The organism is Serratia sp. FS14 (assembly GCF_000695995.1).
Taxonomy (GTDB): Bacteria; Pseudomonadota; Gammaproteobacteria; order Enterobacterales; family Enterobacteriaceae; genus Serratia; species Serratia nematodiphila.
This window is the reverse complement of sequence record NZ_CP005927.1, coordinates 4,126,390-4,181,946: the sequence shown is the minus strand read 5'-3', so window position 1 is coordinate 4,181,946 and position 55,557 is coordinate 4,126,390. Positions and strand designations below refer to the sequence as shown.

General features: G+C 60.0%; 60 protein-coding genes and 2 tRNA genes (2 of these 62 cut by a window edge). 46 read left to right on the top strand and 16 right to left on the bottom strand.

Features of this window, described 5'->3' with window-relative positions; translation table 11 throughout:
* On the bottom strand, nucleotides 1-3,148 hold the 5' portion of the coding sequence (rne, locus tag L085_RS19085; protein WP_071841649.1) for a ribonuclease E. It extends 185 nt beyond the left edge of the window; the window shows 3,148 of its 3,333 coding nt (coding positions 1-3,148); it begins with the start codon at nucleotides 3,146-3,148; its stop codon lies beyond the left edge, outside the window.
* Nucleotides 3,149-3,700: 552 nt separating this feature from the next.
* Between rne and rluC the strand changes: the two genes are divergently transcribed.
* Complete coding sequence (gene rluC, locus L085_RS19075) at nucleotides 3,701-4,660, top strand: 23S rRNA pseudouridine(955/2504/2580) synthase RluC (protein WP_004927787.1); 960 nt, start codon at nucleotides 3,701-3,703, stop codon at nucleotides 4,658-4,660.
* A gap of 6 nt (nucleotides 4,661-4,666) precedes the next feature.
* On the opposite strand, the gene L085_RS19070 is transcribed toward rluC, so the two are convergent.
* On the bottom strand, nucleotides 4,667-5,248 hold the full coding sequence (locus L085_RS19070; protein WP_044031480.1) for a nucleoside triphosphate pyrophosphatase: 582 nt from the start codon (nucleotides 5,246-5,248) through the stop codon (nucleotides 4,667-4,669).
* A 141-nt stretch (nucleotides 5,249-5,389) separates the two neighbouring features.
* Here L085_RS19070 and yceD point away from each other — a divergent pair, with 141 nt between their 5' ends.
* The 14 genes from yceD (at nucleotide 5,390) to ptsG (ending at nucleotide 17,700) form a co-directional block, all read left to right on the top strand.
* Entirely contained in the window at nucleotides 5,390-5,911 is a 522-nt protein-coding gene (gene yceD, locus L085_RS19065) for a 23S rRNA accumulation protein YceD (protein WP_004927780.1), read from the top strand.
* Between the two features lie 16 nt (nucleotides 5,912-5,927).
* Nucleotides 5,928-6,095, top strand: a complete 168-nt coding sequence (rpmF, locus tag L085_RS24845; RefSeq protein WP_004927778.1) for a 50S ribosomal protein L32 — start codon at nucleotides 5,928-5,930, stop codon at nucleotides 6,093-6,095.
* 11 nt (nucleotides 6,096-6,106) lie between these two features.
* Nucleotides 6,107-7,141, top strand: a complete 1,035-nt coding sequence (plsX, locus tag L085_RS19060; RefSeq protein WP_071841648.1) for a phosphate acyltransferase PlsX — start codon at nucleotides 6,107-6,109, stop codon at nucleotides 7,139-7,141.
* 6 nt (nucleotides 7,142-7,147) lie between these two features.
* Nucleotides 7,148-8,101: a beta-ketoacyl-ACP synthase III gene (locus tag L085_RS19055; protein ID WP_033642683.1), complete on the top strand. Its 954-nt coding sequence runs from the start codon at nucleotides 7,148-7,150 to the stop codon at nucleotides 8,099-8,101.
* An 18-nt stretch (nucleotides 8,102-8,119) separates the two neighbouring features.
* Nucleotides 8,120-9,049 carry an ACP S-malonyltransferase gene (fabD, locus tag L085_RS19050; protein ID WP_044031479.1) on the top strand — a complete coding sequence of 310 codons (930 nt, stop codon included), beginning with the start codon at nucleotides 8,120-8,122 and terminating at the stop codon, nucleotides 9,047-9,049.
* Between the two features lie 11 nt (nucleotides 9,050-9,060).
* The gene (gene fabG / locus L085_RS19045) at nucleotides 9,061-9,795 is read left to right on the top strand and encodes a 3-oxoacyl-ACP reductase FabG (RefSeq protein ID WP_004928729.1); all 735 of its coding nucleotides are present in this window, start codon (nucleotides 9,061-9,063) and stop codon (nucleotides 9,793-9,795) included.
* Between the two features lie 154 nt (nucleotides 9,796-9,949).
* A complete protein-coding gene (acpP, locus tag L085_RS19040; RefSeq protein WP_004719003.1) occupies nucleotides 9,950-10,186 on the top strand; it encodes an acyl carrier protein in 237 nt (78 codons plus the stop codon).
* A gap of 82 nt (nucleotides 10,187-10,268) precedes the next feature.
* Nucleotides 10,269-11,510: a beta-ketoacyl-ACP synthase II gene (gene fabF / locus L085_RS19035; protein ID WP_033633355.1), complete on the top strand. Its 1,242-nt coding sequence runs from the start codon at nucleotides 10,269-10,271 to the stop codon at nucleotides 11,508-11,510.
* Nucleotides 11,511-11,655: 145 nt separating this feature from the next.
* Nucleotides 11,656-12,453 (top strand): aminodeoxychorismate lyase, encoded by a 798-nt coding sequence (gene pabC, locus L085_RS19030; RefSeq protein WP_033642686.1) that lies wholly within the window; start codon nucleotides 11,656-11,658, stop codon nucleotides 12,451-12,453.
* 13 nt (nucleotides 12,454-12,466) lie between these two features.
* Nucleotides 12,467-13,492, top strand: coding sequence for an endolytic transglycosylase MltG (mltG, locus tag L085_RS19025; RefSeq protein WP_044031478.1), 1,026 nt, complete (start codon nucleotides 12,467-12,469; stop codon nucleotides 13,490-13,492).
* Nucleotides 13,482-14,120, top strand: coding sequence for a dTMP kinase (gene tmk, locus L085_RS19020; RefSeq protein ID WP_044031477.1), 639 nt, complete (start codon nucleotides 13,482-13,484; stop codon nucleotides 14,118-14,120). Before mltG ends, tmk begins: the two co-directional genes overlap by 11 nt.
* Entirely contained in the window at nucleotides 14,120-15,127 is a 1,008-nt protein-coding gene (gene holB / locus L085_RS19015; RefSeq protein WP_044031476.1) for a DNA polymerase III subunit delta', read from the top strand. Before tmk ends, holB begins: the two co-directional genes overlap by 1 nt.
* 19 nt (nucleotides 15,128-15,146) lie before the next feature.
* Nucleotides 15,147-15,923: a metal-dependent hydrolase gene (locus L085_RS19010; protein ID WP_033642690.1), complete on the top strand. Its 777-nt coding sequence runs from the start codon at nucleotides 15,147-15,149 to the stop codon at nucleotides 15,921-15,923.
* A gap of 343 nt (nucleotides 15,924-16,266) precedes the next feature.
* Nucleotides 16,267-17,700, top strand: a complete 1,434-nt coding sequence (gene ptsG, locus L085_RS19005; RefSeq protein WP_044031475.1) for a PTS glucose transporter subunit IIBC — start codon at nucleotides 16,267-16,269, stop codon at nucleotides 17,698-17,700.
* Nucleotides 17,701-17,756: 56 nt separating this feature from the next.
* Here ptsG and L085_RS19000 read toward each other — a convergent pair whose 3' ends face one another.
* Together L085_RS19000 and mntR are read right to left on the bottom strand one after the other, a co-directional pair.
* Nucleotides 17,757-18,122, bottom strand: a complete 366-nt coding sequence (locus tag L085_RS19000) for a DUF4180 domain-containing protein (protein WP_044031474.1) — start codon at nucleotides 18,120-18,122, stop codon at nucleotides 17,757-17,759.
* Between the two features lie 14 nt (nucleotides 18,123-18,136).
* On the bottom strand, nucleotides 18,137-18,607 hold the full coding sequence (gene mntR, locus L085_RS18995; RefSeq protein ID WP_015377460.1) for a manganese-binding transcriptional regulator MntR: 471 nt from the start codon (nucleotides 18,605-18,607) through the stop codon (nucleotides 18,137-18,139).
* Nucleotides 18,608-18,837: 230 nt separating this feature from the next.
* On the opposite strand from mntR, the gene L085_RS18990 reads away from it, so the two are divergent.
* The gene (locus L085_RS18990) at nucleotides 18,838-20,142 is read left to right on the top strand and encodes an Nramp family divalent metal transporter (protein ID WP_044031473.1); all 1,305 of its coding nucleotides are present in this window, start codon (nucleotides 18,838-18,840) and stop codon (nucleotides 20,140-20,142) included.
* A gap of 37 nt (nucleotides 20,143-20,179) precedes the next feature.
* On the opposite strand, the gene L085_RS18985 is transcribed toward L085_RS18990, so the two are convergent.
* Nucleotides 20,180-20,929: an SDR family oxidoreductase gene (locus L085_RS18985; RefSeq protein ID WP_044031472.1), complete on the bottom strand. Its 750-nt coding sequence runs from the start codon at nucleotides 20,927-20,929 to the stop codon at nucleotides 20,180-20,182.
* 99 nt (nucleotides 20,930-21,028) lie between these two features.
* Here L085_RS18985 and L085_RS18980 point away from each other — a divergent pair, with 99 nt between their 5' ends.
* Entirely contained in the window at nucleotides 21,029-21,406 is a 378-nt protein-coding gene (locus tag L085_RS18980) for a helix-turn-helix domain-containing protein (protein WP_074469396.1), read from the top strand.
* On the opposite strand, the gene L085_RS18975 is transcribed toward L085_RS18980, so the two are convergent.
* The gene (locus tag L085_RS18975; protein ID WP_044031471.1) at nucleotides 21,403-22,308 is read right to left on the bottom strand and encodes a transporter substrate-binding domain-containing protein; all 906 of its coding nucleotides are present in this window, start codon (nucleotides 22,306-22,308) and stop codon (nucleotides 21,403-21,405) included. The two genes, L085_RS18980 and L085_RS18975, sit on opposite strands and share 4 nt — an antisense overlap.
* 221 nt (nucleotides 22,309-22,529) lie before the next feature.
* Here L085_RS18975 and hinT point away from each other — a divergent pair, with 221 nt between their 5' ends.
* The 9 genes from hinT to L085_RS18930 all read left to right on the top strand — a co-directional run bounded on the left by hinT (nucleotide 22,530) and on the right by L085_RS18930 (nucleotide 29,699).
* On the top strand, nucleotides 22,530-22,880 hold the full coding sequence (hinT, locus tag L085_RS18970; protein ID WP_004928776.1) for a purine nucleoside phosphoramidase: 351 nt from the start codon (nucleotides 22,530-22,532) through the stop codon (nucleotides 22,878-22,880).
* An 11-nt stretch (nucleotides 22,881-22,891) separates the two neighbouring features.
* Nucleotides 22,892-23,281, top strand: coding sequence for a YcfL family protein (locus L085_RS18965; RefSeq protein ID WP_025302428.1), 390 nt, complete (start codon nucleotides 22,892-22,894; stop codon nucleotides 23,279-23,281).
* Between the two features lie 26 nt (nucleotides 23,282-23,307).
* A complete protein-coding gene (gene lpoB, locus L085_RS18960) occupies nucleotides 23,308-23,898 on the top strand; it encodes a penicillin-binding protein activator LpoB (protein ID WP_044031470.1) in 591 nt (196 codons plus the stop codon).
* Complete coding sequence (thiK, locus tag L085_RS18955) at nucleotides 23,879-24,745, top strand: thiamine kinase (protein WP_044031469.1); 867 nt, start codon at nucleotides 23,879-23,881, stop codon at nucleotides 24,743-24,745. The genes lpoB and thiK overlap by 20 nt, the downstream gene beginning before the upstream one ends.
* 37 nt (nucleotides 24,746-24,782) lie before the next feature.
* Nucleotides 24,783-25,802 (top strand): beta-N-acetylhexosaminidase, encoded by a 1,020-nt coding sequence (gene nagZ / locus L085_RS18950; protein WP_044031467.1) that lies wholly within the window; start codon nucleotides 24,783-24,785, stop codon nucleotides 25,800-25,802.
* 79 nt (nucleotides 25,803-25,881) lie between these two features.
* Nucleotides 25,882-26,424: an alpha/beta hydrolase YcfP gene (ycfP, locus tag L085_RS18945; RefSeq protein ID WP_015377468.1), complete on the top strand. Its 543-nt coding sequence runs from the start codon at nucleotides 25,882-25,884 to the stop codon at nucleotides 26,422-26,424.
* A 332-nt stretch (nucleotides 26,425-26,756) separates the two neighbouring features.
* Nucleotides 26,757-28,061, top strand: a complete 1,305-nt coding sequence (locus L085_RS18940; protein WP_004928794.1) for an NAD(P)/FAD-dependent oxidoreductase — start codon at nucleotides 26,757-26,759, stop codon at nucleotides 28,059-28,061.
* Between the two features lie 357 nt (nucleotides 28,062-28,418).
* Complete coding sequence (locus tag L085_RS18935) at nucleotides 28,419-28,955, top strand: glycine zipper 2TM domain-containing protein (RefSeq protein WP_004928798.1); 537 nt, start codon at nucleotides 28,419-28,421, stop codon at nucleotides 28,953-28,955.
* Nucleotides 28,956-29,219: 264 nt separating this feature from the next.
* Nucleotides 29,220-29,699 (top strand): Rrf2 family transcriptional regulator, encoded by a 480-nt coding sequence (locus L085_RS18930; RefSeq protein ID WP_015377469.1) that lies wholly within the window; start codon nucleotides 29,220-29,222, stop codon nucleotides 29,697-29,699.
* Nucleotides 29,700-29,763: 64 nt separating this feature from the next.
* Here the strand turns inward: L085_RS18930 and sdeB are convergent, their stop codons facing one another.
* Nucleotides 29,764-32,907: a multidrug efflux RND transporter permease subunit SdeB gene (sdeB, locus tag L085_RS18925; protein ID WP_044031466.1), complete on the bottom strand. Its 3,144-nt coding sequence runs from the start codon at nucleotides 32,905-32,907 to the stop codon at nucleotides 29,764-29,766.
* Nucleotides 32,908-32,931: 24 nt separating this feature from the next.
* Complete coding sequence (sdeA, locus tag L085_RS18920) at nucleotides 32,932-34,119, bottom strand: multidrug efflux RND transporter periplasmic adaptor subunit SdeA (RefSeq protein ID WP_044031464.1); 1,188 nt, start codon at nucleotides 34,117-34,119, stop codon at nucleotides 32,932-32,934.
* 296 nt (nucleotides 34,120-34,415) lie between these two features.
* Here sdeA and L085_RS18915 point away from each other — a divergent pair, with 296 nt between their 5' ends.
* Nucleotides 34,416-34,772, top strand: coding sequence for a helix-turn-helix domain-containing protein (locus L085_RS18915; protein WP_044031463.1), 357 nt, complete (start codon nucleotides 34,416-34,418; stop codon nucleotides 34,770-34,772).
* 220 nt (nucleotides 34,773-34,992) lie between these two features.
* On the opposite strand, the gene L085_RS18910 is transcribed toward L085_RS18915, so the two are convergent.
* A tRNA-Ser gene (locus L085_RS18910) sits at nucleotides 34,993-35,082 on the bottom strand.
* Between the two features lie 472 nt (nucleotides 35,083-35,554).
* Nucleotides 35,555-35,644, bottom strand: a tRNA-Ser gene (locus L085_RS18905).
* Nucleotides 35,645-36,091: 447 nt separating this feature from the next.
* On the opposite strand from L085_RS18905, the gene L085_RS18900 reads away from it, so the two are divergent.
* From L085_RS18900 to L085_RS18875, 6 genes are all read left to right on the top strand, one after another.
* Nucleotides 36,092-37,558, top strand: coding sequence for a peptide MFS transporter (locus L085_RS18900; protein WP_049870688.1), 1,467 nt, complete (start codon nucleotides 36,092-36,094; stop codon nucleotides 37,556-37,558).
* A gap of 127 nt (nucleotides 37,559-37,685) precedes the next feature.
* Complete coding sequence (gene ghrA, locus L085_RS18895) at nucleotides 37,686-38,627, top strand: glyoxylate/hydroxypyruvate reductase GhrA (RefSeq protein WP_044031461.1); 942 nt, start codon at nucleotides 37,686-37,688, stop codon at nucleotides 38,625-38,627.
* Nucleotides 38,628-38,717: 90 nt separating this feature from the next.
* A complete protein-coding gene (locus tag L085_RS18890) occupies nucleotides 38,718-39,455 on the top strand; it encodes a phosphatase (RefSeq protein ID WP_004928821.1) in 738 nt (245 codons plus the stop codon).
* A gap of 42 nt (nucleotides 39,456-39,497) precedes the next feature.
* Nucleotides 39,498-40,076 carry a molecular chaperone gene (locus L085_RS18885; protein ID WP_015377474.1) on the top strand — a complete coding sequence of 193 codons (579 nt, stop codon included), beginning with the start codon at nucleotides 39,498-39,500 and terminating at the stop codon, nucleotides 40,074-40,076.
* 157 nt (nucleotides 40,077-40,233) lie between these two features.
* A complete protein-coding gene (locus tag L085_RS18880; protein ID WP_044032096.1) occupies nucleotides 40,234-40,887 on the top strand; it encodes a DUF533 domain-containing protein in 654 nt (217 codons plus the stop codon).
* A 68-nt stretch (nucleotides 40,888-40,955) separates the two neighbouring features.
* Entirely contained in the window at nucleotides 40,956-42,989 is a 2,034-nt protein-coding gene (locus tag L085_RS18875; protein WP_044031460.1) for a prolyl oligopeptidase family serine peptidase, read from the top strand.
* Between the two features lie 35 nt (nucleotides 42,990-43,024).
* Here the strand turns inward: L085_RS18875 and exoX are convergent, their stop codons facing one another.
* Nucleotides 43,025-43,693, bottom strand: coding sequence for an exodeoxyribonuclease X (gene exoX / locus L085_RS18870; protein WP_004928833.1), 669 nt, complete (start codon nucleotides 43,691-43,693; stop codon nucleotides 43,025-43,027).
* A 26-nt stretch (nucleotides 43,694-43,719) separates the two neighbouring features.
* Nucleotides 43,720-44,466, bottom strand: coding sequence for a carbon-nitrogen hydrolase family protein (locus L085_RS18865; protein ID WP_044031459.1), 747 nt, complete (start codon nucleotides 44,464-44,466; stop codon nucleotides 43,720-43,722).
* Between the two features lie 369 nt (nucleotides 44,467-44,835).
* On the opposite strand from L085_RS18865, the gene dksA reads away from it, so the two are divergent.
* On the top strand, nucleotides 44,836-45,261 hold the full coding sequence (gene dksA, locus L085_RS18860) for an RNA polymerase-binding protein DksA (protein WP_004928840.1): 426 nt from the start codon (nucleotides 44,836-44,838) through the stop codon (nucleotides 45,259-45,261).
* Nucleotides 45,262-45,265: 4 nt separating this feature from the next.
* On the opposite strand, the gene L085_RS18855 is transcribed toward dksA, so the two are convergent.
* Nucleotides 45,266-46,162, bottom strand: a complete 897-nt coding sequence (locus L085_RS18855) for a LysR family transcriptional regulator (RefSeq protein WP_044031458.1) — start codon at nucleotides 46,160-46,162, stop codon at nucleotides 45,266-45,268.
* A gap of 148 nt (nucleotides 46,163-46,310) precedes the next feature.
* On the opposite strand from L085_RS18855, the gene L085_RS18850 reads away from it, so the two are divergent.
* Entirely contained in the window at nucleotides 46,311-46,706 is a 396-nt protein-coding gene (locus L085_RS18850; protein ID WP_015377479.1) for a RidA family protein, read from the top strand.
* Nucleotides 46,707-46,862: 156 nt separating this feature from the next.
* Nucleotides 46,863-47,816 (top strand): prolyl aminopeptidase, encoded by a 954-nt coding sequence (gene pip / locus L085_RS18845; protein ID WP_044032095.1) that lies wholly within the window; start codon nucleotides 46,863-46,865, stop codon nucleotides 47,814-47,816.
* 31 nt (nucleotides 47,817-47,847) lie between these two features.
* Here the strand turns inward: pip and L085_RS18840 are convergent, their stop codons facing one another.
* Entirely contained in the window at nucleotides 47,848-48,078 is a 231-nt protein-coding gene (locus tag L085_RS18840) for a DNA polymerase III subunit theta (RefSeq protein ID WP_044031457.1), read from the bottom strand.
* 344 nt (nucleotides 48,079-48,422) lie between these two features.
* Here L085_RS18840 and ftnA point away from each other — a divergent pair, with 344 nt between their 5' ends.
* The 5 genes from ftnA to L085_RS18815 all read left to right on the top strand — a co-directional run bounded on the left by ftnA (nucleotide 48,423) and on the right by L085_RS18815 (nucleotide 51,836).
* Nucleotides 48,423-48,941 (top strand): non-heme ferritin, encoded by a 519-nt coding sequence (gene ftnA / locus L085_RS18835; RefSeq protein ID WP_015377481.1) that lies wholly within the window; start codon nucleotides 48,423-48,425, stop codon nucleotides 48,939-48,941.
* A 323-nt stretch (nucleotides 48,942-49,264) separates the two neighbouring features.
* Nucleotides 49,265-49,648, top strand: coding sequence for a CopC domain-containing protein YobA (gene yobA / locus L085_RS18830; protein WP_004940886.1), 384 nt, complete (start codon nucleotides 49,265-49,267; stop codon nucleotides 49,646-49,648).
* A 2-nt stretch (nucleotides 49,649-49,650) separates the two neighbouring features.
* Nucleotides 49,651-50,532: a copper homeostasis membrane protein CopD gene (copD, locus tag L085_RS18825; RefSeq protein WP_044031456.1), complete on the top strand. Its 882-nt coding sequence runs from the start codon at nucleotides 49,651-49,653 to the stop codon at nucleotides 50,530-50,532.
* Between the two features lie 69 nt (nucleotides 50,533-50,601).
* Nucleotides 50,602-50,943 (top strand): YebY family protein, encoded by a 342-nt coding sequence (locus L085_RS18820; protein ID WP_004940890.1) that lies wholly within the window; start codon nucleotides 50,602-50,604, stop codon nucleotides 50,941-50,943.
* A gap of 488 nt (nucleotides 50,944-51,431) precedes the next feature.
* Nucleotides 51,432-51,836, top strand: a complete 405-nt coding sequence (locus L085_RS18815) for a hypothetical protein (protein WP_044031455.1) — start codon at nucleotides 51,432-51,434, stop codon at nucleotides 51,834-51,836.
* Here the strand turns inward: L085_RS18815 and L085_RS18810 are convergent.
* Entirely contained in the window at nucleotides 51,833-52,051 is a 219-nt protein-coding gene (locus L085_RS18810; RefSeq protein WP_044032093.1) for a hypothetical protein, read from the bottom strand. The two genes, L085_RS18815 and L085_RS18810, sit on opposite strands and share 4 nt — an antisense overlap.
* Before the next feature lie 74 nt (nucleotides 52,052-52,125).
* Nucleotides 52,126-52,470 carry a hypothetical protein gene (locus L085_RS18805; protein WP_033642719.1) on the bottom strand — a complete coding sequence of 115 codons (345 nt, stop codon included), beginning with the start codon at nucleotides 52,468-52,470 and terminating at the stop codon, nucleotides 52,126-52,128.
* A 248-nt stretch (nucleotides 52,471-52,718) separates the two neighbouring features.
* Here L085_RS18805 and L085_RS18800 point away from each other — a divergent pair, with 248 nt between their 5' ends.
* From L085_RS18800 to L085_RS18785, 5 genes are all read left to right on the top strand, one after another.
* A complete protein-coding gene (locus L085_RS18800) occupies nucleotides 52,719-53,069 on the top strand; it encodes a DUF4377 domain-containing protein (RefSeq protein ID WP_043141612.1) in 351 nt (116 codons plus the stop codon).
* 169 nt (nucleotides 53,070-53,238) lie between these two features.
* Complete coding sequence (gene fabV / locus L085_RS18795; RefSeq protein ID WP_021504847.1) at nucleotides 53,239-54,438, top strand: enoyl-ACP reductase FabV; 1,200 nt, start codon at nucleotides 53,239-53,241, stop codon at nucleotides 54,436-54,438.
* A 226-nt stretch (nucleotides 54,439-54,664) separates the two neighbouring features.
* Complete coding sequence (locus tag L085_RS24835) at nucleotides 54,665-54,883, top strand: hypothetical protein (RefSeq protein WP_071841646.1); 219 nt, start codon at nucleotides 54,665-54,667, stop codon at nucleotides 54,881-54,883.
* A 171-nt stretch (nucleotides 54,884-55,054) separates the two neighbouring features.
* Nucleotides 55,055-55,360: a hypothetical protein gene (locus L085_RS18790; protein WP_044031454.1), complete on the top strand. Its 306-nt coding sequence runs from the start codon at nucleotides 55,055-55,057 to the stop codon at nucleotides 55,358-55,360.
* Between the two features lie 48 nt (nucleotides 55,361-55,408).
* Nucleotides 55,409-55,557 carry the beginning of a hypothetical protein gene (locus L085_RS18785; protein ID WP_004940957.1) on the top strand. The gene runs 187 nt beyond the window's last position, so 149 of the gene's 336 nt are visible here — the first part of the coding sequence; its start codon is at nucleotides 55,409-55,411; its stop codon lies off the right edge, out of view.

Genomic DNA, 55,557 nt, shown 5'->3' with positions numbered 1-55,557 from the left:
ACAGCACGTTCTGCACGGCTTTCACCGGCGCCGGCTGCTGAGCAACCACTGGCGCAGGGGCTGTTTCCACCGGAGCGGCTTCCACGGCTGCCGCCGCAGGTGCAGCTTCTACCACTGGCGTTTCTTCCGCTGGCGTGGCTTCTACCGGCGCAGTTTCGACCACAGGCTCGTCCTCCACCGATTTAGCTTCAACCACAGGCTCTGCAGCAACGGTTTCAACTACCGGCTCGGCTTCCACTGCCGGGGCAGTCTCTTCCACTTTCGGCTCTTCAACCGCGGTTTCCACCGGCGCCGGGGTTTCCTCGGCCGGGATAGCAACGACAGGCGCTACGGCTGCAGCTTCTTCCGTGACGGTGACGGCGGCAGTTTCAACGGCGGCTTCTGGTGCCGGTTCGTTGACGCTGGCCGCGGCCTGGGTTTCTTCCACGGCAACGTTGTGTTGTTCAACCGCTGCGGCGACAACCGGTGCCTGCTCTACGGCTTCGGTCTGCACTTCGGCTTCTTCAACCTGAGCGACCGGGTAGCTTACCCAGACTTTGCCCGATGCCATTTCCGGCGAAGCGAAGGCACCCGCCAGCGGCATTGGAGATTGCAGCGGGTAACGCTCATCGCGGTAACGACGGCGGCGCTGGCCGCTGACGCGCAGGTGGCGCGGTGAACGGCGGGAGCGGCGCGGCATGCCTTCGCCGTTGCCGCGGCTTTCGCCCTGGGCATCGTCTTCCGGCTGTGCGGCAACGGTTTCCGGCAGCAGCTTGACGCTGTCGTCGGCGGTCGGTTGCACGTCTTCGGCTTTCGCTACCGGCGCTTTCGGCGCCAACAGCTCTTCCGCTGCACGCTGCAGCTCTTCTTCCGCAGACAGGATACGCACTTTCTGCGTCAGCGTGCGGCGCTGACGGCGCTGCATGTTCTGCTGCTGGCGTTCTTCCTGCTCTTCGTCGGTGCTCTCGACCGCTTCAACGCTTTCCAGCGCTTTCACTTCCTGCTGAGCCTGACGTTTCTCTTCCTGACGGCGACGCTGGCGTTCAGCACGCTGCTCACGACGCTGCTGCTGATCTTCGCGCGGCGCTTTAGCGCTTTCTTCCGTTGCGGTTTCCTCCGCTACCGGCGCGTTCTGCTGCTGGTTGCGGCGGTTACGGCGCTGCTCATCGCGGGATTCACGCGATTCACGGCCTTCACGGTTCTCACGCGGTTCACGGTTGTCGCGCTCGCGATTGTCACGGCCTTCACCGCGCTCTTTACGCTCGCCGCGTTCCGGACGATCGCCACGCTCACCGCGCTCTTTACGGCCGGTGCCTTGGCGGCGCTGACCGCGACGATCCTGACGACGGTTTTCACCGTTGCCTTCCGCTTTCGGCGTTTCGGCCGGTTTGGCTTCTTCGACGGCAGGTTGTTCTTCACCGGCGAACAGGCTCTTCAGACCACCGAACAGGCGGCCCAGGAAGCCCGGATTGGCGGCGACCGGCGCTGCGGCTTTCGCCTTGGCGGCGGCAGCGACAGGTTTGGCCACGGCGACGGGCTCTTCAGCCGGCGGCGGCGCATCGGCGGACAGCGAGAAGGAAGCCAGGGCCGGTTGCTCCGGACGCTTGCGTTCCATCGGCGCATCTTCCAGCGGGCGCTCCATGTCTTCTTCGTGCAGCTTCGGCAGCAGGTAGCTGAGGGTAGAGGTTTCCTCGCCCTTGCGCACGCGCAGCACCGAGTAGTGCGGGGTTTGCATCTGATCGTTCGGCACGATGACGGCTTTCACGCCGCCCTGGCGTTTTTCGATCGCGCTGACGGATTCGCGCTTTTCGTTCAGCAGGTACGAAGCGACCTGAACCGGCACGATAGCGTGAACTTCTTTGGTGTTTTCCTTCAGCGCTTCTTCTTCGATCAGGCGCAGAATGGACAGCGCCAGCGATTCGTTGTCGCGAATGGTGCCGGTGCCGTTACAGCGTGGGCACACGTGGTGGCTGGACTCGCCCAGCGACGGGCTGAGGCGCTGACGCGACATTTCCAGCAGGCCGAAGCGGGAGATGCGGCCGATTTGGATGCGCGCGCGGTCTTGGCGCACGGCGTCACGCAGGCGGTTTTCCACTTCGCGTTGGTGGCGTACCGGCGTCATGTCGATGAAGTCGATGACGATCAGGCCGCCGAGGTCGCGCAGGCGCAGCTGGCGAGCGATCTCGTCCGCCGCTTCCAGGTTGGTGTTGAACGCCGTCTCTTCGATGTCGCCGCCGCGGGTTGCGCGTGCGGAGTTGATGTCGATGGCGGTCAGCGCTTCGGTACTGTCGATGACGATCGAGCCGCCGGACGGCAGGCGCACTTCGCGCTGGAAGGCGGATTCGATCTGCGATTCGATCTGATAGTGGCTGAACAGAGGAATTTCACCGCTGTACAGTTTGATTTTGCTGCTGAAATCCGGGCGACCCAGCGCAGCGATGTGCTCTTTGGCCAGATCGAGAATTTTCGGGTTGTCGATGAGGATTTCGCCGATGTCCGGGCGCAGGTAGTCGCGGAAGGCGCGCACGATAACGTTGCTTTCCTGGTGGATCAGGAATGGCGCAGGGCGGCCTTCGGCGGCTTTTTTAATCGCTTCCCAGTGCTTCAGACGGAAGGAAAGATCCCATTGCAGCGCGTCGGCAGATTTGCCTACGCCCGCGGTGCGAACGATCAGGCCCATGCCGTCCGGCAGCTGCAGCGAAGAGAGCGCTTCTTTCAGCTCGGTGCGATCGTCACCCTCGATGCGGCGAGAAATACCGCCGGCGCGCGGGTTGTTCGGCATCAACACCAGATAGCTGCCCGCCAGGCTGATGAAGGTGGTCAAGGCGGCGCCTTTGTTGCCACGTTCTTCTTTGTCTACCTGAACAATGACTTCCTGGCCTTCGCGCAGCACATCTTTGATGTTCGGGCGACCATGGGAAGAGTAATTGCTAGGGAAGTATTCGCGGGCGATTTCTTTAAGGGGGAGGAAACCATGTCGTTCTGCGCCGTAATCCACGAACGCTGCTTCAAGACTTGGTTCAATGCGGGTGATTTTGCCTTTGTAAATATTCGCTTTTTTCTGCTCATGACCCGGACTTTCGATATCCAAATCATACAGCCGCTGTCCATCTACGAGGGCAACACGCAACTCTTCCTGCTGAGTTGCGTTAATCAACATTCTTTTCATCTTAACTTACTCGTTATTTTTACATTATCGACAAAGCTGCGGGCAAAATAACCTCATGGCCGGAGTTAAACCGAAAGCCCCGTGTCTTCTCGCAAAGTCGTCAACCTCACGGTTGTCGCCTGCATAGGGGCGCATTATCTCGGTAAGCCTGCTTTTCTTTGTGAAAGACAGCACTTTTACTAGGGGAATAGCCTCTGATTTACGTCGACAGATCTGATTCCATTTGCCGGCCAAGCTGCAACCCGCAGCCCGCTAATTGTTTGATTTCGCATTACGTCTTACGCCATTGCTGCGTTTTTGCGCGATCAGACAAATTTTATAATTCCACCGTTTTCCCTGTTTAACGAGAATCAACGCGGAAACTGACTGCATTATTCCACTGCTGATGCCGTTATAGCAAGGTGACTTTTCCTTAACTGCGGAAGAAATCGCAAACGTTCAAATCGGCTTGCTGCCTTATTGTCCGCTGGGGTTTCGCCCGCCGTCAGAGAGACAGTTAAGCACAGAAAAAGATGTGGCGCTATTCACGCGCTCTATTTAGAATCCCGCACCATGAAAACGAACAATCCAGCAGTACAATTCATCACGATTTCCGACGACGAAGCCGGTCAGAGAATCGACAACTTTCTGCTCGCTCGCCTGAAAGGCGTGCCGAAGAGCATGATTTATCGCATCGTGCGCAAAGGCGAGGTGCGGGTTAATAAAGGGCGCATCAAGGTCGAATACAAATTGGCGGCCGGCGACGTGGTGCGCGTGCCGCCGGTGCGCGTGGCCGAGCGCGAAGAGGCGCCGGTGTCGGCGAAGCTGGATAAGGTGGCGGCGCTGGCCGACTGCATTCTGTATGAAGATGACCACCTGCTGATCCTCAACAAGCCTTCCGGCACCGCGGTGCACGGCGGCAGCGGCCTGAGCTTCGGCGTGATTGAAGGGCTGCGGGCGCTGCGCCCTGAGGCCCGTTTCCTGGAGCTGGTGCATCGGCTCGATCGCGATACCTCCGGCGTGCTGTTGGTCGCCAAGAAGCGTTCCGCGCTGCGTTCGCTGCATGAGCAACTGCGGCTGAAGGGCATGCAGAAAGATTATCTGGCGCTGGTGCGCGGCCAGTGGCAATCCCACTGCAAGGCCGTACAGGCGCCGCTGCTGAAAAACATTCTGCAAAGCGGCGAACGTATCGTGCGCGTCAACAGCGAAGGCAAGCCTTCGGAAACCCGCTTCAAGGTGGAGGAGCGTTACGAATTCGCCACCCTGGTGAAGGCCAGCCCAATCACCGGGCGTACCCACCAGATCCGCGTGCACACCCTGCATGCCGGGCATCCGATCGCCTTTGACGATCGCTACGGCGACCGCGAGTTCGATCGTCAACTGGCGGGTACCGGCCTGAAGCGTCTGTTCCTGCACGCCGCGGCGCTGCGCTTCGAGCATCCGGCCACCGGCGAAACGATGCGTATCGAAGCGCCGATGGACGAAGAGCTGCGTCACTGCCTGCAAGTGCTGCGCCGGCAGGCCGCCAAATAATCCGCGTCACACCAGCGGGTTGATGCCTTCAGCCCGCAACATCTCCAATAGCGCGATCAACGGCAGGCCGACCAGGGCGTTCGGATCCCGGCCTTCCAGCCTGTCGAACAACGCGATCCCCAACCCCTCGCTCTTGAAACTGCCCGCGCAGTTCAGCGGCTGCTCCAGACGCACATAGGCGGCGATCTCCGCTTCGCTCAGCGCGCGAAAATGCACGTGGAAAGGCTCGCACAGGGCCTGCAGCTGCTTGCTGCGGCCGTTGTACAGCGCTAGGCCGGTATAGAAGGTCACGGCCTGGCTGCTTGCCTGGCGCAGCTGCGCGCGGGCGTTTTCCTCGGTATGGGGCTTGCCGGTGATGCTGCCATCGATCACGCAGACCTGATCGGAACCGATGATCAGATGCTCGGGGTAGGCGAGGGCCAGCGCCTGAGCCTTCGCTGCCGCCAGGCGCAGCACCAGCGCTTCGGCGCCTTCGCCCGGCAGCGGGGTTTCATCCACCTCCGGCGCGGCGCAGTCGAACGGCAACTGCAGTTTCTCCAGCAGCATTTTTCGATAGGGGGAGGTGGAGGCTAAAAGCAATCTCTGCATAATTTTTTTCGCAAACCGTAGCGTAAATGGGTACGGCATTTTAAACTGTCGGCCGCTGTGGAAGCGAATATTGGTGAAAGGAGCCGTTTTACGGCCTTTTTCTTTGACTCTATGTCGTTACAAAGTTAATATGCGCGCCCTATGCAAAAGGTAAAATTACCCTTGACCATTGATGCGGTACGTACCGCTCAGAAACGCCTGGACTATGCTGGTGTCTATGCGCCTGAGCAGGTTACTCGTGTTGCCGACTCCGTGGTCAGTGTGGACAGTGATGTTGAGGTGTCGTTGTCGTTTAATATCGACAATCAACGCCTCGCGGTGATAACAGGGCATGCGGACGTCACGGTAACGTTGATGTGCCAACGCTGTGGAGTCCCGTTCGAACATCAGGTTCACACAACATATTGTTTTAGCCCGGTCGTCAATGATGAGCAGGCTGAGGCATTACCGGAAGCGTACGAACCGATCGAAGTTGACGAGTTTGGCGAAGTCGATCTGTTGGCAATGATTGAAGATGAAATTATTCTTTCACTGCCTGTCGTTCCGGTACATGAATCTGAACACTGTGAAGTGTCCGAAGCGGACATGGTATTTGGCCAACTGCCTCCCGAGGCAGAGAAACCGAATCCGTTTGCCGTATTAGCCAGTTTAAAGCGTAAGTAATTGAGGAGTAAGGTCCATGGCCGTACAACAGAATAAACCAACCCGTTCCAAGCGTGGCATGCGTCGTTCTCACGATGCTCTGACCACGACTACTCTGTCTGTAGACAAAGTATCCGGTGAAACTCACCGTCGTCACCACATCACTGCCGACGGTTTCTACCGCGGTCGCAAGGTTATCGGCTAAGTAGCGATACCTTGACTCGTCTAACCCTGGCGTTAGATGCAATGGGCGGGGACTTCGGTCCCTGCGTCACAGTGCCTGCTTCGTTGCAGGCACTGGCCTCTAATTTACAGCTTCATCTCTTGCTGGTCGGTAATCCCGACGCCATCTCCCCTTTGCTTGCCCACGCCGATCCGGTTCTTCTGGAGCGTCTGCAAGTCGTGCCCGCCGAGTCTGTGATCGCCGGCGACGCCAAACCCTCACAAGCGATACGCGCCAGCCGCGGCACGTCGATGCGCATTGCGCTCGAACAGCTCAGCAGCGGCAACGCGCAGGGCTGCGTCAGCGCCGGCAATACCGGCGCGCTGATGGGATTGGCGAAGCTGTTGGTCAAGCCGTTGGAGGGCATTGAGCGCCCGGCGCTGATGACGGTGATCCCGAACCAGCAGCGCAGCAAAACCGTGGTGCTGGATCTGGGCGCCAACGTCGAGTGCGACAGCACCATGCTGGTGCAGTTTGCCGTGATGGGCGCGGTGATGGCGGAAGAGGTGATCGGCATTGCGCAACCGCGGGTGGCGCTGCTGAATATTGGCGAAGAAGAGACCAAAGGCCTGGATAATATCCGCGAAGCGGCCGCGGTGCTAAAAAATACTCCGGCAATCAACTATATTGGTTACCTGGAAGGAAACGAACTGCTCACCGGCAAGACCGATGTGTTGGTCTGCGACGGCTTCGTGGGCAACGTCACGCTGAAAACCATGGAAGGGGTGGTCAGGGTGTTCTTATCGCTGCTGAAATCGTCCGGCGATGGAAACAAGCGAGCCTGGTGGCTGAAATTATTGGGCCGTTGGTTGCAAAAACGGGTGGTCAAGCGGTTCGGCCACCTGAACCCCGACCAGTATAATGGCGCATGTCTGTTAGGATTGCGCAGCACCGTAGTCAAGAGCCACGGCGCTGCGAACCCTCACGCGTTTGCAGTCGCAATCGAACAGGCTGTGCAGGCGGTGCAGCGGCAAGTCCCGGAAAGGATTGCTGCGCGCCTTGAGGCTGTATTACCTAAGAGTGACTGATCGTACATGTATACAAAGATTCTCGGTACGGGGAGTTATTTGCCCGTACAAGTGCGCACCAATGCTGATTTGGAAAAAATGGTGGATACCTCTGACGAGTGGATCGTCACGCGTACCGGTATTCGCGAACGTCGCATCGCCGCTGCGGATGAAACCGTCGCGACGATGAGCTTCCAGGCCGCTGAGAAAGCGCTGGAAATGGCAGGTGTGGCTAAAGAAGACATTGGGCTGATCGTCGTGGCGACCACCACGACGACTCACGCGTTCCCGAGTGCGGCGTGCCTGGTGCAGCAAATGCTCGGCATCAAAGACTGCGCGGCGTTCGATCTGGCTGCGGCCTGCGCCGGCTTTACTTATGCGCTCAGCGTGGCCGATCAGTACGTGAAAAACGGCGCGGTCAAACATGCGCTGGTTATCGGCGCGGACGTCTTGTCGCGCACGCTGGATCCTGAAGATCGCGGCACCATCATTCTGTTTGGCGATGGCGCAGGGGCGGTGGTGCTGGGGGCTTCTGAAGAGCAGGGCATTCTGTCTACCCACCTGCATGCCGACGGCAGCTACGGCAGCCTGCTGACGCTGCCTTACAAGGATCGTCAGAATCAAGACAAGCCGGCCTATGTCACCATGGCGGGCAATGAAGTTTTCAAGGTTGCGGTCACCGAACTGGCACGCATCGTCGATGAGACGTTGCAGGCCAACAACATGGACCGCAGCGAGCTGGATTGGCTGGTGCCGCACCAGGCCAACCTGCGCATCATCAGCGCAACGGCGAAAAAACTGGGCATGGGGATGGACAAAGTGGTGGTGACGCTCGATCGTCACGGCAACACCTCTGCCGCCTCGGTGCCTTCCGCACTGGACGAAGCCGTGCGAGACGGGCGAATTCAGCGCGGCCAGCTGGTGCTGCTGGAAGCCTTCGGCGGCGGCTTTACCTGGGGCTCGGCGCTGGTTCGTTTCTGATTTGAACAGGAATAAAAAATGACGCAATTTGCTTTTGTTTTCCCAGGCCAGGGGTCGCAGGCCGTTGGCATGCTGGCCGAATTGGCCGCACAGTTCCCGATCGTCGAAGAGACTTTCGGCGAGGCCTCTTCCGCGCTGGGTTACGACCTATGGCCGCTGGTGCAGCAAGGCCCGGCGGAAGAGCTGAACAAGACCTGGCAGACCCAACCGGCTCTGCTGGCGGCTTCCGTGGCGATTTTCCGCGTGTGGCAGCAGCAGGGCGGTAAAGCGCCCGCATTGATGGCGGGCCACAGCCTGGGCGAATACTCGGCGCTGGTCTGCGCCGGCGTGCTGGACTTCAAGGCGGCGATCCGCCTGGTCGAGCTGCGCGGCAAGCTGATGCAGGAAGCGGTGCCGGAAGGCACCGGCGCTATGTACGCCATCATCGGCCTGGACAACGACGCGATCGCCAAGGCGTGCGAAGAGTCCGCGCAGGGACAGGTGGTTTCTCCGGTCAACTTCAACTCGCCGGGCCAGGTGGTTATCGCCGGCAATAAAGAAGCGGTTGAACGTGCAGGCGCCGCCTGTAAAGCGGCCGGCGCCAAACGTGCGCTGCCGCTGCCGGTGAGCGTGCCTTCGCACTGCGCGCTGATGAAACCGGCCGCCGACAAGTTGGCCGTGGCGCTGCAGGACATCACCTTCAACGCGCCTCAGGTGCCGGTGGTGAACAACGTCGACGTACGCACCGAAAACGATCCTGAAGCGATCCGCAGCGCGCTGGTGCGTCAGCTGTACAGCCCGGTGCGTTGGACCGAAAGCGTAGAATTTATCGCAGCACAGGGAGTGACGTCGCTGCTGGAAGTGGGGCCGGGCAAAGTGCTGACCGGTCTCACTAAACGTATTGTTGACACCCTGACGGCTGCGGCGGTGAACGACACCGCCAGCCTGTCGGCGGCGCTTGAACAATAAAGAGGAAAATGATGAGCTTCGAAGGTAAAATCGTTCTGGTCACCGGCGCGAGCCGCGGTATTGGCCGAGCTATTGCAGAAACGTTTGTGGCCCGCGGCGCCAAAGTGATCGGCACCGCGACCAGCGAGAGCGGCGCTGAAGCGATCAGCGGCTACCTGGGCGCAAACGGCAAAGGGTTTATGTTGAACGTTGTTGATGCGCAATCTATCGACAGCGTGCTGGCATCGATTCGCGCCGAATTTGGCGAAATCGACATTTTAGTGAATAATGCCGGCATTACGCGTGATAACCTGCTGATGCGTATGAAGGATGATGAGTGGGAGGATATCCTCGACACTAACCTGACTTCCGTATTCCGCCTGTCAAAAGCGGTAATGCGCGCTATGATGAAAAAGCGGTTTGGCCGTATCATCACCATCGGTTCCGTTGTCGGCACCATGGGGAACGCAGGGCAGGCGAACTACGCGGCGGCTAAAGCCGGTCTGATTGGTTTTAGCAAATCTTTGGCACGTGAAGTTGCTTCTCGTGGCATTACGGTCAACGTCGTGGCACCTGGCTTTATTGAGACGGACATGACACGGGCGTTGACAGATGATCAACGCGCAGGCATTTTGTCATCAGTTCCAGCCAACCGGCTGGGCGATGCTAAAGAAATCGCCAGCGCTGTTGCATTTTTGGCCTCTGATGAGGCCGGCTATATCACCGGTGAAACGTTACATGTCAATGGCGGCATGTACATGATTTAAAAAATGTGAAAACCATTTGCGTTATTTGAGGCAAAAACCGCAAAATAGCGTAAAATCGTGGTTTGACCAGCCGGGATTTAGTTGCATCTTTTTCAGCATTTTATACACTACGAAAACCATCGCGAAAGCGAGTTTTGATAGGAAATTTAAGAGTATGAGCACTATCGAAGAACGCGTTAAGAAAATCATTGTTGAGCAACTGGGTGTTAAACAGGAAGAAGTTTTGAACAACGCTTCTTTCGTTGAAGATCTGGGCGCTGATTCTCTTGACACCGTTGAGCTGGTAATGGCACTGGAAGAAGAATTCGACACCGAGATTCCAGACGAAGAAGCTGAGAAGATCACTACTGTTCAGGCAGCTATTGATTTCATCAACGCTAGCCAGCAGTAAGAGAACATATCTAGGCGGTCGTTCGACCGCCTAAGTTTTTTCTATCCCTAGTGTCATATTTTTCCCTCCCTGGAGGACAAACGTGTCTAAGCGTCGAGTAGTTGTGACCGGACTGGGCATGTTGTCTCCTGTCGGCAATACGGTAGAGTCCACGTGGAACGCTCTTCTTGCCGGTCAGAGTGGCATCAGCCTGATCGACCATTTCGATACCACTGCCTATGCGACCAAGTTTGCTGGCCTGGTAAAGAATTTTAATTCTGAGGATTTCATCTCTCGCAAAGATGCGCGCAAGATGGACGCCTTTATCCAGTACGGTATCGCTGCCGGCATGCAAGCCATGCAGGATGCAGGTCTGGACATCACCGAGGCTAACGCCAGCCGCATTGGAGCCGCGATCGGTTCCGGCATCGGCGGCCTGGGTTTGATTGAAGAAAACCACAGTTCACTGGTTAACGGTGGCCCACGGAAAATCAGTCCGTTCTTCGTGCCTTCCACCATTGTGAATATGATTGCAGGTCACCTGACAATCATGTACGGCATGCGTGGCCCAAGCATTTCCATCGCCACCGCCTGTACTTCAGGTGTACACAACATCGGCCATGCCGCGCGTATCATTGCTTACAATGATGCGGACGTGATGCTGGCCGGTGGGGCAGAGAAAGCCAGCACCCCATTGGGCGTCGGCGGCTTTGGCGCAGCGCGCGCCCTGTCCACCCGTAATGACAACCCGCAGGCGGCGAGCCGTCCGTGGGATAAAGACCGCGACGGCTTCGTGTTGGGCGACGGCGCCGGCATGATGGTGCTGGAAGAGTACGAACACGCGAAAAAGCGCGGCGCGAAAATCTACGCCGAAGTGGTTGGCTTTGGGATGAGCAGCGATGCTTATCACATGACGTCACCACCGGAAAACGGCGCTGGCGCCGCGTTGGCGATGGAAAATGCCCTGCTTGACGCCGGTGTGACCCCATCACAAATCGGTTACATCAACGCACACGGCACCTCTACGCCGGCGGGTGACCAGGCGGAAGCGCAGGCGGTGAAATCCGTGTTCGGCGCCGATGCAGAGCGCGTGCTGGTGAGCTCGACCAAATCGATGACCGGCCACCTGTTGGGTGCGGCGGGCGCGATCGAGTCCATCTTTACCGTGCTGGCGCTGCGCGATCAGGCGGTACCGCCGACCATCAACCTGGATAACCCGGATGAAGGTTGCGATCTGGACTTCGTGCCTCATGAAGCGCGCCAGGTCAGCGATATGGAGTACACCCTGTGTAACTCCTTCGGCTTCGGCGGCACCAACGGCTCGCTTATCTTCCGCCGAGTGTAACTCGCGAGGTTGTTCGCTGATGAAAAGCCCGGTTTTTTAACCGGGCTTTTTTACGCCTGGCGTCCGGCCGTCAGCAGGGCTGCGTATTGCCTCGCCGCCTGTTATTCTGCGAGCGTAATGAAATCACCCGGCAACCGGAGGAAGCATGTACTGGATTAACGGACAACGCCACGATGCGCTGGCGCCGAGCGATCGTGGTCTGCAGTTCGGCGACGGCTGCTTTACTACCGCCCGGGTTATCGACGGTAAAATCGAGCTGCTGCCCTGGCATCTGGAGCGGCTGCAGCAGGCGGCCCAACGGCTGATGCTGCCCGCCACCGATTGGCCGGCTTTCGAGCGCGAGATGGCGCAGGCGGCAGAATCAATTTCGCTCGGTGTGGTCAAAGCGATACTGACGCGCGGCAGCGGTGGACGAGGTTACAGCCCGACGGGGTGCGAAAACCCGACGCGCATCGTCGCCCGCAGCAGCTACCCTGCGCACTATTTGCAATGGCGCGAGCAGGGCATCACGCTTGCGCTCAGCCCGGTGGCGCTGGCGCGCAATCCGCTGCTGGCGGGGTTGAAGCATTTGAACCGCCTGGAGCAGGTGCTGATCCGCGCGCATCTTGACCAGACGGCCGCCGACGAGGCGCTGGTGCTTGACACTGCCGGTATGCTGGTGGAATGCTGTGCGGCTAATTTGTTCTGGCGTAAGGGAAAAGCGGTGTTTACCCCGGATCTGAGCCAGGCGGGCGTCGCGGGCCTGATGCGGCGACGGGTGATCGCGTTGCTGGCGGGATCGGAATACCGTCTGCACTGCGTCAGCGAGCCGCTGGAGACGCTGGCCGATGCCGACGAAGTCTTGGTGAGCAACGCGCTGATGCCGCTGCTGCCGGTAAACGTTGCTCAATCATGGCGTTATCATTCGCGCCAGCTGTATGATTTTTTGCGTCCACACTGTTAACCATGGCTGATTGATGAAGAAAAGAAAGCTGAAGGTCCTGTCTGTTATTGTTGTTCTGGCATTGGCGCTGCTGTTTTGGGGCTACCAGAAGATCGAACGCTTTGCCGATACGCCGCTGGCTATCCAGCAAGAGACTATCTTCAAACTGCCTGCCGGCACTGGCCGGGTGGCGCTGGAAGGGTTACTGGTGCGCGATAAACTGGTGCGCAGCGGCCGCTGGTTCCAGTGGCTGCTGAAACTGGAACCGGAGCTGGCGGAGTTCAAGGCCGGAACCTACCGGTTCACGCCGGGCATGACGGTGCGCCAGATGCTGAAACTGTTGGCCAGCGGCAAAGAGGCGCAGTTCACCGCGCGCTTTATCGAAGGCTCACGCCTGCGTGACTGGCAGCAGGTGCTCCAGCAGTCCAAATACCTGAAACACACTCTGGCGGGCAAAAGCGACGCGGAGATCGCCGCCGCGCTCGGCATTGCTGCAGGAGAAACCCCGGAAGGGCGGCTGTACCCGGATACCTACCAGTATACCGCCGGCATGAGCGACATCGCGCTACTCAAACGCGCCCACGTCCGCATGAACAAAGCGCTGCAGGCCGCCTGGGACGGCCGCGACACCAGTCTGCCGTACAAAACGCCGGAAGAGCTGCTGACCATGGCATCGATCGTCGAGAAAGAGACCGCCGTGCCGGAAGAGCGCAGCAAGGTGGCGTCGGTGTTCGTAAACCGTTTGCGCATCGGCATGCGTCTGCAGACCGATCCGACGGTGATCTACGGCATGGGCGAGCGCTATAATGGCAACATCACGCGCAAGGATCTGGAGACGCCGACGCCTTACAACACCTATGTGATCGCCGGCCTGCCGCCAACGCCGATCGCCATGCCGGGCGAGGCCTCGCTGCAAGCGGCCGCCAATCCGGCCAAAACGCCATATCTCTATTTTGTCGCCGACGGCAAGGGTGGGCATACCTTCACCACCAATCTGGCGAGCCATAACCAGGCGGTGCGCGTGTACCGTCAGGCGTTAAAGGAAAAGAATGAAAAGTAAATTCGTTGTAATCGAAGGGCTGGAAGGCGCGGGCAAAACCACCGCGCGCGACACGGTAGTCAATGTGCTGCGTGAACATGGCATCAACGACATCGTTTTCACCCGCGAGCCGGGCGGCACTCCGCTGGCGGAGAAGCTGCGCGACCTGTTCAAGCGCGGCATCGACGGCGAATTGCCGACCATCAAGGCCGAAGTTTTGATGCTGTACGCTGCGCGCGTGCAGCTGGTGGAAACCGTGATCAAACCCGCCCTGGCGCGCGGCGCCTGGGTGGTGGGCGATCGCCACGATCTCTCTTCACAAGCCTATCAGGGCGGCGGCCGTGGAGTGGATCCGCAGCTGATGACCTCGCTGCGCGACACCGTGCTGGGGGATTTCCGCCCGGATCTGACGGTCTATCTCGATCTGCCGCCGCTGGTCGGCCTGCAACGCGCGCAGGCGCGCGGCCAGTTGGATCGCATCGAACAGGAGGCGCTGCCGTTCTTCGAACGCACCCGCGCTCGCTATCTCGAACTGGCGGCGCAGGACGAAACGATCGTCACCGTCGACGCGGCCCAGCCGCTGGAACAGGTGACTGCGGCGATCCGCGACTGCGTCAGCCACTGGCTGCGGCAGCAGGAAGGCGCATAATGAACTGGTACCCGTGGCTGAATGGCCCTTATCGCCAGCTGATTGGGCAGTACGCCGACGGCCGTGGCCATCATGCGCTGCTGCTGCATGCGGCGGCGGGCAACGGTGACGATGCGCTGGCCTACGGCCTGAGCCGTTGGTTGATCTGCCAACAACGCAACGGCGAAAAAAGCTGCGGCGAGTGCCACAGCTGCCGGCTGATGCTGGCGGGCAATCACCCGGATTATCACGTGCTGGCGCCGGAAAAGGGCAAGAGCAGCCTGGGCATCGAACCCATCCGCCAGGTGATTGAAACGCTGTACGCCCACGCGCAGCAGGGCGGCGACAAGGTGATTTGGCTGCCGCAGGCGGAACAGCTGACCGAGGCGGCGGCCAACGCGCTGTTGAAAACGCTGGAGGAGCCGCCGGAGAAAACCTATTTTCTGTTGGGTTGCCGTGAACCGTCGCGGCTGATGGCGACGCTGCGCAGCCGCTGCCTGTACTGGCATTTGGCCAGCCCGGATGAGCAGCTCAGCCTGCAGTGGTTGGGCCGGCAGGCGGCGGGCTCTCAGACAGACCGAGTCACGGCGCTGCGCCTGCACGACGGCGCCCCCCTGGCCGCCGAGCAGCTGTTGCAACCGCAGCAGTGGCAACAGCGCGGCGCCCTGTGCGCCGCATTGAGCGCCGCGCTGCCGCAACGCGATATGCTGTCGCTGTTGCCGGTGCTAAACCATGAAGACGTCGCCGAACGCCTGCATTGGCTGTGCGCGTTATTGGTGGACGCAATGAAGTGGCAACAGGGCGCGCATCACTATGTATTGAATCAGGATCAGCAACCGCTGGTGCATCAGCTGGCCAGCCTGCTGAGCAGCGCTTCGCTGCAACAGATTGTGCAGCAGTGGCTGAACTGCCGTCACCAGCTGCTCAGCGTGGTGGGCGTCAACCGCGAGCTGCTGCTGACCGAACAGTTACTTCGCTGGGAACAGATGCTTGGTGCCGCCGGCTATTCCCAACCTCATTCGCTGTAAAGTAAAAGAGTTAAAAATTATGTTGTTAGTCGATTCTCATTGCCACCTTGATGGCCTGGATTACCAAACGCTGCACCAGAATGTGGACGACGCGCTGGCCAAGGCCAAGGCGCGCGACGTTGGCTATGTGCTGGCGGTCGCCACCACGTTGCCGGGTTACCGTTCCATGACCGAACTGATCGGCGAGCGCAACGATGTGGCTTTCTCCTGCGGGGTGCATCCGCTTAATCTGGAAGAGGGCTATGATTACGCCGAGCTGCGTCGCCTGGCGGCGGCGGAGCGGGTAGTGGCGCTGGGAGAGACCGGGCTCGATTACTTCTACCAGAAAGACAACCTTGAGCTGCAGCAGGACTCTTTCCGCGAACATATCCGCATTGGCCGTGATCTGAACAAGCCGGTGATCGTCCACACCCGCGAGGCGCGCGCGGACACGCTGGCGATCCTGCGTGAAGAGAACGCGCAAGACTGCGGCGGCGTGCTGCACTGCTTCACTGAAGATTTGGCCACGGCCGAAGCCTTGCTGGATCTGGGCTTCTACATCTCCTTCTCCGGCATCGTCACCTTCCGCAATGCTGAACAGCTGCGCGAAGTGGCACGCTACGTGCCGCTGGATCGCATGCTGGTGGAAACCGACTCGCCTTATCTGGCGCCGGTGCCGCATCGCGGCAAAGAAAACCAACCCGCCTATGTGCGTGATGTGGCTGAATACATGGCGGTATTGAAGGGCGTCAGCCTGGAACAGCTGGCCGAAGCGACCACCGCCAACTTTTCACGCTTATTTCACCTCGAACTGTGATCTTTGGCCTAGGCTATAGCGGTAGGTCATTGTCTGCGTAATTTTTTTTAAGCTCGTAATTAATCACTGAAACGGGTAAGGTTCGCTCCCGTTTCAGGGTGATTGGCGCGCGTTTTTTGCTCTGTTTTGCCAAAAAAACGCCGGTTTATGCAAAGTTGTCGCGGCTCGATCATCGAAACGTGATTGTCATCAAACATTGCGCAGGCTATTTATTTTACTCTGCGTAATAAATTCAAGGGGTGCTCAGACACCCTGAATTGCAGGGGTTTTTCTCCCCCCCTTGCAGCGCGACCAATCGCGACAAGAAGTAGCAAAGCATTATTACTCAGGAGCACACTCAACTATGTTCAAGAACGCATTTGCAAACCTGCAAAAAGTAGGTAAATCGCTAATGCTGCCGGTGTCCGTGTTGCCTATCGCAGGTATCCTGCTGGGCGTCGGTTCCGCCAACTTTAGCTGGCTACCTGCGGTAGTCTCCCACGTGATGGCGGAAGCGGGCGGTTCGGTCTTCGCCAACATGCCGCTGATTTTCGCCATCGGCGTCGCCTTGGGCTTCACCAACAACGACGGCGTTTCCGCGCTGGCGGCAGTGGTGGCTTACGGCATCATGGTGAAAACCATGGCGGTGGTTGCGCCGCTGGTGCTGCACTTGCCGGCTGAAGAAATTGCGGCCAAACACCTGGCGGATACCGGTGTGCTCGGGGGGATTATCTCCGGCGCCATCGCGGCCTATATGTTTAACCGCTTCTTCCGCATTCAACTGCCGGAATACCTGGGCTTCTTTGCCGGTAAGCGTTTCGTACCGATCATTTCCGGTCTGGCGGCGATCGTTCTGGGCGTAGTGCTGTCCTTCATCTGGCCGCCGATCGGTACGGCTATCCAGACCTTCTCGCAGTGGGCGGCTTATCAGAACCCGGTAGTGGCCTTCGGCATCTACGGCGTGGTTGAGCGTGCTCTGGTGCCGTTCGGTCTGCACCACATCTGGAACGTCCCGTTCCAAATGCAAATTGGCGAGTTCACCAACGCGGCGGGCCAGGTATTCCACGGTGATATCCCTCGCTACATGGCGGGCGACCCGACCGCGGGCAAACTGTCCGGCGGCTTCCTGTTCAAAATGTACGGTCTGCCTGCTGCGGCCATCGCCATCTGGCACTCGGCCAAGCCGGAAAACCGCGCGAAAGTCGGCGGCATCATGATCTCCGCCGCGCTGACCTCGTTCCTGACCGGTATCACCGAGCCGATCGAGTTCTCCTTCATGTTCGTCGCGCCGATCCTGTATGTGATCCACGCTATCCTGGCCGGCCTGGCGTTCCCAATCTGCATCCTGTTGGGCATGCGTGACGGCACCAGCTTCTCGCACGGTCTGATCGACTTTATCGTACTGAGCGGCAACAGCAGCAAAATCTGGCTGTTCCCAATCGTCGGCATCGTCTACGGTCTGGTGTACTACACCGTCTTCCGCGTGCTGATCGCCAAGCTGGATCTGAAAACGCCAGGCCGTGAAGACACCGCTGCCGAGCAGTCTGCGCAGGGCGGTTCCGAAATGTCCGCGGCGCTGGTTCAGGCCTTCGGCGGCAAAGAAAACATCACTAACCTGGATGCTTGCATCACTCGTCTGCGCGTCAGCGTGGCCGACGTGTCCAAAGTTGACCAGGCGGGCCTGAAGAAACTGGGCGCAGCCGGCGTAGTCGTCGCTGGCTCCGGCGTGCAGGCCATCTTCGGCACCAAGTCCGACAACCTGAAAACCGATATGGACGAATACATCCGTAATCACTGATTCAGGCAGGGGAGTTACCAAGGGAGGCGAAAGCCTCCCTTTTTTATTGCCTGCTTTCAGGCGCCAAGGCGCTGTTCGAGCTCGGCGAGAGAAGGGAGGAACCAGACCTGTTCGCCGCGATTGGCTTCACGCACAAAGTCTTGCAGCGCGTTGCTTTGTGCCAGCCAGGGAGTGATATCGCCCAGCAGCGCCACACGCAGGCGGTAGTTGATGAATTTCTGCAATATGGCGCCGGCCACGCCGCTCCTCAGCTGGAAAAAGGCGGCGTCCAGGCGGCTGACGGGGAGGACGATCATCCCGGCCTCGTGTTCAAAGGCGGGCGCGATAAACAGGCTGACGTCATTTTCATCTTTCAGCATCGGCCCGGCCTCGGCGAAAACCACCAGGCGCAGATCATGAATTTGCTGCACGGCGTAGCTCATCGGCGCTCCGGGGCTCAGGGTTTGGCGTGCTGCTGCAGGTAGTGCTCGAACACCGCCAGCGTTTCGTCCGAGATATGGTGTTCAATCCCTTCGCTGTCCAGCTCGGCGGTTTCGCTCGGCACCCCGAGGCACATCAGCAGATCGACCACGATGCGGTGACGGCGGCGCACCTTCTGCGCCAGCTGCTCGCCTTCCTCGGTTAGAAACACCCCGCGATAAGGGCGCGACTCCACCAGCCCGGCGCTTTTCAGCCGCGCGATATTTTTGATCGCCGTCGGGTGAGACACGCCGAAACGGCGCGCGATATCGGTGGTTCTGGCTTCGCGGGTGCTTTGCAGCAAATCGGCGATCAGCTCAACGTAATCTTCGATCAGCGCATTGGACTGCGCTTCGCGGGCGCGGCTAAAACGCAGGGCGTGCTCGGCCTCGTCCGGCATGTCGGTCAGGGCGGAGCGGTCGGCGTTATCTGGCGCGCGGGTAACCATAGCGTGGGGCGTCCTGTAAGCATAAAAATGGCGTCTCCCGGCAATGCGGGGAGGGTTGCCCTAAGTTAGTCCAAATAGCACACATTATCAATTCGATGCCACGCATTGTGGTAGTTAGAAATATCTCTACACAAAGCCAATGAATTTCGCCTGTTGCATAAAGTGTAGCCGATGCTACATTGTCAGCATGATCGGTGGAAAAATAACCAGCAAAAGATTAAGGGCAATTCATGCGTGACGCGGCAACCCCCTCATCGTTAACCGAACGGACCAACATCGCGATTGGCGCCGCCCTTGCCGGACGCAAGCGCGGTGCCTTCACGCCGTTGCTGTTCGCCGGCCCGGCGGTGATTGCCTCTATCGCCTATATGGATCCCGGTAATTTCGCCACCAACATTCAGGCCGGGGCGAAATACGGCTACAGCCTGCTGTGGGTGGTGGTGATGGCCAACCTGATCGCCATGCTGTTTCAGGCGCTGTCGGCCAAACTGGGCATCGTCACCAACCGCAATCTGGCGGAAATGTGCCGCGACCAGTTTTCACGGCCGGTGGTGATCGGCATGTGGCTGCTCAGCGAAGTGGCGGCGATGGCCACCGATCTGGCGGAGTTTCTCGGCGGGGCGATCGCGCTGGCGCTGCTGTTCCATATGCCGCTGCTGGCGGGGATGGGGGTGACGGCGGTGATCACTTATGCGCTGCTGATGGTGGAGAAAAAAGGTTTCCGCCCGGTCGAGCTGATGATTGGCGGTCTGGTGGGCATCATCGCGCTGTGCTACCTGGTGGAGATGTTCATCGTACCGGTGGACTGGCAGGCGGCCGGCCTCGGCATGGTGACGCCGCAGTTGCCGGATGCCCAGGCGCTGACCATCGCTGTCGGCATTATCGGCGCCACCGTGATGCCGCACGCCATTTTCCTGCACTCGGGATTGACTCAGCACCGCAGCCCCGCCAGCGGCAACGGCGAGCGGCGCAAGCTGCTGCGTTTTTCCAATATTGAAGTGGTGATCGCGCTGGCGCTTGCCGGGCTGGTGAATATTGCGATGGTGATCATGGCCTCGAGCGCCTTCCACGCCGGTAACAGCGACGTGGCCGAAATCGGCACCGCCTACCATACGCTGACGCCGCTGTTCGGCGCGGCGGCGGCCGGCATCTTCCTGGCGTCGCTGATCGCCTCCGGCATTTCCAGCTCGGTGGTGGGCACCATGGCCGGGCAAATGATCATGCAGGGCTTCGTCGGCTTCCGTATCCCGGTGTGGGTGCGCCGCTTGGTGACCATGGTGCCGGCGTTTATCGTGGTGGCGATGGGCGTCAATGCCACCGACGCGTTGGTCTACAGTCAGGTGGTGCTGAGCCTGGCGCTGCCGGCGCCGATGATCGCGCTGGTGATGTTCACCCGCCGCCGCGACATCATGGGCGAGTTCGCCAACGGCCGCTGGACCAGTCTGGCGGCGGTGACCGGCACGGTGGTGATCGTGCTGCTCAACGTGGTGTTGCTGCTGCAGACTTTCGGCGTCGATATCCCTGGACTGGGGTGATCTTGCGGGCCGCGCGGGGCGCGGCCGCGTCGCTAAATTATAAATTCCCCACGCCGCCGTCCATTTGCAGCTCGGCACCGACCATAAAGGCCGACTCATCCGCCGCCAGAAACACCGCCGCTTTGGCCAGCTCCAGCGCGCTGCCCATGCGGCCGATCGGCACCAGCGCGCGGATATCGTCGCGCAATGCCTGCTCGTCCGCTTCCGCCAACCCCAGTTTACCCAATGCCGGGGTTTCGGTCGGGCCGGGGCTGAGGCCGTTGACGCGAATGCCGCGCGCGTGCAGCTCGCCGGAGAGCGTTCTGGCCAAAGATAGCAAACCGGCTTTGCTGGCGGCGTAGGCGCTGCTCTGCGGCAGGCCGATATGGGCGCTGACCGAACCGCACAGGATCACCGAAGAAGGGTTGGCCAGCAGCGGCAGCAGCGCCTGGATCAGAAAGAACGGCCCCTTCAGGTTGATGTCCATCAGCCGCTGATAGCTTTGCTCATCCCACTCCTGCAGCGGGCGGTGCGTGACGTCGCCGGCGTTGATGTACAGCACGTCCAGCCGCGGCCAGCGCTGCTCCAACTGCTGCGCCAGCGCGCGCTGCTGTGGGATGTCGCCGGCGTCACTCAGCAGCAACAGCGCCTTGTCCGCCAATGCCTGGCCCGCCGTGTCCAGGGCGCGTTGGCTGCGGCCGGTGATCGCAACCAAAGCGCCCTCGGCGATGAACTGGCGGGCGGTTTCCAGCCCGATGCCGCTGGTGCCGCCGGTAATCAATGCGTATTTGCCTTGCAGTCGTGACATAACCGATTCCTCTTTAGCGTCAGTTGCGGCATTATTTGCGCTATAGTTCCTTTTGCATAGTAGGCACCTTTTGGATACTAAAGGACGAGGAGGGATGAAATGACGGCGCAAGCGCCCTTAGCGGCGGAAAATAATTTGGCGGCGTTGCCGACGGCGGGCGAACCCTGCCCGATGGTGGACTTCGTCAATCTGGTGTCGGGTAAATGGGCGATACCGATATTGTACCGGCTGATCATGATCGACGGCCCGGTGCGATTCAGCGAGCTGCAGCGGGCGGTGGCGCCCATTGCGCAGAAAGAGCTGACGCGCCAGCTGCGGCTGTTCGAACAGCGCGGCCTGGTGACGCGGCAGGTGTTTCCCGAAGTGCCGCCGCGGGTGGAGTATCAGGTCACCGCGCTGGGCAAATCGCTGCGGCCAACGCTGGACTCGCTGGCCGAGTGGATGCGTCGGCATGCGCCGCAGCTGATCGGCGGCTAGTCGCCGATGCCCGGCGGGTTGATGGTTGAACGCTCGACCTTTTCGTCGCCTTCGCCCCAGCGTTCCAGCACCTGCGCATATTCGCCGCTGACGATCGCGCCATTGATCGCGGCGTTGACGGCGTTCACCAGCCCGTTGCCTTTTTTGGTGGTGACCGCGACATAGGCCACGTTGGGGCCGATGCCGACCATTTTGGTTTTGCCGGTCAGCGCCGCCTTGTAGGCGCCGGTGGAGTGGGGGCCGAAGAACGCATCGGCGCGCCCGGACTGAATGCTCAGGTTGGTGGCGGCGTCGTCGGTCACGTAGATCGGCTGTACCGGCGGCAGCCCGGCGGCGCGATTTTGCTTATCCCATCCCAGCAGAATGTTTTCCTGATTGGTGCCGGATCCGACGATGATCCGCAGCCCGGCGACGTCCTGCGGCCGATTGATAGAGGCGATCTTGCTGGTGGATTTGACGTAAAAGCCCAGCGTGTCCATCCGGTAGGTGGCGAAGTCGAATTTGGTTTTGCGCTGTTTGGTGACGGCGATGTTGAAGATCGCCGCGTCGTATTTGCCGGCGCTGATGCCCAATGGCCAATCCTCCCAGGAGGTGGGCACTAGGTTCAACTCTAGCCCGAGGCTGTCGGCCACCAGGCGGGCGATGTCCGGATCGCTGCCGATCAGCGTTTTATTGTCTTCGGCGAACAGCGCCAGCGGCGGGGAGTTTTCGAACGCCACCGCCACCGTCAGCTTGCCTGGCACCGCGAAGTGAAAGTTCGCCGGGATCAGCGCGATAGCGGCGGGATTCTTCTCTGCGTGTATCGGCTGTCGGTTAGCCTGCAGGTCGATACCGCCCGTCGTGGCCGCCTGCACGGCGGCGCTCAGCAACAGCGCGCACAGCGCCGAAATTCTCGGTAACATAACGCCCTCTATCCTTTGTTAATCATGGAGTTACTATTGGCGGCGGCGCGGGGCAAGTAAAGCAACAATAGTGAATAACCAAAGTGAAAAGATGCACAAGCGGGGGGCCGGGCTGCGCGAATCTGCAGCACTCGACGTGGAAAGTGCGCAATCAGGTTGAAAGCAGTAGAATTTGTCACTCATACTGCGTACAGCTAATTGTGTAAAACAAGGAACGCCAGATGGCCGAAGAAACGATTTTCAGTAAAATTATCCGCCGCGAAATCCCTGCTGATGTGGTTTACCAGGATGAACTGGTGACCGCTTTCCGTGACATCTCCCCCCAGGCGCCTACCCATGTGCTGATCGTGCCCAACGTGCTGATCCCAACCGTCAACGACGTGACCGTGGAGCATGAGGCCGCGTTGGGCCGCATGATCACCGCCGCGGCGAAAATCGCCGAACAGGAAGGCATCGCCGAGGACGGCTACCGTCTGATCGTCAACTGCAACCGCCACGCCGGTCAGGAGGTCTATCATATTCATATGCACCTGGTCGGTGGCCGCTCGCTGGGGCCGCTGCTGTCACGTTAAGCGAGGAAATCATGCGCGGTAAAAAAACTCTGCGTTGTCTGATGGCGTTGGCGCTGCCCGCCGCGTTGCTGATGGGGTGCAGTTCGCCATCCGGCATCGCGGTTAACCGGGGGCAAACGGTGGTGATGGATCCTTCGGTGCTGACCGCCGGCATTTTTGCCGATACGCCCTCTGTCTCGAACGCTTCCGGGCGGGTGATGGCGACTTCGGTGCTCAATAACAGCCAACCGACGCCGGTCACCGTGCATTATCGTTTCTATTGGTACGACGCGCAGGGGCTGGATATTCGCCCCTTCGAGAAACCGCGTGAGATCGTCGTGGCGCCTAACTCGGACGCCAAAATCTACTCGATTAACGGTAATCTGGAAGCTAAAAGCGCGCGTCTGTATCTGTACCTGTAAGCGCTTGCCAGGTTTGGAGAGAAAGCATGAAAAAGTACGTCTTAGTGGCGCTGGCCGCATTCACCCTGAGCGGCTGTCTGTCGCGTCCGCCTGAGCCGGATCAGCCGTTGCCGCCGGTCACCGCCGAACCGGAACAGCCGACGCCGCCGGTCGAGCAGCCGCAGCCGCCAACCACCGAGCCGGTGCCGCAGCCGCCGAAAATCCAGCAGCTTGACTGGCTGGGCAGCGTTCAGCCGCTGGTGAATCAGATGCTGAAGGCCGATGGCGTCACGGCCGGCAGCGTGCTGCTGCTGGACAGCGTCAAGAACAACACCAACGGTTCGCTGCAGATGGGCAAAGCCACCGCGGCGCTGTATAAGGCGCTGGCGTCGAACTCCACCTTCAGCGTGGTGCCGGAAGCGAAGCTGACCAGCGCCAGACAAACGCTGGGCCTGTCGGCGGATGACAGCTTCGGTTCGCGCAGCAAGGCGATTGGCCTGGCGCGCATCGTCGGCGCGCAGTACGTGCTGTACAGCGACGTCAGCGGCGACGTGAAGTCGCCGGCGCTGGATATGCAGTTGATGCTGGTGCAAACCGGCGAGATCGTCTGGTCGGGCAATGGCGCCGTTAAACGCTGAGGCCGCGCTGCGACAACTGATGGAAACCAGACTGCCGGCGGTGAATACCGCCGGTTGTCATTTCAGCCCGGTGCAGGGGCTGACCGGCGAGAGCTGGCGCATCGACGGATCGGGCATCACGCTGCTGGCGCGGCAAAACAGCGCGGAGAAACGCGCGCTGGGCGTGAGCAGACGGCGGGAAGCGCAGGTCTTGCGTCGCTGCGCGTCGGGGCTGGGGCCACGGGTTTTCGCGCAGAATAATCAGTGGCTTGTCCTCGAATGGCTCGAAGGTGACATCGTCACAGAAGCTGAGTTTGACGCGCTGAATCAGCGCGGCGAGCTGGCGGCGATGGCGACGACGCTGCATCGGCGGCCGCTCAGCGGTTACCGGCTGGATCTGCGGCGGCAGTTCCTCCGCTACTGGCAGCAGCTGGATACGCGGCGTTTAACCCCTGCCTGGCTGCGTTGGCAGCGTCATTTCTTACGCTGTGCGCCGCCGCGGCCATTACGCCTGGCACCGCTGCACATGGACATCCATCCGGGCAATTTGCTCGCGACCGGCGAGGGGCTGCGGCTGATCGACTGGGAGTATGCCGCCGATGGCGATGTGGCTCTGGATATCGCCGCGCTGTTTCGCGGCAACGGCTGGGCGGCCGAGCCGCAGCAGCGCTTTTTGCAGCACTACGCGCGTCAGGGCTATCACGATGTCGCCCGGCTGCAGGCGCAGGTGTGCCGCTGGCTGCCGTGGGTGGATTATCTGATGCTGCTGTGGTTTGAAGTGCGCTGGCAGCAGAGCGGCGACGTTGAATTTTTGCGCTGGGGCGCGGCGCTGCGCCGGCAATTCTGTTTATCATCATCCGAATTCTGAATGAACAATATGAAGTGAGGTACCCGTGGGCCCAGTAATGCTAGATGTCGCCGGCTACGAGCTGGATGCAGAAGAACGCGAGATTCTGAAACACCCGCTGGTTGGCGGATTGATCCTGTTTACCCGCAATTTCCACGATGCGGAGCAGCTGCGTGAGCTGGTGCGCCAGATCCGCGCCGCTTCGCACGATCGGCTGGTGGTGGCCGTGGATCAGGAGGGCGGGCGCGTGCAGCGCTTCCGCGAAGGCTTCACCCGCTTGCCGGCGGCGCAATCGTTCGCCGCCTTGAACGATGCGCAAGAAGGCGGCCGCCTGGCGCAGGAGGCCGGCTGGCTGATGGCGGCGGAGATGATCGCGCAGGATATCGACATCAGCTTTGCGCCGGTGCTGGACATCGGCCATGCCAGCGCGGCGATCGGCGAGCGTTCGTTCCACAGCGATCCGCAGCAGGCGTTGGCGATGGCGGAGCGCTTTATCCTCGGCATGCGCAGCGCCGGCATGAAAACCACCGGTAAGCACTTCCCGGGGCACGGCGCCGTCAGCGCCGATTCGCACAAGGAAACCCCGCGCGATCCGCGGCCGCTGGCGCAGATCCGCGAGCATGACATGGCGATCTTCCGCGAGCTGATCAATCGTCAATTGCTGGACGCCGTCATGCCGGCTCACGTCATCTATACTGAAGCGGACCCGCGTCCGGCCAGCGGCTCGCCGTACTGGCTGCAGCAGATCCTGCGTCAGGAGCTGGGCTTCGACGGCGTGATTTTCTCCGACGATCTGTCGATGGAAGGCGCCGCCATCATGGGCAGCTACGCCGAGCGCGGCCAGGCGGCGCTGGATGCCGGTTGCGACATGATCCTGGTGTGCAACCACCGCGAAGGTGCGGTCAGCGTGCTGGATAACCTGTCCCCGGTCAAAGCAGAGAAGGTGAAGCGGTTATATCATCGCGGTCAGTTCACCCGTCAGGAACTGCGCGACTCCGAGCGCTGGCAGCAGGCGCACAAGGCGCTCAGCGCGCTGAGCGAACGCTGGGAGGAGCACAAGCAGCGTTCGCAAGGGTGAACCCAGGCGCCGCATCGCGGCGCGGAGCGGAAATGATGAGGGCCGCGCCCGCGGCCCTTGGCTTGTTGCGAGGATCCACATGATTATCTATTTGCACGGCTTCGATTCCACCAGTCCCGGCAATCATGAAAAGGTATTACAGCTGCAGTTTATCGATCCGGACGTGCGCTTTATCAGCTACAGCACGCTGCATCCGCGTCACGACATGCAGCATCTGTTGAAGGAGGTGGACAAGGCGGTGCAGCAGGGCGGCGATGCGCACCCGTTGATCTGCGGGGTTGGCCTCGGCGGCTTCTGGGCGGAGCGCATCGGCTTCCTGTGCGGCATTCGCCAGGCGATGTTCAATCCCAACCTGTACCCGGAAGAGCACATGCACGGCAAGATAGACCGGCCGGAAGAATATCGCGATATCGCCACCAAGTGCGTGGAGGATTTCCGCGAGAAAAACCGCGATCGCTGTCTGGTGGTGCTGTCGCGCCACGACGAGGTGCTGGATAACCGGCGCAGCGCCGAATTGCTGCATCACTACTACGAGATCGTGTGGGATGAACAGCAGACGCACAAGTTCAAAAACATCTCTCCGCATCTGCAGCGGCTCAAGGCGTTCAAGGCGCTGGGTTAACAGTTTCATAACGCTGCCGCGAGCCGCGCGCCCCGTTTTTCACCGGCGGAAAGTGCGGCTTTTTTGTACGTCAAAGCAAGATTCCGTGTGGCAATCGGCAAAATTTAAAACTGTGACTCAGCGCTAACTATTTGAATCGCAATCCCCAAAAAATCCCCGCGTCCAGCCTTTAACCAAAAAAATTTGATGTACATCAATTTTGGTATGACCAAATAACCTCACATGCTATTCTGGCTGCAGAGAGCCGATTTATTTTAAGCGAACCCTATGTATTCTAAGGATATTATTTATTTACCCTGGGATAACAAATGGTTCACATTTAGGGGGTTATTTTGACAACGCCAAAGAAGAAAATCGTTATTGTTGGCGGCGGCGCCGGTGGTTTGGAGCTGGCGACCAGCCTGGGCCATAAACTTGGCCGCAAGAACAAAGCCGAGATCACGTTGGTGGATCGCAACCACAGCCATTTGTGGAAACCGCTGTTGCACGAAGTGGCGACCGGTTCCCTCGATGACGGCGTAGATGCGCTCAGCTACCTGGCGCATGCGCGCAATCACCATTTCAGCTTCCAGCTGGGGTCGTTGACCAACATCAACCGTGAGACGCAAACGCTGCAGCTGGCGCAGATCTGCGACGAGCAGGGCGGCGAGCTGGTGCCGGCGCGCGAATTGCCGTACGACATTCTGGTGATGGCGCTGGGCAGCACCTCGAACGATTTCGGTACGCCAGGCGTGAAAGAGCACTGCATCTTCCTCGATAACCCCCATCAGGCACGTCGTTTCCACAACGAAATGCTCAACCTGTTCCTGAAGTTCTCGGCGCAGCCGGGGCAAAAAGAGCGGGTCAACATCGCTATCGTCGGCGGCGGCGCCACCGGCGTTGAACTGTCCGCCGAACTGCACAACGCGGTGAAGCAGTTGCACAGCTACGGCTTTGAAGGCCTGGACAACAGTGCGCTCAACGTGACGCTGGTGGAAGCCGGCGAGCGCATCCTGCCGGCGCTGCCGCCGCGCATTTCAGCCGCCGCGCACCAGGAGCTGATCAAACTGGGCGTGCGCGTGCTGACCAACACCATGGTGACCAGCGCGGACGCCAAGGGGCTGAACACCAAGGGCGGCGAATTCATCGACGCCGATCTGATGGTGTGGGCGGCCGGCATCAAGGCGCCGGACTTTATGAAGGACATCGGCGGCCTGGAAACCAACCGCATCAACCAGCTGGTGGTGGAGCCGACGCTGCAGACCACGCGCGATCCGAACATCTTCGCCATCGGCGACTGCGCTTCCTGTCCGAAAGAGGGCGGCGGTTTCGTGCCGCCGCGCGCGCAGTCGGCGCACCAGATGGCTTCGCGTTGCGCCACCAATATTCTGGCGCTGATGAACGGCCAGACGCTGAAGCCTTACGTGTATAAAGATCACGGCTCGCTGGTGTCGCTGTCGCGCTTCAGCACCGTCGGCAGCCTGATGGGCAACCTGATGCGCGGTTCGATGATGGTGGAAGGGCGCATCGCGCGCTTCGTCTACATCTCGCTGTATCGCATGCACCAGGTGGCGCTGCACGGCTACATCAAAACCGGCCTGATGATGCTGGTGGGCGGCATTAACCGGGTGATCCGCCCGCGCCTGAAGATGCACTGATCCCGCCGTTGTCGATCAACCCGCGCCGGTTCGCCCGCGCGGGTTTTTTTTATGGCGGCGCGAGGCTAACGGCGGCGGTTGCTTGATTCTTCAGCATAAGCTGTCGCCGACATGGGTAAAATTCTTAAGATTCCTCCTAAACAACGGCAAAATGGCCGTTTTCCCGCATTTTTGGTCCCCTTGTCTTATTGCGAGCCCTCAAATCATTGTGCAGACTTTACCTCGTTTACAGACGGCGCGTCGCGCACGCCGTAAACCGGGATACCGCCAGCCGCCCATGCGCAAAATAATAAGCGCGGTGCCAGCCGGTAACAGACCCCGGAAAAAATGCGTGGTAACACTTTCAGGAGGTTTCCTGTGAACAAGTCAATGTTAGCCGGTGTTGGAATTGGTATCGCTGCCGCTCTGGGGATTGCCGCGGTAGCCAGCCTGGACGTCTTTTCTGCCGGTCCGCAATATGCGCAGGTGCTCGCCGCCACACCGATTAAAGAAACCATCAAAACGCCGCGTCAGGAATGCCGCAACGTCACCGTGACGCACCGCGCACCGGTGCAGGATGAAAACCGCATCGCCGGCTCTGTGCTGGGCGCAGTGGCGGGCGGCGTGATTGGCCACCAGTTCGGCGGCGGTCGCGGGCGCGACGTGGCGACCGTGGTCGGCGCGCTGGGCGGCGGCTACGCCGGCAACCAGGTGCAAGGGGCGATGCAGAACAACGACGTCACCACCAGCGTTCAGCAGCGTTGCAAAACGGTCTACGACAAGTCCCAGAAAATGCTGGGCTATGACGTGACCTACAAGATCGGCAATCAGCAGGGCAAGATCCGCATGGATCACGATCCGGGCACGCAAATCCCGTTGGATAAAAACGGCCAGCTGGTGCTGAACAGAGCTTGATCGCCACATTCGAATTAAACCCGCGGGCAGTGTTAGTTCTGATCGTTTAACCCGGTTAAGCGAGCGGCGTTAACATTGACGCGGGTTTCTGTTTTCTGCCTGCCCAAAAGTTTGCGATCGTTCTAATGTCTGCGTGCGATATCGCTGGGCGAAACTTCAAAAAAGCCCCTGCGTTTGTTATATTATTGTGCAATTAAGCGGTGTTATCGGCGCCAATCGCCACACCGGCCAAACCCGAGTATTTCGTCTCGCAGAGATAACGACATGTTAGATTTTCGCTTTCCGACAGCGTTGCAAATGGTCCTTAGCGTCGCCGTAGCTGAGAAGCAGGGCATGCGTTCGACGAGCGCCACCCTCGCCGCCGCTCTGGAAGCCAACCCCAGCTTTATCCGCAAACTGATGGTGCCGTTGACCAAAGACGGCATCATCGTTTCCACCTTGGGCCGAAACGGCTCTATCCACCTCGGCCGCCCGGCGGAAGAGATCACCCTGCGGGACATCTATCTGGCGGTAATCGACGACAAGCGCATCTGGGCTTCCCGCCCTGAAGTGCCGGCTCGTTGCCTGGTGAGCGCCAACGCCTGCTGGTATTTCAAATCGGTGGTGAACGAGGCCGAGCAGGCTTCGCTCGCGGTGCTGGCGCGCCACACCGTGGCCGACTCGCTGGCCGAGCTGGAGCGGGGCGACAAGCGCGCCTGCGCGGAATACGCCGCCGAGCAAGAGGCTGAAGCCGCCGGTAAATAATGCCGGATGGAGCGCATAAAAAAGGTCGGGCATTGCCCGACCTTTTTGCATTTCAGGATGATGATTACGCCGTCTGCGGCTGCGCTTTGCGCGCCACCAGGCGCCGCAAGGTGACGTAGAACACCGGCGTCAGGAACAGCCCGAACAGGGTGACCCCCAGCATGCCGGAGAACACCGTGATGCCGGTGACGCCGCGCACTTCGGCGCCGGCGCCATGGCCAAGGATCAGCGGGATGGTGCCGGCGATGAAGGCGATGGAGGTCATCACGATCGGCCGCAGCCGCAGGCGGCAGGCCTCCAGCGCCGCTTCGACGATGCCTTTGCCCTGCATTTCCAGTTCGCGGGCGAACTCGACGATCAGAATGGCGTTTTTGCAGGCCAGCCCCATCAGAACGACCAGCCCGACCTGCACGAACACGTTGTTGTCGCCGCCGGTCAACCACACGCCGAACAGCGCCGACAGCATGGTCATCGGCACAATCAGGATCACCGCCAGCGGCAGCGTCCAGCTTTCGTACAGCGCCGCCAGCGCGAGGAACGCCAGCAGCACCGCCACCGGGAACACCACCAGCGCGGCGTTGCCCTGGGTCGATTGCTGGTAGCTCAGATCGGTCCACTGGATGTTCATGCCGTTCGGCAACAGCTTGCCGGCCATTTGCGTCAGCGCGCTCATCGCCTGGGTAGAGGAGAGGACGCGCGGATCGGCGTCGCCGATCAGGTCCGCCGCCGGGAAACCGTTGTAGCGGATCACCGGATCCGGGCCGTAGGTGGTGCCGATGCTGACCATACTGCCGATCGGCACCATTTCGCCTTTGTCGTTGCGGGTACGCAGGTTGGCGATGTCTTCCACGCTGTCGCGGAACTGGCCGTCGGCCTGCGCCATCACCTTCCAGGTGCGGCCGTAACGGTTAAAGTCGTTGATGTAAGACGAACCGAGGTAGGTCTGCAGCGTGCTGAACAGCGCATTGAGCGGCACCCCCTGGGCCTTGGCCTTGTCGCGATCGATTTTGGCGTCCAGCTGCGGCACGTTGGCCTGATAAGAGGAGATCGGGAAACCCATGCCCGGCGTTTGCATAATGGCGCCGGACATCGTGTTGATCGCGGTCTGCAGCGCGCCGTAACCCAGCCCGGCGCGATCCTGCACGTACAGTGAATAGCCGGAGCCCTGGCCGATGCCGAGGATCGGCGGCGGCATGATCGAGAAGGCGAAGCCTTCCTGGATCTGTGAAATGCGCGCGTTGATCTCGGCGTTGATCTGCGCCGCGGTGCGGGTACGGGTGCTCAATGACTCCAGCGCGAAGAACACCGTGCCGGTATTCGGCGTATTGGTGAACTGCAGCGCATTCAGGCCGGGGAAGGCCACCGCATCGGTGACGCCGTCCACGCTCAGGCCGATGGCGCTCATCTTGCGGATCACCGCATCGGTGCGCTCCAGCGAGGCGCCTTCCGGCATCTTCACGCCGCCGATCAGGTATAGCTTGTCCTGCGTCGGGATAAACCCGCCGGGTACGGTCTTGAACATCACGCCGGCGGCGGCCAGCAGCAGCAGGTAGACGACGAACACCGCGCCGCGTCGGCCAAGCACGCGGGATACCCCGTGCTGATAACGCTGCGAGCCGCTGGCGAAGAAGCGGTTGAACGGCCGGAACAGCCAGCCGAACAGCCGGTCGATCAGGCGCGACGGCAGGTCTTTCGGCGCGCCGTGCGGTTTCAGCAAGCGCGCCGCCAGCGCCGGCGACAGGGTCAGCGAGTTGATGGCGGAGATCACCGTCGAGATGGCGATGGTGACGGCGAACTGCTTGTAGAACTGGCCGGTGACGCCGGAAAGGAACGCCATCGGCACGAACACCGCACACAGCACCACGGCGATGGCGATGATCGGTCCGGAGACCTCGCGCATCGCCTGGTGCGCCGCCGCCAGCGGCGACAGCCCCTCTTCGATGTTGCGCTCGACGTTCTCCACCACCACGATGGCGTCATCCACCACGATGCCGATCGCCAGCACCAGCCCGAACAGGCTAAGGGTGTTGAGCGAGAAGCCGAGCAGATACAGCGCGGCGAAGGTGCCGACCACGGAGATCGGCACCGCCAGCAGCGGAATGATCGAGGCGCGCCAGGTCTGCAGGAACAGAATGACCACCAGCACCACCAGGATCACCGCTTCCAGCAGGGTGTCCACCACCGCGCGGATCGAATCACGCACGAACACCGTCGGATCGTACGGCGATTTCCAGCTCATGCCGTCCGGGAAGCGCGTCGCCAGCTCGGCCATTTTGCCGCGCACCGCGTCCGACAGCTCGATGGCGTTGGCGCCCGGCGACTGGAAGATGCCGATGCCGACCGCATCCTTGTTATTAAGCTGGGCGCGCAGCGCGTAGCTGCCGGAGCCCATTTCGATGCGCGCCACGTCGCGCAGCCGCACGATCTCGCCGTTATCACCGCTCTTGAGAATGATGTTGCCGAACTCTTCTTCGGTTTGCAGGCGCCCCTGGGCGTTGATCGACAGCAGATAGTCGCTGCGCGTCGGCATCGGCTCCGCGCCAAGCTGGCCGGCGGAAACCTGCACGTTCTGCTCCTGCATGGCGCTCACCACGTCGGAGGCGGTCAGCCCGCGCGCGGCGACCTTGTTCGGATCGAGCCAGATGCGCATCGCATATTCGCCGGCGCCGAAGATCTGCACCTGGCCGACGCCCGGCAGGCGGGCCAGTTCATCCTTGACCTTCAGGGTGGCGTAGTTGCGCAGGTACAGCGAGTCGTACTTGCCGGAAGGCGATACCAGATGTACCACCAGCGTCAGCGCCGGTGACTGTTTCTGGGTGGTGATGCCCTGGCGGCGCACGTCTTCCGGCAGGCGCGCTTCGGCCTGCGCCACGCGGTTTTGCACCTGCACCTGCGCCTGATCGGGATCGGTGCCCGGGCGGAAGGTGACGGTGGTCACCAGCACGCCGTCGGAACCGGCGACCGATTTCATGTACATCATGTTTTCGACGCCGTTGATCGCTTCCTCCAGCGGCGTGGCCACCGTTTCAGCGATCTCTTTCGGGTTGGCGCCCGGGTATTCTGCACGCACCTGCACGCTGGGCGGCACCACGTCCGGGTACTCGCTGATCGGCAGCAGCGGGATGGCTATCACCCCGGCGACAAAAATCAGTATCGACAGCACCGCGGCGAAGATCGGCCGGTCGATGAAAAAGCGGGAAAAGTCCATGGGTCAGAAGTCTCTGCTGGGAGCTTAGTTAAGCGTGGAGGCGATAGGGTTCATGGCGACGGCTTTCGCGTCGACCGGCATGCCCGGCATAAACACTTTCTGCATGCCGTCGACGATCACCCGATCGCCGTTTGCCAACCCTTTCTGCACGATGCGCAATCCTTCGGCCATGCGGCCCACGTCAATGTCGCGGCGCTGCGCCTTGCCGTCTTTATCGACGATGTAAACGAACTTGCGGTTCTGGTCGGTCATCACCGCTTTGTCGTCGATCAGCATGGCGTTGAACTCGGCGCTGCCGGGCATCTGTACCCGGGCGAACAGCCCCGGCGTGAAGCGGCGATCGCGGTTGTCGAGCAGGGCGCGCATGCGGATGGTGCCGGTCCCGGCGTTCAGTTGGTTATCGGTGAAGTCCACCAGCCCCTGATGCGGAGTGCCGTCTTCGCCTACCAGGCCGACTTTCACCGGCAGGCGGGCATCGTGCCGGCCTTGCTGCTGATAGCGCAGGAAGGTGGCTTCATCCACGTCGAAATAGACGTAGACCTTGTCGAGCGACACCAGCGTCGTCAGCACGCTGGCGCTGTCGCCGGCGGTGACCAGGTTGCCGGCGGTGATCATCGCGCGGCTGGCGCGCCCGTCAATCGGCGCGGTAACGCGGGTAAAGTCGAGATTCAGCTGCGCCATATCGAGCTGGGCCTGCGCCGCCAGCACGTTGCTTTGCGCCTGCGCGGCGGATGACCGGCGCTGCTCCCATACTTCCTGAGAGATGGCCTGAGTGCCGATCAGTTTCTCGGTGCGCGAGGATTCGCTGCGCGCCAGGGCGGCCTGATTGCGCGCCCGCACCAGCTCTGCCTGCGCCTGTTCGCGCGCGGCGCGGTAGGTGCGATCGTCGATAGTGAACAGCACCTGGCCTTTTTTCACCTCGTCGCCTTCGGTGTAGTTGACCCGCTCGATGTAACCAGAGACCCGTGGGCGCAGTTGCACGCTTTGCACCGCTTCGACCCGGCCGTTGAAGGCATCCCACTGGCTGATTGGCTTGACCACTACGCTGGCGGCGCTGACCACCGGCGGCGGTGGCGGGGCGTTGTGCGCGACGCTGTTGTCGCACCCGGCGAGCAGGGCGGCCAGCAGCGCCACCCCGGAGAGCCGCTGACCCAGAGCGACGGCGCGCGTGCGGCCGCCGGCGTTGAACGATGAGTTTGGTTGATTTGCCATTATTTTTATTCCGATAAGTAAGCGCGGTCAGGCCCCATACCCGGCCCTGTTCTCCGGGATTCGCCCCCGCGCCGGCGTGCGGTGAGGGGGCGGCTGCACCGTGCAGCGGCGCAACGTTAGGTTTTGAAACATATTGGTGTCACATTAATGTATCAATATCGGTTACATTAATTGGGTGGAGTATAGAGGCGGCCTTCTGTTAAATGCAATAATAAAAATTGCATTTAAAGCGAAACTGTTGCAACGTATGCGCACTGGGCAGTGATTGACCCTGCCGACATGATGGGAGCATCAGCATGAACACGACGGGTTTCATTACCGATTTGAAGACGTGGATCGACAACAATCTGGAAGAAAAACTGGATATCAACACCGTAGCGGACCGCGCGGGCTACTCCAAATGGCATCTGCAGCGCATGTTCAAGCGCCAGACCGGCTATGCGCTCGGGGAGTATATCCGCATGCAAAAACTGAAGGTGTCGGCGGAGCGCCTGGCCAACAGCGGCGAGCCTATCGTCAGCGTGGCGATCTCGCTCGGCTTCGACTCACAGCAGTCGTTCAACCGCAGCTTCAAACGCCAATTCGGCCAAACGCCGGGCGATTGGCGCCGCGCGCTGGCGCAGCCGGCGTCAATGGGGCGCACGCACCACTGAGCGGTTGGCGAGTGGGGATAAAAAAGCCTGAATTTGCGTTCGGGCTTTTTTGTCTATGTGGAACGAGGGATAGATTCGCTGCGCTCACCCTGCGGGCCGCCATTGGCGGTCCAAAACGCAGGCGTTTTGTCGAACCCTGTCGAGGGTTCTCACCCTCCCGATCGGTGCGATATACATACAAAAAAGCCTGAACTTTCGCTCAGGCTTTCTCGTTAGAATATGGCGGTGAGGGAGGGATTCGAACCCTCGATACACTTTCGCGTATACACACTTTCCAGGCGTGCTCCTTCAGCCACTCGGACACCTCACCATATTTTTTTTGTTGCGAAATCATCGCTGCAACGGGGCGCTACTATAGGGAGTGGGGCCGATCCGGTCAAGAATAATTTCTGTGTTTTTGTTCGTCCGCTCAAGCCGTGTTCACTTTGCTGAAAACTGCGGCGAACGGCAGGGCGGAAGCCATGAAAGAGCGAGAACATCAGGGGTAAGGTTCGTGGATAACCGGCGGAAATGGGAATCACGGTCACAGAGGGAGGGAGATGCGCTGCGCACGCCCCTCTCGGCGGTGCGCCATGCAAAAAAAAGCCTGGACGCGAATCCAGGCTTTCTCTTTGAATTTGGCGGTGAGAGAGGGCTTGATTCGCTGCGCTCACCCTATGGGCCGCCGTTGGCGGTCCAAAACGCAGGCGTTTTGTCGAACCCTGTCGAGGCTTCTCACCCCTCTCGGCGGTGCATCATGCAAAAAAAAGCCTGGACGCGAATCCAGGCTTTCTCTTTGAATTTGGCGGTGAGAGAGGGGTTCGAACCCTCGATACACTTTCGCGTATACACACTTTCCAGGCGTGCTCCTTCAGCCACTCAGACACCTCACCGTTTTGTTGTCGAAAACGCTTTGCGCTGTCGACGGGCGCTAATGTAGGAGAATCTGATCTCAGCGTCAACCCTCTTATTTCATTCTCATGACTGTTTAGCCAAACTTGCAGCAATTTGCTGATTTACCGAACGATATTCCCACTCTTGGCCACCGGCGGGCAGGGCGGACTGCGTTCAAAACGCGTGAAAGATGATTGTTTGACCTTTTTCTGTACGAGTGGCTCAATATATCGCCAATGAGATCGGTCTATTTGCTGTTATATGCATTAATACTGGATTATTAGTCAAATGTGTCGCTAAATGGAATTATGTCGGCGCGGCGTTTTTGGCAAGGAACATCACGGCGCCGCGCAGATTGCCGGGAGACAGGCCGGCGATATCGCAGACAGGGACAGACTCATTACATAATAATGCAGTAGAGGTTCGTTTTGACTCCTTCAGATGCCATGCCGGCGCCGCAAGCGCGCCATGCCATTCCCCCCGGTGCGGGGGCGCTGTTCTTCATCCAGATCTTCGCCACACTGGGCTTCGCCGTGCTTTACTCCACGCTGGTGCTGTACGCCACCAAGCGATTGGGCTTCAACGAAAGCAGCGCCAACGCCATGATGGGCGTGTTCGGCGCCTTCAACTATGGTCTGCACATGTTCGGCGGCTACCTCGGCGGCCGTTTCCTCAGCAACCGCAACCTGTTCGTGCTGGGCATGGTGCTGCAGGTGATCGGCTGCGCGCTGATTGCCGTCGCGGGCGTGTGGGGGCTGTACTGGGGGCTGGCGATGTTCCTGACCGGCAGCGGCCTTAACGTGACCTGCATTAATATGATGCTCACCCAGCGTTTCAAACCGGACGATGACCGGCGCGAATCGGCATTCCTGTGGAACTACGCCGGCATGAACCTCGGGTTCTTCGTTGGCTTTACCGTCGCCGGGTATTTCCAACTGACGGAAAACTATCGCGCGCTGTTCCTGTTCGCCACGCTGGGCAATGCGGCGGCGATCATCGTCGCCGTCTGCCGCTGGCGGATTCTGGCGGATCTCAATACGCCGCTGCACGATGCCAGCCGCAGTCAATACCGTTGGCGCATGCTGGTCGGGCTGGCGGTGCTGGTGGCGCTGGTGCCGATTATCCGCGTGATGCTGACCCACGCCGAGTTCAGCGGCCATTTCGTGATCGTGCTCGGCGCGCTGATCTTCCTGATGCTGTGCGTGGTCACGCTGCGCCACCATCCGCGCGATGAGCGCCGCAGAATGGCGGCCTATCTGATCCTGGCGCTGGGGTCGCTGGTGTTCTGGGCGCTGTATCAGCTGGCGCCGATGGGGCTGATGCTGTTCTCCGAGCACAACATCAACCTGAACGTTTACGGCATTCAGGTGGCGCCGCAGTGGATCCAGAATATCAACACGCTGGTGATCGTGGTGGGCGGCCCGCTGCTGGCCTGGTGGTTCAACCGCCTGCGCGCCCGCGGTTGCAACATCGACATTCCGCTGCAGTTCTCCGGATCGCTGTTCTGCATCGGGCTCGGCATGCTGGTGCTGCCGCTGGGCATCAGCATGGCCGGCGGCGACGGGCTGGTGGCGTTTAAATGGATCGTCATCAGCTATGTGCTGCAAAGCGTCGGTGAATTGATGATCTCGCCGATCGGTTACGCGATGATCGGCAAGCTGGCGCCGCCGCGCTATCAGGGCGTGATGATGGGCTGCTGGATGATGGTGACCGGCGTCGCCTCGGTGCTGGCGGGCTACGTCTCCGGCCTGATGCCGGAAAACAGCGGCAGTACGCCGCTGCAAACCAATCCCGGCTACAGCGAAATCTTCAGCGCACTGGGCTGGGGGGCGACGGGCGTCGGCTTGGCGATGCTGATCCTCATTCCGCTGTTGCGGCGCCTTATCCGGCGCGACGGTCCGTCTGCCGCCTGATTTGGCGAGAATACACAGCAGCCCCACTGGTCGGGGCTGTTTTTATTTTGGGCTTTAACGCTTGCATCCGGCGGCGAATCGCGGAAGGCTGAAGGAAAACCAATAAAAACAAACCGGAGCCCGCAGTATGAACATCATCTATTACCACCCCTTGTTTAACGCCCAGGAATGGCTGACCGGCATCAAGCAACGCCTGCCGCAGGCCGAGATCCGCGAATGGCAGCGCGGCGACGAGCGGCCGGCGGATTACGCGCTGGTATGGCGCCCGCCGCACGAAATGTTAGCCAACCGCCGCGATCTGAAAGCGGTGTTCGCCCTCGGCGCCGGCGTCGACGCCATTCTCGATCAGGAGCGCAAACACCCCGGCACACTGCCCGCCGGCGTGCCGCTGCTGCGGCTGGAGGATACCGGCATGGCGCAGCAGATGCAGGAATATGCGCTGAGCTATGTGCTGCGCTATTTCCGCCGTTTCGACGAGTATCAGGCGTTGCAGCAGCGGCAGGAATGGCAACCGCTCGATCCGCACTCGCTGGATGATTTCACTATCGGCATCCTCGGCGCCGGCGTGCTGGGGCAGAGCGTGGCGCGCAAGCTGACCGAGTTTGGCTTCAGCGTACGCTGCTGGAGCCGCAGCGCCAAACAGATCGACGGCGTGCAAAGCTTCGCCGGAGAGGCGCAGCGCGGCGCTTTTCTCGACGGCGTCAAACTGCTGATCAACCTGCTGCCCAATACGCCGGAGACCGTCGGCATTCTCAACCGCGAGCTGTTCGCGCAACTGCGGCCGGGCGCTTACCTCATCAACATCGCGCGCGGCGCGCATCTGGTGGAGGCCGATCTGCTGGCGGCGCTGGAGCAGGGGCAACTGGCCGCCGCCACGCTGGACGTGTTCGCCCGCGAGCCGCTGCCGCAGGATCACCCGTTCTGGCGTCATCCGCGTGTCACCATTACCCCGCATATTGCTGCCATCACGTCGCCGCAGCAGGCGATGGATCAGATCGCCGCCAGCATCCGCGCGCTGGAGGCGGGGCATGCCCCGGCCGGCGTGGTCGACAGGCAACGGGGTTACTGAGCCTTCAGCCGCCGTTCGGTAACTGATAAGCTGTTATCGTCATCGCGCCTGCCCGTACCTTTGCGGGCGGGCCCTCTGGAAGGAGAAACAATGTACCCCGTTGATTTGCATATGCACACCGTCGCCAGCACCCACGCCTACAGCACGCTGCACGATTACATCGCCGAAGCCCAGCAGAAGGGCATCAAGCTGTTCGCCATCACCGATCACGGCCCGGACATGGCCGATGCGCCACACTATTGGCACTTCATGAACATGCACGTGTGGCCGCGCCGGGTGAACGGCGTGGGCATTTTGCGCGGTATCGAAGCCAACATCAAAAACCTGCAGGGCGATATCGACTGCACCGGCCCGATGCTGACGGCCACCGACGTGATCATCGCCGGTTTCCATGAGCCGGTGTTTGCGCCGCAGGATAAAGCGTCCAATACTGAAGCGATGATCGCCGCGATGGCGCAGGGAGACGTGCATATCATCAGCCACCCCGGCAACCCGCGTTACCCGATCGATATTCCCGCCGTCGCGGCGGCGGCGGCCAAATACGAGGTGGCGCTGGAGCTGAATAACTCGTCGTTCACCCACTCCCGCAAGGGCAGCGAGGCCAACTGCCGGGCGATCGCCGCCGCGGTGCGCGACGCCGGCGGCTGGCTGGCGCTGGGTTCGGATTCGCACGTCGCTTTTTCACTGGGTAATTTCGAGCACTGCGAGCGCATCATCGAAGAGGTGGGCTTCCCGCAGGAGCGCATTCTCAACGTCAGCCCGCGCCGGTTGCTGGATTTTCTCGAGCGGCGCGGCAAGCCGGCGATTGCGGAATTGGCCGATTTGTGACATCGTCCCGGCAAAATTTTCCGTATTGTATAAGGCATTATCATGAATGAGTTTTCCATTGTCTGCCGCGTGCTGGGTACGCTGTTCTACCGCCAGCCGCAGGATCCGCTGCTGGTGCCGCTGTTCGCGTTGATCAAAGAGGGCAAGCTTCAGCAGCACTGGCCGCTGGAGCAGGATGACCTGCTGAAGCGCCTGCAGCAGGGCTGCGACGTCAACCAGCTGGCGACCGACTTTAACGCGATGTTCGTCGGCAGCGAATGCAGCGTGTCGCCGTTCCGCTCCGACTACGTCGAAGGAGCCAGCGAAGCGGAAGTGCGCACCTTCCTGCAGCAGCGCGGCATGCCGCTGGCGGAGGCGCCGGCCGACCATTTCGGCCAGCTGCTGCTGGCCGCTTCCTGGCTGGAGGATCAGTCGCAGGAAGATGAAGCGCAGGCGCAGATCGCGCTGTTCGACGAGTTTCTGCTGCCGTGGTGCGGCCGCTTCCTCGGCAAAGTGGAAGCGCACGCCACCACCGGTTTCTACCGCACGCTGGCGCTGATGACCCGCGACGCCATCCAGGCGATGCGCGACGAGCTGGCGGAGTACGAGCAGGACGACGAAGCGGGCGACGAAGACGCGTAACGCTGCAGCCATCCAGGCGGGCCGCCCGGCCCGCCGATCCGCTAAACACAGGTTTGCATCCCCCAGACGTAAATTGACAAAAGATCCCCTAATCTGGCGGTTTACCGTCGGTTCGGCCGCGCCTGCGCGCCGCGCTTTTTCACGCAAGGGGTAGATGATGAAAAGTAACTGGATGCAGCAGATTCAAACGTTGATCGGGCAGAAGGCCGGCGCGATGGGCGGGGCGGAAGGCATCGGCAAGCTGCTGGCGCCCACGGCGCTGGGCGGTTTGGTCGGCGTGCTGTTGGCCAACAAATCCTCGCGCAAGCTGGTGGGCAAGTTCGGCAAGAATGCGCTGATTATCGGCGGCAGCGCGGCGGTGGGCGCGGTGCTGTGGAACAAGTATAAGCAGCGGGTGAAAGAGACCCATCAGGACGAACCGCAGTTCGGTTTGCAAACCACGCCGGTGGATCTGCGCGCCAAGCGTTTGGTGCAGGCGTTGGTGTTCGCCGCCAAGAGCGACGGCCATATCGATGCCGACGAGCAGCGCGCCATCGATCACAGCCTGTCGCAGCTGCAGGTGGGGGAAGAGGCGCAGGCCTGGGTGCAGGAAGCGCTCGATCAGCCGCTCAACCCGGAATTGATCGCCCGCAGCGTGCAAAACGAAGACGAGGCGCTGGAGGTTTACTACCTGAGCTGTCTGGTGATCGACGTCGATCACTTTATGGAGCGCGGCTACCTGGATGCGCTGGCGCAGGCGCTGAAGATCCCGGTGGACGTCAAGCAGGGCATCGAGAGCGACGTCAACGAGAAAAAGCGCGAGCTGGCATAGCGCCGCTTGGCAAGCCGGGGGGAATCGTGTCACTCTTGCCGCAATCTATGTAAGCGGATGATTTAGCAATGATGACCCCACCGAAAGCGGAAAAACGCCCTTATCCCATCACCATCCACGGCGACACGCGCGTGGATGACTACTACTGGCTGCGCGACGACGAGCGCGCAGACCGCCAGGTGCTGGACTACTTGCAGGCGGAGAACGCCTACACCGATGCGATGCTGAAGCCGCAGCAGGCGCTGCGCGAAACCCTGTACGAAGAGATGGTGGCGCGCATTCCGCAGCAGGAACATTCGGTGCCTTACGTGCGCCACGGCTATCGTTATCAGACGCGCTACGAACCGGGCAACGAATACGCGATTTATGTGCGCCAGCCGCAAACCGAGAGCGAGCACTGGGAAGTGCTTATCGACGGCAACCTGCGCGCCGAGAACCACGAGTTTTACACCCTGGGCGGGCTGGACGTCAGCCCCGACAATCAGCGGCTGGGGGTAGCGGAAGATTTCCTGTCGCGCCGCCAGTATGACATTCGCTTCAAGAACCTGGCCGACGGCAGCTGGGCGGACGAAGTGTTGGAAAATACCTCCGGCAGCTTCGAGTGGGCTAACGACTCCTCGACGGTGTACTACGTGCGCAAGCACGCCAAGACGCTGTTGCCGTATCAGGTCTATCGCCACGTGGTGGGCAGCGATCCGCGGCAGGATGAGCTGATTTACGAAGAGCTGGACGATACCTTTTACGTCGGGCTGGAGAAGACCACCTCCGAGCGTTTTATCCTGATCCACCTGAGCAGCACCACCACCTCGGAGATCCTGCTGCTGGACGCCGATCGTGCGGACGCCAAGCCGCAGCTGTTCGTGCCGCGCCGCAAGGATCACGAGTACGCCATCGATCACTATCACCAGCATTTCTACATCCGCTCCAACAAGGACGGCAAGAACTTCGGCCTGTACCAAAGCGAGCAGGCGGACGAAGCGCAGTGGCAGACGCTGATCGCCCCGCGCGCCGACGTGATGCTGGAGGGCTTCAGCCTGTTCCGCGATTGGTTGGTGGTGGAAGAGCGCAATGCCGGCCTGACGCTGCTGCGCCAGATCCACTGGCAGACGGGCGAAGAGAAGCGCATCGCCTTCGACGATCCGACCTACACCACCTGGCTGGCGTATAACCCGGATCCGGAAACCGCGCTGCTGCGCTACGGCTATTCGTCGATGACCACCCCGACCACGCTGTACGAGCTGAACATGGACAGCGGTGAGCGGACGATGCTCAAACAGCAGGAGGTGAAGAACTTCACGCCGGAAAACTACCGCAGCGAGCGGGTGTGGGTGAAGGCGCGCGACGGCGTCGAGGTGCCGGTCTCGCTGGTGTATCGCCAGGACAGCTTCCAGCGCGGCGCCAACCCGCTGATGGTGTACGGCTACGGCTCTTACGGCAGCAGCATGGATCCGGCGTTCAGCGCCAGCCGCCTGAGCCTGCTGGATCGCGGTGTCGTGTTCGCGCTGGCGCACATTCGCGGCGGCGGTGAGCTGGGGCAGCTGTGGTATGAAGACGGCAAACTGTTCAACAAGCAGAACACCTTCAACGATTTTATCGACGTGACCGAAACGCTGATCGCCCAGGGGTACGGCGACGGCAAGCGGGTGTTCGCCATGGGCGGCAGCGCCGGCGGCCTGCTGATGGGCGCGGTGATCAATCAGGCGCCGCAGCTGTTCCACGGCGTGGTGGCGCAGGTGCCGTTCGTCGATGTGGTGACCACCATGCTGGACGAGTCGATCCCGCTGACCACCGGCGAATACGACGAGTGGGGCAACCCGAACGAGCAGGCCTATTACGACTACATCAAACAGTACAGCCCGTACGATCAGGTGAAGGCGCAGGCATACCCGCATCTGCTGGTGACCACCGGCCTGCACGATTCGCAGGTGCAGTATTGGGAGCCGGCCAAGTGGGTGGCCAAGCTGCGCGAGCTGAAAACCGACGATCGGCAGCTGCTGCTGTATACCGACATGGATGCCGGCCACGGCGGAAAATCCGGCCGCTTCAAGGCCTATGAGGATATTGCGCTGGAGTACGCCTTCATTCTGGCGCTGGCGGAGTAACGGCGAACAGCGGGCGGCCTGCGCCGCCCGCTGTGCTAGCCAATCAGATAGTATTTCAGCGTGTGTTTCATGTCCGGGCTCAGATCGTCGATGGATTTCAGCATCCAGCGCAGATAGCCGGGATCTTCCTGGGCGATGCGATCGATTTCCTGCCCGCGATACTTACCGAATTTGAACTTCTTCAGCAGCACCGGCTGTTCGGTGATCTGCACCATTTGCTCCGGCGTCCAGCCCGAATCCTTGATGATGCGTTGCAGCAGCGCGGCGGTGACGTAGCAGTCGTACAGCGCGCGGTGCGGGTACAGCGTGGCGTCTGCCGGCAGCTGCACGTCCAGGTTCAGCGCGTAGCGCAGATACTGGTTGCCGTACTTGATGTCCGGATACAGCGTGCGCGCCAGCTTGAGGGTGCAGATCCAGGCGCCGTTCATCTCCGGCAACACCCCGCGATCAAAGGCGGCGTTGTGCGCCACATAGTAGGGGCTGCCCTGATAGCGGCCGATCGCCACCGCAATGCGCGGTTTGCCTTCCACCATCTGTTCGGTGATGTGGTGAATCGCCATCGCGTCGAGGCTGATGGGGCGGTCCGGGCTGACCAGGTCGCTCATCGGATTGGTTAACTGGCCGTCGAGCAGATCGAGGGAGGCCACTTCCACCACGCCGCCGTCCAGCCCGCAGGTCTCGGTATCTATTACGCGTAACGTCATGCTTTCCTCCGCGTTGCCGTCAGGCTTCAGCTTAACCGGCACAGGCGACCGTGCCAACCGTCGGAAGTCTTGCCGGCGATGATCAGCCCAGGAGCGTCATCCGGCGCGGCAACCAGAAGCTCTCCCGTATTATCCCAGATGGCGCTGCGGCCTGCCGGGATCCAGCCGCCGGTCGGCGCCGCATGGTTGGCCATCAGCGTGACCATGCCGTAACGCCGGGCATAGCCTGCCAGCGCGGCGCTGTCTTTCGCGTAACCGGCTTCAGATACCAGCACGCCGGCAGCATAAATCTGCGCGCCCGCCTGTGCGGCGGCGCTTGCGTGGCCGGGCTCCGAAGTATCGGCGCAGATGGCCAGCGCGATGCGTTGCTGCTGTATTTCCAGCAGCGTGCCGCCATCGCCGGGCAAGAACCGTTGCCGTTCCTCGCCGTGCAGATGCTGCTTGGTATAGGTAGCCAATGTGCCGTTGGGGTGAAAGATCAAGGCGGCGATATGCAGCGCCTGGCCGCTGCGTAAGGGCGCGCCGACGACGATCGTCATCTGATGCGATTGCGCCGCCGCAGCGAGCGGTTGCAGACGCGGATCGCCCAGCGTCAGCGCCAGTTCGGCAGCATCAGCCAGTTCATAGCCGCTTAGCGACAGTTCGGGAAACACCAGCAGCTGCACCTGCTGTTGGGCTGCCTGCGCGACAAATTCAAGGTGACGTTCAAGGTTGCAGGCGATATCGGCCGCAGCGGCGGGGTATTGGGCGGCGGCGAGGGTGAAGCAGGACATCGGCCATCTCTCCTGTGAGGCAATAAAAAACCCGCCTTGGCGGGTTTAATGACGGATGGAAGGACGCTTACTCACCAGACGGATGCGCTTTTTTGGCGCGTTTCTCCGCACGTTTCTCTGCTGGGGTTTTCAACGGCTTCTTCTTCGCATTTTTTTTGCTATCCATTCCCTTACTCATGATGGCCTCTCGTTACCTATGATTGGGTGGCTTGCTCAGCCATTAACCGCCTAAAGCCGGCAGGATGCAAGCGACAAAGTGCGAATTGCACTTAACCGGCTGTTTGCACGTGAAATTTTGTTTTTGGATGACCGGGTGATAAAAATAATTATTATGTTATAATATTACACTTTCAATATTCGGAGAACGCAATGACTGTGATGGCATTACCGGATGCGCAGCAACTGCTGGCCATGCCGGATTCTGATTATATGAACTCGGTTCAACGGGCGTTTTTCCGTCAGCTGCTGCAGGATGAGCGGCAAAAGCTGCTGCTGCACATCGATGAGCTGAAAAAAGAGATCGATGGCGGCGAAGCGACGGGCGATGAGGCCGACAAGGCGGCGCGCGAAGAGGATCTGCGCCTGTTGTTCCGCCAGCTGGATCGCGAAAGCCGCCTGCTGCCGAAAATCGATGCGGCGCTGGCGCGCTTGCAGAACGGCGAATACGGCTACTGCCGGGAAACCGGCGAACCCATCGGGCTGGCGCGCCTGCTGCTGCGTCCGACGGCGGAACTGAGCATCGAGGCGAAAACCGCGCAGGAGATGCGTGAGCCGCATATGCGTAAAGGCGGGTAAGGTCTCAGCCGCCGAGCGTATCCACCAACAGATCGAGAAAGCGCCTGATGCGGGGTTCCAGCAGGCGCTTATTCGGATAGAGCGCCACAATCCTGACTTCTTCACCCGCCACGGCGCGCAACACCTGCCGCAGACGGCCGGCGGCCAGGTCCTCCGCAATCATAAACTCCGGCAGATACGCGATGCCCAACCCGGACAGAGCGGCGTCGCGTAACGCTTCCCCACTGTCCAGCCGCAGGCGGCCGCGCACCGGGGCCTTGACCCATTCGCCGCGCTCGTCGCGCAGCCGCCAGGGCTGTTTTTGGTTGCGGCTGCTGAACAGCAGAGCCTCATGCCCGGCGAGCGACTCGACGGTTTGCGGTTCGCCACGGGCGGCGAGGTAGGCGGGGGAGGCGCACAGCAGGGCGCGATACCTGGCGAGGGTTCTGGACACCAGCCGGGTATCCGGCGCCGTGACGCCGATCCGCACCGCTAAATCAAATCCTTCTTCCACGATATCCGCCAGGCGATCGGAAAAACTGATCTCCACCTGCACCTCAGGCCAGGCGACGAGAAATTTCGGCACCAGCGGCAACAGGATCCGTCTGCCGAAGGCGGCGGGAGCGGTCAACCGCAGCACCCCGCGTGCGGTGCCTTTGTCGCCGGCCACGCTGGCCTCGGCGTCGTCGACCGAAGCGAGGATCTGCAGACCGCGCCGATAAAACTCTCGCCCCTCGTCGGTCAGGCCAAGCGAACGCGTGGTGCGATGCAACAGCCGCACGCTCAGCCGCTGCTCCAGACGCGCGATGGCTTTGCCCGCCGCCGAGCGCGACAGCCCCATCGTCTGTCCGCCGGCGACAAAACTGCCGGCGTCGACGACGGCCATGAAAACCTGAATGTCATTGAGATTCGCCCGCAACATGCCGCCCCCCGAGATTCGATGATAAGATAATTAATTTAATATATTCAATGAATTAACTGCATATCCAATGTCGTTTCAGTGACGACGTCCATTCGCCAATCAAACGATTATAGTCGCCATGGAAACGATAAACGGTTGGAGAAGCAGCATGAAAAACGGCATCACGCACTACCATCACGGGGTCATTTGGGAAGAGGAGAATGGCGTGTCCCAAGGCGTTCGCGTCAAAGACACCCTCTACATTTCAGGGCAGTTTTCCCATGATATGCAGGGTGAGTTTATCGGCGCGGGCGATATCGAACGGCAAACCCAACAGACGTTGGACAACCTGGATCGGGTATTGGCGGGATTCGGCGCCGAACGTTCGAACCTGGCGTATGTGGAGATCTATCTGACTGACGTACAAGCGCATTTTGAACCCTGCGTTGCGTTGTTCAAACGCTATGTCGGCGCTCACCGGCCCGCCGGTTCGCTGATCGGCGTCACCGGGCTGGCTTCGCCCGAGCAGTTGGTGGAGATCAGCGCGATTGCGCACCTGAACTGATCGGGCCTGTGGGCGTTTTGCAAGCAGGTCGTTGTGATTTTGAGCAAACGCGCGCCGAGTTCCCGGCGCGCGTTCGAGTTTTCGGGTTTTACCGTTGACCTGCCGGGCGGCTTCCGCTTTGATGAAAGCATGACTCACAGAGAGACGGAAAGCGCCATGGAACAATTACGAGGTTTGTACCCGCCGTTAGCGGCATACGACAGCGGTTGGCTGGACACTGGGGATGGCCACCGGATCTACTGGGAGCTGAGCGGTAACCCGAACGGTAAGCCGGCGGTTTTCATTCACGGCGGGCCGGGCGGCGGCATCTCCCCGCATCATCGTCAGCTGTTCGATCCCGAACGCTACAAGGTGCTGCTGTTCGATCAGCGCGGCTGTGGCCGCTCCCGTCCGCATGCCAGCCTGGACAACAACACCACCTGGCATTTGGTGGCCGATATCGAACGGCTGCGGGAAATGGCCGGCGTCGAACAATGGTTGGTGTTCGGCGGTTCCTGGGGATCGACGCTGGCGCTCGCCTATGCGCAGACCCACCCGGAGCGCGTCAGTGAAATGGTGCTGCGCGGCATCTTCACCCTGCGCAAGCAGGAGCTGCATTGGTATTACCAGGACGGCGCTTCGCGCTTCTTCCCGGAAAAATGGGAGCGCGTGCTGTCCATCCTCTCGGATGACGAGCGTAAAGACGTGATCGCCGCCTACCGGCAGCGGCTGACCTCGGCCGATCCGCAGGTGCAGATTGAAGCGGCCAAACTTTGGAGCGTGTGGGAAGGGGAGACGGTCACGCTGCTGCCGAGCCGCGAATCCGCTTCGTTCGGCGAGGATGATTTCGCGCTGGCGTTCGCCCGCATTGAAAACCACTACTTCACCCATCTGGGCTTCCTGGAGAGCGACGACCAACTGCTGCGCAACGTGCCGCTGATCCGCCATATTCCGGCGGTGATCGTCCACGGCCGCTATGACATGGCCTGCCAGGTGCAGAATGCCTGGGACCTGGCCAAGGCCTGGCCGGAGGCGGAGCTGCATATCGTGGAAGGGGCGGGGCATTCGTATGATGAGCCGGGCATTTTGCACCAGCTGATGATCGCCACCGACCGGTTTGCCGGCAAGTGACGCAAAAAACCCGCCGTAACGGCGGGTTTTTCTATTTAGCCTTCGGCTCGTACGGCAGGCGCGAAAACTTGTGGGATTCCGCGCGGTAGTGCGCCACGCGCTCGCGAAAATAGTCGCGCAGCGCTTCCGGTTGCTCGCGCTCCACCACTTCCGGGATCACCGGCATGTTGTAGCGCTCTTTGTACGCCACGCCTGAGGCGGCGAGATCCACATTCACCCTGTCCATTTCCTCTTTGGGCAGCTCGGCCAGATTGTAACCCACGCTATGCTCCTTACTTACTTTGCCGCATTGAATCTGCGCAGAAGGTAATCCACCCGACGGCGCTTGGCAAGCCCATTACGCCGTTGCCGGGAACGATATTTATCCGAGAGTAATGCAATCTATTTATTCTTTTAAATAAGAATGATTCGCTTTTTGATTAAAATAAAAGATGAAAATAATTATCATGTGAATTCTCAATGTGGGTTTTATATTTTAATTTATTGATATTTATGATTTTTATAATTAATGTTTGCTTGGTGTGAATAATGTGTTTTTATTTTTACGGCAGCAAGGCATAATGCGCGGAAATTAAATTCATGACCTGCAAAATAAAAGGAATCATTATGCTGACGCAAGAAATGACTCAAAAGCTGAATGAGCAACTGAATCTGGAGTTCTACTCCGCCAACCTGTATCTGCAGATGAGCGCATGGTGCAGCGATAAAGGCTTTGAAGGCGCCGCCGCATTTCTTAAAGAGCATTCTCAGGAAGAGATGCAGCATATGCAACGTTTGTTCGACTATCTGAGCGACACCGGCTCTCTGCCGCTGCTGGGCACCATCGCCGCGCCGCCGGTGGCGTTTGAGTCGCTGGCGGACGTGTTCCAGCAGACCTACGAACACGAACAGCTGATCACTCGTCAGATCAACGAACTGGCGCACGCCGCCATGACCGCACACGATTACTCCACCTTCAACTTCCTGCAGTGGTACGTGGCGGAGCAGCATGAAGAAGAGAAACTGTTTAAATCCGTGCTGGACAAGCTGGCGCTGGTGGGCACCAGCGGCAAGGGCCTGTTCTTCATCGACAAAGATCTGAAGAAAATGGGCGCGATGGGCCAGGGCGGCAACGATCAGGCCTGATCTGCATCAGAACATCGAAAAACCGCGCGCGGGCGAGCCTGATGCGCGGTTTTTTTACCCTGCGTTTATCGCGGTTATGCGGCGATACGTGCTGCCGGATCGCAAAATGCCAGTGATGCGCTCGACTTGCCGCGGCGTGGTCGTTATGATTTACCGCGATACGCTACAGGGATGGTAGAGTCAAAACAGCGGGTTAGCCGATACAACCCGTTTTTCTGTTTACCCGTGGCGCAATCATTGCGGTGGGTTGGGGCCGCTGATACATCGCCTTGGCTGTGGCCTTAACCCTTATGACCCTCTTTATATTGTTAAGGGATACCACTGTGATCGGTAAAATTCGTTCCTCCTGTCGCCTGCTTTCCACCGTTTTCGTTCTGTTCGTTGGCCTGTCTTCGCAGCAAGCGCTGGCGCACGCTCACCTGAAAGTGGAAACGCCGAAGGCCGACGCCAGCGTCAGCCCGGCACCGAAGGCGCTGACCCTCAGCTTCTCCGAAGGCATCGAGCCGAACTTCAGCGGCGTGAAAATCACCGGCCCGGACAACGCCGTGGTGAAAACCGGCAAGCTGCAGCTCGATCCGAACAACAACACCCAGGTCAACGTGCCGATTGAAGGCGAGCTGAGCGCGGGCAAATACAACGTCAGCTGGCATGTGGTGTCGGTCGACGGGCATAAAACCAAAGGCCAGTACAGCTTCACCGTAAACTGATCGTGACTCTGGCGACCCTGTTCGTTCTGTGTCGCTTGGTGCACTTTGCGGCGGTGATGCTGATGTTCGGCATCAGTCTGTTCACCGCCTTATTGTCACCGCAGCGCCTCTCCCCGATCCTCTCCCGCGATGTGCGTCCGCTACTGCTTGCCGGCACCTGGATTGCCGGGCTTTCCGCCGTGGCGCTGCTGGCCATTCAGGCCGGGCAGATGGGCGACGGTTGGGAAGACGCCTGGCGGCTGGAGGTCTGGCGGGCGGTGCTCGGCACCACCTTCGGCGAAGTGTGGCGCTGGCATCTGGGCCTGTCGCTGCTGGCGATCCTGGGCCTGCTGCTGCCGGAACGGCCGCGCGCGCAGGCGTTGGCGCTGTGCTCAGCGCTGCTGCTGATGAGCCTGGCGTTCATCGGCCATGCGGCGATGCATGAAGGCGCGTTGGGCGCGCTGCACCGCGCCAACCATGCGGCGCACCTGCTGGCCGCCGGCTACTGGTTCGGCAGCCTGGCGCCGCTGCTGGTTTGCCTGCGTTACCTGCAGCCGCCGCAGTGGCGCAGCGATGCCATCACCACGCTGATCCGTTTCTCGCGCTGGGGGCACCTGGCGGTGGCGGCGGTGATCGTCACCGGCATCGTCAACAGCCTGATCATACTCGGTGGTTGGCCGCTCAACCTCGGCTCGCCTTATCAGCGCCTGCTGCTGATCAAAACCGCGCTGGTGGCGCTGATGGTGATGGTGGCGCTGGCCAATCGCTACGCCATCGTGCCGGCGATGAGCCGCGTACCGGCGCTGGCGCAGCGCGGGGTGGTGCTGGCCTGCTGGCTCGAAGTCGGGCTGGGGATGGCGGTGCTGCTGCTGGTCAGTTTATTTGCAACCTATGCGCCGGTATGACATTTCAGCTTGCCGCAACTGGGCAAGCTGCGGGAAAATCGGCGCGAATAGCAACCTTAAGGCCATCACATGAAATCGGTATTACTCGGCATTACGCTGCTGGCAACCGCGACCGGCGCGCTGGCGGCAGACAAACTGGTGAACATCACCAAACTGGAGTACGGCAAACAGTGGGCGTTCACCAAGGAAGAAGTGACGCTGCAGTGCCGCAGCGGCGGTGCGCTGTTTGTGCTGAATAACAGCACTCTGATGCAATATCCGCTCAACGACGCGGCGGAGCAGCAGGTGAAGAAGGGCCATCAGCGCGCGCAGCCGCTGGAAGTGATCCTGCTGGACGACCCTGCCGAACCGGGGAAAAAAATGAGCATGGCGCCGTTTATCGAGCGCGCCGAGAAGCTGTGCGCTGACTAACCGCTTGTTTGCCAACGCCTTGCCCAGCGTGCGCAGATTGATGCGCATTTGCCGCTAGTTATTTCGTCACGAAACTATCACGCGGCCGCCGGGCGGCTGGCAAAACTGGCGCGGTAGGCTACTCTTAAAGTGCACGGCTGAACAAGCCCTGCATTAAATGCCAACTTTTAGCGCACGGCTCTCTCCCAAGAGCCATTTCCCTAGACCGAATATAGGAATCGTATTCGGTCTTTTTTTGTGTGATTGATTTATAAGGAAATTCCACTTAAGACGCCAATAAATTTCTGGTTTCTCTTTCCAGTCGTAACACCTCAGCCCGATCTCCGGCTCCACACACCCACCGCACCTATCGCTAATTTAGCCGCACCAAAAGTCATTACGTCATTTATGGCGCTGATAAGCTCCGTTAGTTGTTCCCATTATCGGTTTAACGAGAGTGGCATTATGCAGAATATCAAGGCATTAGGCGTTGTAAAAGGAAACCTGCGTTGAACGATCGGCTGAATCAGTTGAAGAGGGCGCTACCCGGCTATCTCAATGCGTGGCGTGAGGGGGCCTTACCCTCTGACTGGGGGCTGGTGGCTAACCCTGAAGTGGTTGCCGCCCTGTTGGCGGAGTGGGAGGCGCTAAGCGAGTTGGTGTCTCGGTTCGAAACCGCCACTAAAGCCCCCTCCGAACCGGCCGCCTTTTGGCAGGCGCGCGCCGAGCTGATGGCGCAGCGCAATCGTGAGCTTATGGCCCAACTGGCGACGCCAGTCCGTTTGCCCGGCGCACGGGTGGCCTTTTTTGGCTATGTGAAAACGGCCGTGATGGACGCCAGGCAGGTTAAGGCGGCGATTCGCGATGCCGGTTTTATCGTTGCGGGCGGCGCCCCCAACGAGAACACGGCTTAACGCGGTTTCTTCTCAAATTTCTCGGCAAAAAAGAACCGCAGCAATTTATGGGTCCACAGCAGGATGGCGCCAACCACCACCAGCGAGACGACGAAATGCGACAGATTTTTAGGCGCGGCGTAGCCGTGGGTAAAGGAGACCCCCGCGCCGCTGAGCAGCAGGGTGGCGATCCAGAAGCTGAGCAGCAGGCATAAGGTACGAAACAGTTTAAACATGGTTATCACCAAAAATACGGAAAGCACCGACCGAACGGAGAGGCTCAGCCGGGGCTTTGATTAATTAAAACCGCTTAGCGCGAACAGGTATTGCCGCCTTTATTGCTATTGCAGTTGCTGCCGCTGTTTTTGTTGCCGCCTTTCCCCATGCCGACGTTGCCGCCGCCTTTGCTGCCCTCCTTGAAGCAGCCGCCGTTGAGCGCGCCCACAGCCAGGCCGCCAAGGCCGCCCAGAGAACCGGTGATCACGCCGTTAACGCAATCCGGCGAGGTGTGCTTGCCGTAGAATCCCTGATTGGATGACCCGCCCCCGTTCTTGTTGCCGCCGTTGTTGTTGACGCGGCCATTGCTGCCGCGGTTGTCGGCAAAGTTACCGGCACCGGCGATCAGGTGAAAGTGTTTGGCATCGATCTCTTGCATAAAATTCCCTCTTTATCGATTCAGTTAAATTCAGTAAAGCTTGCGCAAGCCAGCTGTTTTTAACAGAAAAAATAGCGGGGGTAATTACCGGTTCGGATAAGAACAGGGGGTTTATTTTGTGATATTTTCCAGACTGATAGAGTACCGAGGAATGATATTTTGGGCGTGTGGATCCGTATCGCTATCCGTTCTCTTGAGCCGGTTAATTTGTTAGCATGGCGCCCCTGGATGACTATTGGTGCAGTACATTGAAAATTAAAGCGTTGTTATTTGTTGCGTTGGCCGCGCTGGCCGGCTGCAGCCAGGAAGGAACCTCGATGAATCAACCCGTAAACGCGAAAGAAGGCCAAACGGAAGTGTTGCTGGTCAACAGCGCGCTGGTGGACTGCGTGGGCGTCGGCCCGATGAAGTGCATGCAGGTGCGCCGCTCCGCGCAGCAGCCGTGGGAGTTGTTCTATACCGGCATCGAGGGTTTCACCTTCGAACCTGGCTATCAGTATCGGCTGAAAGTGCGCGTCACCCCGGTGGAGAACGTACCGGCCGACGCCTCATCGCTGCGTTACACGCTGATCGAGCAGTTGGAAAAGCACAAGGCATGACCCTCAACAGGCCGGGCAATAGCAACCTGGCCTGCTATCATTATCCCTTGCCTGTGTCGCAGGGCCGTTGACTGGTCTGTTCACTGCGCTTGTTTTCGCACTTTCTTAAGTATATCGAGAAAATCAGGTATATTGTCCTTCGGTTTTTAGCTACCAAGAAAAAATTACTATGATTATCAAACCTAAAATTCGTGGTTTTATCTGCACCACCGCTCACCCGGCAGGCTGTGAAGCCAACGTCCGTGAGCAAATCGCCTACGTTAAGTCGCGCGGCGAACTGAAAAACGGGCCTAAAAAGGTGCTGGTCATTGGTGCATCCACCGGTTACGGTCTGGCCTCGCGCATCAATGCCGCTTTCGGCAGCGGTGCGGCCACCATCGGCGTATTTTTCGAGAAGCCTGGCAGCGAAGGCAAAACCGGTTCCGCCGGTTGGTACAACTCCGCCGGTTTCGACAAGGCAGCTAAAGAAGAAGGCCTGTACGCGAAAAGCATCAACGGCGACGCATTTTCCAACGAGTGCCGTCAGACCGTGATCGATCTGATCAAGAAAGACCTGGGTCAGGTTGACCTGGTGGTTTACTCGCTGGCTTCGCCGGTGCGTAAGATGCCGGAAACCGGCGAAGTGGTGCGTTCCGCACTGAAGCCGATCGGCGAGCCGTACAAATCCGTCGCGCTGGACACCAACAAAGACGTGCTGGTTGAGGCCGTGGTCGAGCCGGCCAACGAGCAAGAAATCGCCGACACCGTGAAGGTGATGGGCGGCCAGGACTGGCAGCTGTGGATGGACGCGCTGGACGAAGCGGGCGTGTTGGCGGATAACGCGCAGTCTGTCGCTTACTCCTACATCGGTACCGATCTGACCTGGCCAATCTATTGGCACGGTACGCTGGGCAAGGCGAAAGAAGATCTGGATCGCGCGGCGCACGCCATCAACCAGAAGCTGCAGGCCAAAGGCGGCGCGGCTTACGTTGCGGTGCTCAAGTCGGTGGTGACGCAGGCTTCTTCCGCCATTCCGGTGATGCCGCTGTATATCTCCATCGTGTTCAAAATCATGAAGGAGCAGGGCATTCACGAAGGCTGCATCGAGCAGATCCAGCGTCTGTTCGCCACCAAGCTGTACAGCGGTGCGGCGCCGGATACCGACGAGAAACACCGTCTGCGCCTGGATGACTGGGAACTGCGTGACGAAGTGCAGGAAACCTGCCGTAAAATCTGGCAGCAGCTGAACGACAGCAACATCAACGAACTGACGGATTACCAGGGCTACAAGGCGGAATTCCTGCGCCTGTTCGGCTTCGGTCTGCAGGGCGTTGACTACGACGCCGATCTGAGCGGCGAAGCCAATTTCGATGTGATCGAGCTGGTCTAAGCGCGTCGAGCGGTCAAACAAGGTCGGGTTAGCCCGGCCTTTTTTATTGCCTGCGAATTATCGGGTGGCTAAGCGAAAATGTTTATTTCGGGTTAACAGAGGAACCGGGTGGTTAACATCGGCAGTCGGATGGTGAAATAACGGCGGTTATTAAACTAAAGAAAGTCATTTTTTATTTACCCTTGCCGCCGGCTGCGGGTATTTTATTTCCTTTAAGGAGAAAACCATGACATGGCGTTATTGTGCCACGGTATCGTTGTTTTTGTTGGGCGGCTGCAGCGCGATCCAGCCAACGTCGACGTCCCCGGACTGGTCTCAGCCTCAGCCGGCCACGCGGGAACAGCGGCAACGCATCATGGCGGGTGAGTCTGCCTCGTCGGTATTGCATGAAGGTAATATCGGTATTGGCGGCACGTTAGATGGGTCGAAAATATTCGATCGTTAAACCGCTAAATATATTCAGCCAAATTAATGCGCGCATTCTGCCGATATTGTCGGAGGGTTTACCTTTCCTGCGTTATTCTGCCGTGGCTTGACCATTCATTGCGTTAGCAGACAATTCGTTTTCCTTATAGGGAACCGCCGGTTTATTTCGGCGTAATCAAAGGAGTTGCCCATGACGAAGAACATGGCCGCGATCTTTCTCTTGCTGTTGCCGCCGCTAAGCCAAAGCGCCGGCGCAGCGCGCTACGACAGGCCGTGCGAAGGAGTGTCGCCGGTGCTGTTTCAAAAGCGCCTGAAAGCGCTGGCGCAGGATCTGCGGCAGGAAATGAGCGAGGAAGCGCCGCCGACAGAGCGCGATGCGGAAGAGCTGGCGCGGTTGGCGGAGTGCGCTATCGAGCCCGGCAAAGCGCCCGTCACCGGCGGGCAGCGCGTCTCCCGTTCAGAGGAAAAGCCGACGGCATCGCAGAACGGTTGCTGAGCCGGCGTGCGCGCAGAGTCAAGCGATGTAATGTAAAAGGAGTCATTGATGAAAAGGATCGTGTTGGCCGGCGTGGCCCTGTGTTGTTCCAGCTTCGCGCAGGCGCGGGTGGATCTGGAATACCATGCGGCGGCGCCGAAGGACAGTAAGGTCACCGAGGAGTACCAGAAAAAGCGCGACGCATTGCGCCACAAGGT

Bases quoted from the DNA above. Each gene is read 5' to 3' on its own strand.
- sdeA (WP_044031464.1), bottom strand. From the start codon at position 34,119: ATGGCAAATCAACCAAACTCATCGTTCAACGCCGGCGGCCGCACGCGC.
- L085_RS18930 (WP_015377469.1), top strand. From the start codon at position 29,220: ATGTTAGATTTTCGCTTTCCGACAGCGTTGCAAATGGTCCTTAGCGTC.
- L085_RS18855 (WP_044031458.1), bottom strand. From the start codon at position 46,162: ATGTTGCGGGCGAATCTCAATGACATTCAGGTTTTCATGGCCGTCGTC.
- L085_RS18790 (WP_044031454.1), top strand. From the start codon at position 55,055: ATGACGAAGAACATGGCCGCGATCTTTCTCTTGCTGTTGCCGCCGCTA.
- L085_RS18980 (WP_074469396.1), top strand. From the start codon at position 21,029: ATGACGGCGCAAGCGCCCTTAGCGGCGGAAAATAATTTGGCGGCGTTG.
- L085_RS19000 (WP_044031474.1), bottom strand. From the start codon at position 18,122: ATGAGCTACGCCGTGCAGCAAATTCATGATCTGCGCCTGGTGGTTTTC.
- L085_RS18875 (WP_044031460.1), top strand. From the start codon at position 40,956: ATGATGACCCCACCGAAAGCGGAAAAACGCCCTTATCCCATCACCATC.
- ftnA (WP_015377481.1), top strand. From the start codon at position 48,423: ATGCTGACGCAAGAAATGACTCAAAAGCTGAATGAGCAACTGAATCTG.
- fabV (WP_021504847.1), top strand. From the start codon at position 53,239: ATGATTATCAAACCTAAAATTCGTGGTTTTATCTGCACCACCGCTCAC.
- pip (WP_044032095.1), top strand. From the start codon at position 46,863: ATGGAACAATTACGAGGTTTGTACCCGCCGTTAGCGGCATACGACAGC.
- L085_RS18965 (WP_025302428.1), top strand. From the start codon at position 22,892: ATGCGCGGTAAAAAAACTCTGCGTTGTCTGATGGCGTTGGCGCTGCCC.
- L085_RS18900 (WP_049870688.1), top strand. From the start codon at position 36,092: ATGCCGGCGCCGCAAGCGCGCCATGCCATTCCCCCCGGTGCGGGGGCG.
- acpP (WP_004719003.1), top strand. From the start codon at position 9,950: ATGAGCACTATCGAAGAACGCGTTAAGAAAATCATTGTTGAGCAACTG.
- L085_RS18915 (WP_044031463.1), top strand. From the start codon at position 34,416: ATGAACACGACGGGTTTCATTACCGATTTGAAGACGTGGATCGACAAC.
- fabD (WP_044031479.1), top strand. From the start codon at position 8,120: ATGACGCAATTTGCTTTTGTTTTCCCAGGCCAGGGGTCGCAGGCCGTT.
- L085_RS18975 (WP_044031471.1), bottom strand. From the start codon at position 22,308: ATGTTACCGAGAATTTCGGCGCTGTGCGCGCTGTTGCTGAGCGCCGCC.
- L085_RS18880 (WP_044032096.1), top strand. From the start codon at position 40,234: ATGAAAAGTAACTGGATGCAGCAGATTCAAACGTTGATCGGGCAGAAG.
- L085_RS18865 (WP_044031459.1), bottom strand. From the start codon at position 44,466: ATGTCCTGCTTCACCCTCGCCGCCGCCCAATACCCCGCCGCTGCGGCC.
- rluC (WP_004927787.1), top strand. From the start codon at position 3,701: ATGAAAACGAACAATCCAGCAGTACAATTCATCACGATTTCCGACGAC.
- rpmF (WP_004927778.1), top strand. From the start codon at position 5,928: ATGGCCGTACAACAGAATAAACCAACCCGTTCCAAGCGTGGCATGCGT.
- pabC (WP_033642686.1), top strand. From the start codon at position 11,656: ATGTACTGGATTAACGGACAACGCCACGATGCGCTGGCGCCGAGCGAT.
- yceD (WP_004927780.1), top strand. From the start codon at position 5,390: ATGCAAAAGGTAAAATTACCCTTGACCATTGATGCGGTACGTACCGCT.
- exoX (WP_004928833.1), bottom strand. From the start codon at position 43,693: ATGACGTTACGCGTAATAGATACCGAGACCTGCGGGCTGGACGGCGGC.
- ycfP (WP_015377468.1), top strand. From the start codon at position 25,882: ATGATTATCTATTTGCACGGCTTCGATTCCACCAGTCCCGGCAATCAT.
- nagZ (WP_044031467.1), top strand. From the start codon at position 24,783: ATGCTAGATGTCGCCGGCTACGAGCTGGATGCAGAAGAACGCGAGATT.
- L085_RS24835 (WP_071841646.1), top strand. From the start codon at position 54,665: ATGACATGGCGTTATTGTGCCACGGTATCGTTGTTTTTGTTGGGCGGC.
- lpoB (WP_044031470.1), top strand. From the start codon at position 23,308: ATGAAAAAGTACGTCTTAGTGGCGCTGGCCGCATTCACCCTGAGCGGC.
- mntR (WP_015377460.1), bottom strand. From the start codon at position 18,607: ATGGTTACCCGCGCGCCAGATAACGCCGACCGCTCCGCCCTGACCGAC.
- L085_RS18890 (WP_004928821.1), top strand. From the start codon at position 38,718: ATGTACCCCGTTGATTTGCATATGCACACCGTCGCCAGCACCCACGCC.
- L085_RS19055 (WP_033642683.1), top strand. From the start codon at position 7,148: ATGTATACAAAGATTCTCGGTACGGGGAGTTATTTGCCCGTACAAGTG.
- dksA (WP_004928840.1), top strand. From the start codon at position 44,836: ATGACTGTGATGGCATTACCGGATGCGCAGCAACTGCTGGCCATGCCG.
- L085_RS19010 (WP_033642690.1), top strand. From the start codon at position 15,147: ATGTTGTTAGTCGATTCTCATTGCCACCTTGATGGCCTGGATTACCAA.
- fabG (WP_004928729.1), top strand. From the start codon at position 9,061: ATGAGCTTCGAAGGTAAAATCGTTCTGGTCACCGGCGCGAGCCGCGGT.
- L085_RS18820 (WP_004940890.1), top strand. From the start codon at position 50,602: ATGAAATCGGTATTACTCGGCATTACGCTGCTGGCAACCGCGACCGGC.
- holB (WP_044031476.1), top strand. From the start codon at position 14,120: ATGAACTGGTACCCGTGGCTGAATGGCCCTTATCGCCAGCTGATTGGG.
- L085_RS18805 (WP_033642719.1), bottom strand. From the start codon at position 52,470: ATGCAAGAGATCGATGCCAAACACTTTCACCTGATCGCCGGTGCCGGT.
- tmk (WP_044031477.1), top strand. From the start codon at position 13,482: ATGAAAAGTAAATTCGTTGTAATCGAAGGGCTGGAAGGCGCGGGCAAA.
- L085_RS19070 (WP_044031480.1), bottom strand. From the start codon at position 5,248: ATGCAGAGATTGCTTTTAGCCTCCACCTCCCCCTATCGAAAAATGCTG.
- L085_RS18990 (WP_044031473.1), top strand. From the start codon at position 18,838: ATGCGTGACGCGGCAACCCCCTCATCGTTAACCGAACGGACCAACATC.
- mltG (WP_044031478.1), top strand. From the start codon at position 12,467: ATGAAGAAAAGAAAGCTGAAGGTCCTGTCTGTTATTGTTGTTCTGGCA.
- L085_RS18810 (WP_044032093.1), bottom strand. From the start codon at position 52,051: ATGTTTAAACTGTTTCGTACCTTATGCCTGCTGCTCAGCTTCTGGATC.
- sdeB (WP_044031466.1), bottom strand. From the start codon at position 32,907: ATGGACTTTTCCCGCTTTTTCATCGACCGGCCGATCTTCGCCGCGGTG.
- ghrA (WP_044031461.1), top strand. From the start codon at position 37,686: ATGAACATCATCTATTACCACCCCTTGTTTAACGCCCAGGAATGGCTG.
- L085_RS18850 (WP_015377479.1), top strand. From the start codon at position 46,311: ATGAAAAACGGCATCACGCACTACCATCACGGGGTCATTTGGGAAGAG.
- ptsG (WP_044031475.1), top strand. From the start codon at position 16,267: ATGTTCAAGAACGCATTTGCAAACCTGCAAAAAGTAGGTAAATCGCTA.
- hinT (WP_004928776.1), top strand. From the start codon at position 22,530: ATGGCCGAAGAAACGATTTTCAGTAAAATTATCCGCCGCGAAATCCCT.
- L085_RS18885 (WP_015377474.1), top strand. From the start codon at position 39,498: ATGAATGAGTTTTCCATTGTCTGCCGCGTGCTGGGTACGCTGTTCTAC.
- L085_RS18985 (WP_044031472.1), bottom strand. From the start codon at position 20,929: ATGTCACGACTGCAAGGCAAATACGCATTGATTACCGGCGGCACCAGC.
- thiK (WP_044031469.1), top strand. From the start codon at position 23,879: ATGGCGCCGTTAAACGCTGAGGCCGCGCTGCGACAACTGATGGAAACC.